This is a genomic window from Roseovarius sp., from assembly GCF_048262375.1.
Classification (GTDB): domain Bacteria; phylum Pseudomonadota; class Alphaproteobacteria; order Rhodobacterales; family Rhodobacteraceae; genus Roseovarius.
Map to the genome: position 1 here is coordinate 1 of NZ_JBLXFE010000020.1, position 57671 is coordinate 57671.

Consider the following 57671-nt stretch of genomic DNA (forward strand, 5'->3'; position numbering starts at 1 on the left):
GTGTGCCCTTGGCCGGTCCCCCGCCCCGATGCTTGCCGCTGGTGGCGCCGCCGGCCCGCGGCGAGTAGGCCAGCAGGCCGGTATCCTCATGATGCGCCAGTTCGGCGAGGTCGAGGTCGTAGTAGCGGCGGAGGAAGTTGTACTCGTTCTGGATCGACTGGACGCGCGGCAGGCCGAGTTCGTCCGAGAGACGCAGATACTGCATGGTACCCCAGGCGGTCTCGTTGGAGAGACCGAAATGGCGGATCTTGCCCTCGGTGACCAGCTTGCCCATTTCCTCGAGCACTTCGCGCATGTTGGGCAGCACGGCGTCGCGGTCCTGGGTCGAGGGATCATAGGTCCAGCTGCCCTCGAAGTGATAGTGGCCGCGGCGCGGCCAGTGGATCTGGTAGAGGTCGATATAGTCGGTCTGCAGCCGCCGCAGGCTGTTCTCGACCGCTTCGCGCACGCCCGGCCCGTCGACGCCCCGGCCGCCACGCACCCAGGGCCGGCCGCCGCCGGCGACCTTGCTGGCCAGGATGATGTCGCTGCGCTTGCCGGTCTTCTTGAACCAGGTGCCGATGATCTCCTCGGTCTTGCCATAGGTGTCGGCCGAGGGCGGCACGGCGTACATTTCCGCCGTGTCGAAGAAATTGATACCCTGGGTCAGCGCGTAGTCCATCTGCGCATGGCCGTCGGCCTCGGTATTCTGCAGACCCCAGGTCATGGTGCCCAGGCAAATCTCCGACACGTCGATACCGGTGCGGCCGAGCTTGTTCATCTTCATCTGGTGGTCCCCCATACCCGTAAAAAGCGGGGGCACCCTAGGGGGCAGACCATGCATCGGCAAGAGGCGATGGAGGCAAAAGCGTTCCGGCCAAAAAACTGTCACGCGGGCCGGATTGGGGGTTGAGCTATCGGGTGCGACCCCCTATATACCGCTCACCGGAGACGCCCTTGGGTGTCCCTGAAATGCGATCCCGGTCATATCGCGGGATGGAGCAGCCCGGTAGCTCGTCAGGCTCATAACCTGAAGGTCGCAGGTTCAAATCCTGCTCCCGCAACCAAAAGTGCATTCGCAAAGCCGGTTTGAGGGCCCCGAGAAATCGGGGCCTTCTGGCTTTCTGGGGGTTGGTGTCTTAATCCCGCCCCCGCAACCAACACTTCCTTCTGAAAATCCACCAGGCTTTTCGTTTCGCCGAAGTCGTCGTCAGACTTCACTGGTTGAAGTTGAGAGAGATTCGCCTCGACGGCTTGTCTCTCCTGCTGAGTGGCGACCGACAGGATACCTGCCAAATCACCGTAAAGGTCTATCACCAGATCATCGTATTCGTCGGGCGTGAGGACGATGCTATCGATCAGCGACCGGATGGACGCAGACGCTTGGTTTCTGGTTGAGTCGGCATTCAAGAGCTTGATCAGCTCTTTCACCGCATTTTTGTATCGAGCGCTCATAGCGGGGTGGAAGGCGACTGGCTCGTCCTTCTCCGCTTGCAATATGATCTCGATCTCCTCGCGGCGCTTTTGAATCGCATTTGCTCGGTCTTTGATCAGCGAGACATCGATACCGTCAGTTATCGCCTTGATGATCTGCTCGCGGTCGCGCTCAAGCTTCGCATACTCGGCTCGATATGCTCGAAGCGAAGCGTTGTGTTCACTCCGGAGCTCATTCATTCGGCGCATGTATTCCTGACAGAATTCCGCGCAGAGCTCATCGTCCATTAGGTGCGAGTGAAGCGCATTGATCACGCGATCCTCCACATCCGCTAACGCGATCGTGGCACGGTTGTCGCAGATGTTTCGGTCCTTATACCCACTGCAACCCAAACGCCCCTTGTTCTGCGTATAGTTGCTCCCGCAGCATCCGCATTTGATCAGGCCCGACAGCAGGTGTTTCGGGCGATTTCTGGTGTGGAGCGCCACATGTGGTGCGAACTCGCCCTGCATAACTTTGAAGGCGTCCCAAACATCCTGAGGTATTATCCGCAGCTCCGGCGCCTCTGAGATCACCCAGTCTTTTTCGTCGTTCATCCTGGAGATGCGGCGGCCCGAGCTTGGGTCTTTCACGTACCGAAGCTTGTTCCAAATGTTGCGCCCTATGTAGAGCTCATTGTTGATGATGCCGGTCCCTCGTCGACGATTGCCAAGGATGGTGCCCGCTGACCAGGTGCCACCGTGCGGACCCTTGATACCTTCGGCGTTGAAACGCTTCGCAACCTGGGATGCTGAACGCCCTTCGATCATTTCCCTGAAGATGCGGCGGACAATATCGGCCTGTTGTGCATTTATGGCACGTTCGCCGCGCGCGTAGTCGCCGTCTTGATCGATCCTTTTGACGACATCGTACCCGTAGGTGAGCCCGCCGCCCGATTTGCCCTTCTCGACGCGCCCGCGCTGACCGCGGCGCGTCTTGTCAGCGAGGTCCTTCAGGAACAAGGCATTCATCGTTCCCTTCAGTCCTACATGGAGCGAATTGATCTCGCCCTCTGCGAGGGTGATGATGCGCACACCGGCAAATTGCATCCGCTTGAACAGGCCCGCGATATCTTCCTGATCGCGTGAAAGGCGATCCATCGCTTCGCACAGGATAATGTCGAACTCACCGAGCGCCGCACGGCGCATCAGCGCCTGCATGCCTGGTCGGAGAAGCGATGCTCCAGAGATAGCGTGATCGGTAAAAACTTCCGTGACGTCCCAGCTCTCGGCTGCGGCTTTCTCGCGGGTTATGCGGATCTGATCCTCGATAGAGGCATCACGCTGGTTGTCGGATGAGTATCTTGCATAGATGGCGGCGCGCATCGTTATTCCCTTTCTCGTGGTGGGTTCAACTGCGCCTTACCGAACTGCTGAAACTCAGCGAAATCGTGCTCTGCGGCACTGCGGGCGAGCAGCCGGACCAGCGCGATCGTGCGCTCGTCAGGGTGCCGCGAAATGGAATTCGGCGCTCCTTTCCGAGTGTCGCTGTCTTTTGGTGTCCGGGTCAACTTTTTTGCGCCTCTCAAACGCTTTGTAAGGGGGATAAAACAAGTGTCTCAAATGAGAACAAATAGAGAACAAACATATAGGAAACTGTTCCTATGTGGCAATAGTTTTCTATTTGCCAGAACTACTCAGGATGGTCGATAAAGCTGTCGATCCGGCGGAATTCCGCCGATTGCGCAGACTTCAGCGCCTCAAATATTTTTTGGGATCGCGCCCGCGTCGTGATGAGAACTGCGGGTTTCTGGCCGACGGCATCGACCACCAAAATTCCCATAAGCACTGAGGCGAGGATGCATACAGCGGGTGCGGCCATCAGCACGGCCGCTTCGCCAGGGGATAGAAGGTCTCCGTACACAACCAACGCCGCAGCGCAGAGACCGCTGACGGCCGCTGCGATAATGGTCGGATCATTGCGCAGCCGAGCAGTCGCGTTGACGAGAGGATAGATACGGCTACGCGTTGACAGCATGAGGGGTGTCACAGTGATGGCACCGTCATCATAGATTCTCGTCATCGATGCCTCCGCACGCGCTGCCACTGGCGGCGGACATGACATCCGATCTCCAGCTGGAAATTTGTTCGACGGGCCAGCTGCGAAAGCTGGCCGTGTGAACTGCATAGTCAAAGCGAAGCGCGCTCGAGGCGGCTGCAACGGCGCACGCGCAGCGTGCCGATGCTTGAGCAGGCAGTAGAACTGGTGGCAGAACGCGCTCGACGAGCTTGGCTTCGAGAGCATCCAGCTGCGGCAGGCCGAAAAGCTCTCCGATGCCAGATCGAACAGTAGGAGGTGTACTGCCCTTCCTCATCAGCTCGTCGGAGCATGCGGCAAGCGTTGGCGCATGAAGATCGCGAACCATCGCTCGTTCGCCGAGCACAGCGTAGTTGAAACCGAACCAAGCACTGGCGATTGCTCCCAACGCTATCGCCCCATCTGGGAGTCTACCGATCCAGTCGATCATCGCGTGGGACTCCCTTTTTTCGGGGCAGCTTCGCCGGGCTTCGCGGCCGGGGCCGCCTCGACACTGCGTTTTTGAACATTGCGGATCACGCTGTTTGTCATGCGCGTGCCGATGCCGTTGATCTTTGTGAGGCGGTTCGTCATCCGAGCGCGGACGTTCCGGCGCGCCTCAGTGAGGATGGCGTTTTGCGAGTATTGCTTCGCCATAGTGGGAAGGTTCTGCACGCTTCCTTGACCCATGCGGTTGTTCCAAAGGCCCATGGCCTCTTTCACCGTCCAGGTCTCTTCGAATTTCGCGAAGTGCTTTCGTGCTTTTTCCTTCAGCGTGTCCCTGCGGTTATCAATTGTCGACAGCTGCGCGGCGATGGCAGGATTGCCCCCTGCCAACTTGTACCGCTCAGGTGTCTGACGATCGAACGCGGCTTTGCTTAAGCCTCGCTGCGTCTGCATAGGATCGCGTGCCATCACTGCCTCCCTTGGGGAGACTTGAGGAACGCGATGACCGGGCATTCGCCGTTGCGTGGCTCCACCGTCTGGCTATCGCGGCCGACATAGTCGCAGCTGAGATAATATTTGTCTTCGGAAGAGCCCGTATACCGATAGTTCCACAGCATGTGCGGCGTGCCGAGCACCCATACCGCACCGACACCGGAGATCATCAGAGGAAGCCACAACAGCTTCGATGAACGAATGAGGTGGGTCCTTTTCTGATCACTCATTTCTTCTCTTCCTTGATGTAGGGAGGGACCGTGAGAACGGGTTCTGCGTAGAGCTTGGTGCCGGATATCGGACTCGCCTCGACATAGTCGCGCCACCAATCGACCTGGCCGTAATGGACCATGCGAAGTTGCATCGGGTACATGCCGCGGACGAAGACCCAAGCGTGTCCCGGCTTCATCGCGAGGATCTCGTTTGGCTTCATTAGGGGGCGGCCGATCTCGTTCGAGGTGACACCAACCTCGGTGGCGCGTGCCTGATACGAAAAGTCCTGCTTGCGCACCGTCATGTCAGAGAGGCTCTCTGAGATATGCTTGGCACGCGCGAGACTGTTGATGCCGCCATAGATGCGGACATCGGAGTAGGACTCGATCGCCTTCGCAATGTCGCGGCCATAGCGTGTTTCGAGGCCATCGAAGCTCTGGATGAAAATGTCGGCGCTGACATTGAGCTGTCGCAGCGTCTCCATGTCTGAGGTGAGCTCACTCCATTTGTAGTTGAGCGCTTCTTCTGCAATCACATGAAGCTTGTGGCCGCCTGGATTGGCTTTGCAGGACGCGATGATGTTGTGGTTCAGCAATGAAACGAACGAGCTAAACTCCCGCGTGTGGGTGAGGGGGCTCATGATGAAGAGGATCACCTGGCGCTCACGCATCTCGCCAACGCGGTGATTGGCGGCGGAGCCATAGCCACCGAGATGACCGGACGGGTTGAATGACAAGAGACGCTGGCTAGCACCCTCGACGAACGCCCCAAAATTCTCCTCGTTCTTGCGATACCGATCGAGCAGATTTCGCGCTTCAGTCTTCAGGAAGGCGACGATCGTGTCGTCCTTGTCGATCGTCTCTAGCTGCTTGGCGAGCAGCGTCAGCCTCTTCAAAAAGGCGGCAGGGTCGGTGATCAGTTGGTAGATGTTTGAGGGGGTGCATCCGGCGGGATTGAGGAGCGCCTCGCTGAGGATGGCGACCACGATCACCCTGCGGGAGCCGTAGGCAAAGTAGGGGTTCTTCTCGTCACTGCCGAGAGGATAGAGGATTTCCGCATAGTCCGTCGTGATGCGAACCGCGTTCTTGCGCTCATCGCCTTCGGCATGAACAGCATCGACGGAACCTTGAAATGCATTAAGCTCTACCTCGTCGTCAACGCCGAGCGCGCCGCCGGCCGGACTGCATGCCCAGACTTCAAAACCAAGCTTGCGCAGTCCTGGCGCCAACATCGGATAGAGATCGCGCTTCGGGTCGGTTATGACCACGGAATCGCCCGCAACGGCTCGAGAGATGATCCAAGGCATGACGTAGCAGACGGTTTTACCGACACCGGGCGGCATCTCAACGAGCGAGAAGGGGAGCTTGCGGGGACGCCAGACGGGCTCGTCTTTTGCATCGAGTCCGAGAAGATCGCTCGGCTCGTCCATTCCAGCAGCCGTCCGCTCGCTTCGCGTAGCCTCCCGCGCCGAGCCATGTTCTTTGCTCACCTGCTGCGAGATGCGAATATTCTCGCGCAGCTGGTAATCCTTGTGCAGGCGGCGCGCTGCCGTGAACGTCATGACAAGCGCGCAAAACGCAGAGACGGTAGGCACGTTGATCGCCGCCCAGCCCGTGATGGTCGTGGGAGCCGTCAACATAGTGATACCGGCTGCTCCTGCGGCAAGCATGAGTAGACGGTTTACCGGTCCAACTTCCGGTTTTATGCGGACGGGCATCTATTCCTCCCGCTCGCCAGAGGCTTCGGTCTTCCCGAGCCGGCAATGTGTCTTCGCGAGGGTTTCGAGCGCAGCAGCGCCCATCTTGAAGACGGAAAGTTCCTTCAACGGAAGATCCTTTAGAGCCTCGTATATCGGGCTGCTGGTCGCTTCCTGGGCCGCCAGCTCAATCTTGCGCGTGACGCCGTCCGGGGCCTTCGCGGTGATGTAGCACCAGCTCTCCGCCATCAGTCCGCTTGCAAGATCAGATGGCGTGGCGAACCGCGTCCCTGTCTGTACGTCGAACGGCATTCCCTCGACCGGGACTTGCGTGAAGAAGGTGATGTCCTCCGCACCTTCAAGGATGGGTGCGGCCTCCACAATCGCCTCTAGCGGCGTCGGGGCCGGGGCTACGACGGCCTTCGGAAGTGACATATCGGCGGCCGGTTTTCCCGTGAGGGCCGCGATGGCGCTGAAGGCCCGATCTTTACCGGCTAGATCAAGGGCGATAAGCCCGACGATCCCAGTCACGGCGGACGTGGTGAATGCCAACGCAGTCGCAATGCTGAGAATACGTCCGATCATTTCGTTTCTCCCGAGTCTGAGCCAGTTTTTGCGGCTTCGCGGCGCGCCGCGATCAGGATGATCACAAGCAGTGCCGGCAGCAGATCGATCGCGAAAGCGGCGATCCAGGCAGGCAGCAGTTCGAACCAGTAGTGCCGCACCGCGGCCATCGCGCTCATGGGCCTACTTACGGTGCTGGTAGCGACTTCGGGCGACGCGATGCCTTCCAGAGCGGCGCGCAGCGACGTCGCGACGGGCTTCGCCATCTCGCTGATCGCCGCGAGTTCGGCGTTTTGCACCGCCCCGAATTCCGACGTCGCGGCGCCGCCTGACAATGTCAGACTGTCGAGGCTTGCGATCGTCGCAAGCAGCGATGCGCGGTAGTCGTACTGCGCCAGGTTGCCAAACAGCTCATCAAGCCTGTCCGCGCTCGAGGACACGTCCCTAGAGCGATCGCGCACATTGCCGAGCGAATAGACATGCGACTTCAGCTGCGTGATGCCGCGCGTAATCTCGGTCTGCATCGATCCGGCCTTTGCGGCGCCGCGTTCGATGTCGCCCGAAAGCGACGTCAAGAGGTTCGCGATCTGACCAAAGGCCTCGGAAACTTTGCCCGGACCCTTACGGCCCGAGAAAGCTCCCGTCAGCTCCTCTTGGATTTTGAGAGCTTCAAACCTGGCGGCTTGCGCGTTCAGCGCGGGCACCAACTGCTGAGCCTGTCCGACTGTCTGCGAGAGCGTTCTGCGTTGCGCCTCGTAATGCGCACTCGTATCGACGAGAGATAGCTGCACAGCGGCCGGTCCGCTTAGGCCCAGCATGTTGTATTGAGCATCGATGGCCGCGATGCTGAGGATCAACGTCATCGCAGCCGCCATCGCTACCGCGAGGGCTTTGCCAGTCAGCCAGTGAACTAGACCGAATGTGAACGACCAGCTCAAGAAGCTTATGGTGCCGATGATCGTCGCGACGGAGAGAGCGTGCCCCTTGTCGGCGATACCGCCGCCGTTTTCGATCATCTGACTCGAAAGGCCGGAGTAGGTCAGCAGCGCTATGCCGGCACTGACGATCGTGAGCAGAGTGGTGGTGAGAACTTCCTTGTAGTGAATGAGGGACAGAAGCGCATCGCGGGGCTCGTGGGTCCTGCGCAGTCGCCGCAGCAGAGAGGCGCGGCGGCGAGCCGCTGCGAAGATAATCCGTTGCGAAACTTTGCGCTCGCGCTTGCGCGCCTGCTTTTCCATGCGCCGCGCGTGCCGTGCGGCGTAGAAGCTTGACTTATCCCCGGGCGGCTTTCCTTGCCGATTGGGATCAACTGGGTTCCACGGTAGGTTCATGGTGCGCTCCTTAGGCTTGCCGGATCAGGGGCCGCGAACACACGCCGCACACGAGCCGCGCGGCGGGCTTAGCCCAGGCGTTGAGGCCGCAGCTGGGGCAGCTGTATTTTGCGCGTGTGGGCTTTGGGTCCTCGCCCGTATCATCGGGTTCGTCGGGGAGTTTCGTGGGATCAATCAGCGAGCGGCGATCGCGCCAGCGGAACTCGAATCCACTCTCCAGCAGAGCACGCGCCGCGCGGTCGAAGGGGCCGTTTTCGATGATGAGATGCGTCATCCCGTAGCCGGTCATTTTGCCGGTCCACGTTCCATCGTCGGTCGGCCGCAGACCTACTTTCAGCATTTGCAAAGCCCACGGCTTATCGTGATAGCCCCGTGCGCCTTTGCTACCGCGCCGGTTCAGCGTGTCCGCGTCGTGCCGATAGAGATCGCACTGCGCCTGGACGATCGTCCCGCAGATTCCAAGATCGCCCAGCGTCTCGAAGTAAGATGGGTTTACGCAAATCTGATGGGCTGTCTTGCCGTCGGTGCTAGCAAGCACGCTCGCTCCAAATGAGCCGAGCATGTGCTTCCGCCGCTGCAGGCTGAGCATACACTCCGGGAGAGCGCCGTCGAAGAGTGCAGGATTGAAGTAGTCGTACACGAACTGAAGCCGCGCGCTCAGATCCATCGTGGGCGAATTCGGTTGTACAGCGAATTGGCTGCCCGCCGCGAAGCTGAAATCGACCTTCTCCCACGATGCGACAAGCTCACGGTCTTGGGGTAGCGCGCCGTCATCGGCGGCCTCGTGGTTTTCGCTATTGGTAGGTTTTTCGGACATCGAAATCGCCTCGTTGCAGGGCGATAGTTCGAGGATGGCGGGCGAAATTGCAAAATGTAAGATTACAGGGCGGGTAGTATTTCTACATCAAGTCAGAGGGTTATGAGTGTATTTTTACAGCCGGCCGCGATTTGTATAATATATTTGCATGTCGAAAGGTATCCGCAAGCCCGATAATTTTGAGAACGAGCTATCCTACGTAGTAGAGAGAACTTACGAACCCGGAAGCGCCGGTTTGCTGGAGCAATTTTTTCTGCGTCACAGCCGAACATTGCACCGTGAACTTGGCCCGGCAAGTATCCACTCCATCTATGTGAATGGCATTTTAGATAGCCGGCACGAGCAATGGTATCGCAAGGGCGTCCTGCATCGCGAGGACGGGCCGGCCACGATAGACGTTGGATACAATGACGACGGGACAATCGCCTACGAGACCGAAGGATGGTACGTCGACGGGGAGCTCCACCGCGTCGATGGCCCGGCAGTCACTTCGGCTACGCCAGAAGGTAGCGCTGAGACATGGTATCTTCGCGGTAAAGAAGACCGGCGCGGCACTGGCCCCGAAATCGTAAAACGGAGTGATCAGTTCAAGGCTGCGCAACTGGCGTATGCGGAACAGACGGGGATCGATGTCGTGCCCCCGTTTGGACTCGATCTCGGCGTCGATAGCGCCGAATGGTACGAGAATGGTTTCGAGCACCGCACCGACGGACCCGCAAGCATAAGCATCGGCGTCGATGGCTTCGTCCTTGAAGAATACTGGATGCAGCAAAACAAACTTAATCGTGAAGGAGATTTGCCGGCCGTCATCAGATACTGGCCTGGAGGCAAGGTCCGCGAAGAGCGATGGTACATCGACGACAAGCTTGGCCGTGTCGCTGGTCCTGCCGTCATTCAATATGACGAAGAGGGCAGAGTCATTTCGCCTGCCCCGTCCGCCGCGATGGAAATGAAGCGGGCCGCAGCACCGGCTTGCGAGCCATGATCATCTCTGCCAGCGTCTAATTCGTTCCAAGTCTTTCAGGCGAATTCGCATGTCTGTCACCTACCCAATATCACTGACTTTATCTGTCACTAAGGACGATCTTCCTTGGTTGCGGCGGGAACTTCGGGCAGGACTGCGCGAGGCCTTTCAGTCCGAGAACGACACTTTCGGCGCACCGGCGACGTCGGTTCTCTGGGATGGCCTGAAGGTTCTTGTCGATCCGCCGCAGCTCATAGCATTTAAGAGAAACCTCCCGAACTTTGATCGCGATGAGCCCAAGGGCGGAGACACGAAATTTGTGCTTAGCGTCCTTTATTGGATGCACATAACGGACTCTGCGTTGGCGCCGAATGCGCGAACGCCTCGCAGCATCGCGGATGAACTGTGGAAGGGACGGCGCCGCGTCACATTGACCGAGGCCTATGCGGAGCTTGAGACTAAGCACTATCCCGCGCAGGACGATAGCGGACGATGGGTTCTCCATTGCGATCACAACGAAAACACGGAATCCGACTTCTTGTCGTTCGCCCTTGAGGACCGACAGCGGGCGACCACCGCCGGGGCGCTCGGGATCTATCTTGAAGTGGCACTCGGGGAGAGGGCGATCGACAGTGAACTGGTTGCAAAGTTCAGAGCTGTCAGAGTGCACGCTGAGATGAAAGTCAACGAGGCAGAGGTCAACTACCCATCGATGTTTGAGACGCCGCAAGCGGTAGGACGCAACGGTACTATCGCGCGCGAAGGAACGAGGCCGCTGCCGTACTGGGACATCACAGCGGATCAAGGGCCGCTGAGAGGTCGATATCTGCCGGACGAGTTTATTATGTCGGTGCGCCCGCGGCGAGAAAGCTGCGAATTCACGGCCGATCTGAGCGTGCGGGTGAAAGACCTGCATGTAGAGGGCACTGAGTCGAACGACAGTCGCGCGAAGGACGCGATTTTCCAGTCGCTGTTTGCGAAATCGATGCACGAAGATGACCGAAGCAAGGGCGTTGCTGTTGTGACAGCTCAGAGGTACCGGGTCTTCTCTCAGTGAAGAGAGTCTGGAGTATAAAGCTCGACCGTGCCGCATTCGCGCGGGTGAGCGCAGCCGCGACGCGCAACTTTGTCGAGCTGGCTCATATCGCAGGTCTAAACCCCGCGCGCGATTTCGTTCACCTCAACCTGTCCGGCGTGGACTTTTCTGGGAGCAATCTACGCGGGTTTCATCTTGCCGGCTCGGACCTGACGCGTGCAAACTTCGCGGGCGCATTCATAGGCGGCGCGTCATTCGATGCGGACCAGTTGGCCCTCGCTGAGTTGTCAGCCGCGGTCGACTACGACGATTTCATTCAAGAGAACCGTCTTGGCCAGATCGATCTTCGCCGTAGGTTCCTGCGGGCCTGCGAGCTGGGAATGACATCGCTCCTCCCGGAATTTCTTGAGGCCGGCATTCGTGTCGATGACGAAATCGCCTTTGCGGGTTCACGCCGGACGGCCCTCATTCACGTCCTGCGGAACGGGACTATGTTCGGCAACGCGAGCATCCAGTTTCTGCTAGAAAACGGCGCTGACGTGAATCACGCAGTTGGTGCTTGGACCCCTCTTATCGCAGCTATTGGGGCGTCGAGCTTGGGCTGGGCGGAAGAGTTTCTGTCGCTCGGTGCAGATCCGAACGCGTTGGCGGATGATGGCCGCACGCCACTTTTCGAGGCGGTTACGCAGTACGCCGCAGACATTTGCTCGGTGCTGATCGATGCAGGAGCAGACGTCAACTTCTCCTCTCCGAGATATGGAACGGCCAGAGCTTGGGCCGAGCGGTTCAACAAGCCGGAGATCGTAGAGGTCCTGGTTGCCGCCGGTGCCCGTTAGGTCCCTTGCCTCCATAGACTCATCGGTCCAAATCGTTCGTGCAGTGCTCTGCGAAACTCCTTTCGTGAACTAAATCCATCCAGCCAGTATTTCCGAGTGCGCATACCGGTCCCGTCTCAGGGATCAATGTCGTGCCCGCTCCATTCGGCTAAAGCCTCCCGTGTTCTCCATGACCCGTTCGCCTGAATGGCCCGGTCCTTTTCGCGCATCGGCTGGATGGTCCAGCCCAAAACGAAAGGAAATATCATGAGCACGAAATCAACCAACGACCGTCCGATGTTCCGGGTCACATTCTCCCGCATCACCGGAAAAGACGACAAGGGCAGCGACATCCTCTCCCGCCCGAAGGAGATCGGCGCCGTCTGGGCCAGGAAGGGTGACAAGGTTGGAGGCATCGTCAGCCTGGACCTAATCCCGGTCGAACTTGCGCAGCGTCAGGGCGTCATCTTCCTGGTGCCCGTCGATCAGGACGACAGCAATGGGGGCTCTAATTGAGCCCCCAGCAAGGCCGGGTTGCGGAGCTGAACGATCAGCTCCGCACTACCTTCTTCGGAGGGAAGGTGATCCTCACGGTCGGGATCGCCAGTCTCGAAGATCGACTTCGAATTGAGGTCGTAAGGAGCGTTCAAAGCTTCAGTCGGTTTGATGACGATAACGATCCTGACGGAGAGCACGATTTCGGTGCATTCGAAATCGGCGGAGTCGGAAAAGTCTTCTGGAAGATCGACTACTACAACCGCACTCTCGACGGTGGGTCCGAGAACCCAGCCGACACTTCGAAGACGGTGAGAGTGCTCACGATCATGCTCGCCAGCGAGTATTGAGTCTGCCCCGCCTTGGCGTTCCAAGGCGGGGCTTGTTCGCTTTTGAAGTCCCGCCGCGCCTCTGAATATGAGGGAACGCTAAAGTCAAGAATGTAGCGTTTCTCGTCCCTCCGTGCTTTTATCTTGTTGAGGAGCATGGACTTGATAGAAGAAGCACGACCGGTCGAGACAAAAGTATTGAGGCGGGAAACCGTACCTGGTGAATACGAAGTCTACAAAGCCGCACTCGAGTGGGATTTGATTGATCCTATCGTCATCGAGAGCCGCGCTGACCTCAAGTCGGAGGCCCGATGGCAAGGCCACATCGAGCCCTTTCACCATCAAGTCACCAACCTGATGACCTTCTGTCGCCGGCTGCCGGTGACGCTGCTCGCCGACGATGTCGGTCTAGGCAAGACGATCAGCGCAGGCCTCATTATCTCGGAGCTTGCCGAGCGCGGAAGAGTTGCCAAGGTTCTGGTCGTCGCTCCAAAGCTCCTTGGCAATCAGTGGAAGGACGAACTCGAATCCAAGTTCGACATTCCCGCGCAAGTTGCCATCGGCAAGGAGTTGAAGACAGCCGACCCCGGCGAATTCGGGGTGGTCATCACGACGTACAACACAGCGCGGATGTATCTCGACCAGGTCCCGGTCGATCGATATCAGATGCTGATCCTCGACGAGGCACATAAGCTCCGCAATCTCTTCGGCGTCGAGAAGCCGCCCCAAGTCGCCCTTAAGTTTCAGAAGGCGCTGAAGGAGCGCCGCTTCCGCTATGTTCTGATGCTTACGGCTACGCCGATCCAGAACAGGCTCTGGGACCTTTATTCGCTTGTTGATCTGCTCGCTGTCGCGCGCGGGCACGAAAACCCGTTCGGCTCCGAAGGAATGTTCGCCCGCAAGTTCATTGCCGACGACCGCGAGAACGCGCGGAAGCTGAAGCCGGAATCCAAGGACGCCTTCCAGTCGATCGTCTACGGCTACATGTCACGCGTACGTCGTGGCGATGCGAAGCTCTACTTTCCAGACCGCATCGTGCGGATGGAAAGGATCGCGCCGTCGCAAGGCGAGCTCGCATTGATCGCAGCCATTGCCAAGCCAATTCAATCGCTCGGCATCCTCGTCCAGATTTCTATTCTTCAGGCCCTTGCGAGCAGTCCGGAAGCGTTGCTCGCGCAGCTCGAAAATATGGGCCAGAAGGGAACCGTACCAAGAGAGCTTGTTGCCACCGTCAAAAGCATTGTGACAACAATGCCGACGGCAGCGAAGCTCAAAGGGCTCGGGGCGCTCATTGAGCGCCTGAAGGCCGAAGATCCCAAAAAATGGCGCCTCGTCATCTTCACGACGCGGCGCGAAACACAGACCACGATCGAAGCCTTCTTGTCCGAGCATGGACTAAAGGTTGGCCTGATCAACGGCAGCACGAGCGGCCGTAATTCGGAGACCATCAAAGGCTTCTGGGCGACGCCGCCACGCTACAACGTCATCGTCTCGACAGAGGCCGGCTCGGAAGGTGTGAACCTTCAGATTGCCAACGTCCTGGTCAACTACGACCTGCCGTGGAACCCGATGATCGTCGAACAACGTATCGGCAGAATCCAGCGTCTCGCCTCGACGCATGCCAATGTCAGCATCTTCAACATGACGCTGAAGGGCACGTTCGAGGAATACATCGTAGGCCGCCTGATGGAAAAACTGCAGATGGCCTCGCACGCCATCGGCGATATCGAGTCACTGCTCGAAGCCTCCGGCGTCGATCAGGATGAAGATGGCGGCGGCTTCGAGGAGACGCTGAGGGAATTGGTGGTAGCTGCTCTTGCTGGAGCTGATGTCGAGCGCGCCGCGAAACTGAAAGCCGATAGCATCGACGAGGCGAAGGCATCGCTCGCCAAGGAGCGCGAGAACATAGATGCGCTCATTGGCAACATGGACGGCTCGGCGGAGACCGGCCCAAGAGCCCCCAAATTGCCGCCCCTCGAACGCTCGATGGATGCGAGAGAGTTCGTATTTGCCGCGCTCCGCTATCTTGGCGCAACCATCCTCGAAAAGGACGACGGGCGCATAATCGTCGAGCAAGATGGTATTCGCTACCCGATCGTTTTTGATCAGAGCGAAGTCACCGATCGCGCCGTACTTTACTCGCCCGGCTCGGCCGCCTTTGCCCGTCTGGTTTCTCGCGTTGTCGCGTCAGGCGTACACAGGGTGTCCGACCGCTCGGCCGAGCCCGAGGTCGCTGTGCGCAATGTGGTGGCTGCGTGGCTGGAGCAATTTAGTGCGTGGCCGAAGCAGCTAACAATCTCCTCTGCCGAGCGTCAATTTGGCGGCACAGCGCTTGCTCGTGTGCGGGCCTCGGTGCAGCACGACGCGTATGAGCGAATTGTACAGGTGAATTGCGATCCTATTGATCACCGAGTCAGCGGAACACGAGGTGTGCTGTCCGCTATGGCCCCTTTGATCGAGGACATGACTTCGATCGGCATTGATACGGGCGCGATCCAAACCGCCGCGGAACGTGATCCCGCCATCGCCGAATTCCGCAGATTCTATCTTGAGCGCCGCGCTCTCGAGGAGCGTTCCGCTGGCGACGACGAACGCAAACGCCACAAGCTTCGGGAAGACTTCACGCCGCGCCTCGATATCAGCCTGGTCGGTGTCGAGGGTCTTGTTGGCCGCCGCGCCGATGTCAGCGTCTCCTACACGATCGATGAGAAGCACGAGTATTCGGACCAGCTTTCGATCGACCCGGACAGCGGCCGCCTTCTACGAGGCCCCGAGCTTCGCCTCTGCACGAGTTCAGGACGGTCGGTGCCTGCAGATTGCCTAGCGGTGTGCAGCTTCACCGGCGCGGAAGTGCTCAAGCACCTTCTCGTGAAATCCGAAAGCTCAGGTCGCTTCGCTCAGCCTCAGTTTGCGGTGCGCTGCGAGTTGACCGGCAAACAGCTCCTTAAAGATGAAGTCGAAACGTCATCCATCACAGGGGCGCAGGTCTTAGCTTCCATGCTGAAAACCTCTGCCGTCAGCGGCGCACGCGGTGAGCCATCCTATTTTGGAACATGCTCTTTCACGGGCGATACGGCACTTACGACCGAACTGGCGAGAAGCGAGATTTCCGAAAAGCTTTATCGCTCCGATCAGTCGTCGCGTTCGGAGCTGTCCAACAAAACAGGCCATCATTCCGAATTCGTGACATGCCACGAGACGCGCCAGCAGATTGCCAAGCGCGAAGCTGAGCAGTGCGCCGTAACGGGGCAGTGGGTCAGGCCGGGAGTTCTCGTCCAATGCTCGGTCAGTCAGAAGCGCGCTCTACCCGCTGAAGTTCACCGGTGCAGTGTCACGCACCAGCTGGCTCTCAAAGAGTACCTGGTCACAAGTTCGATCTCGGATCGGCGCTTCTTGAAGTCCGTCGCCGTCACGGCTGCAGGCAATGACAATTTCTGCCTGCCCGATGAAGCTGAAATCTGTGCCTGGAGTGGTGGGCGGTCTCATCCAGACGATATGGGAATCTGCATCGCGACGGGCCTGTCGGTTCGGAAAGAATTCCTCACCGACCGAGGCAACGGCGCACTTATCCCAATCGTGCAGCTTCTGGATAACGTGCTGCATTCCCAGAACGGACAGGAACACTGGGGAGAGGTTCTGGCGAGAGTGGAGGCACTTGTGGGCAATGGGAAGTTGAAGGTTCATGCTGCGGTTCTTTCGCCCGACGGCAACTCGCTAGCGTGCCGCTGCGAGGTCAAAACCTTTATGGGAATTCTGACCAGCTATGTGGCTGTGGTGTTCTCGTTGAAGGACAAGTCTGTGATCGGCAGATTGGTGCGTCCAGAGGCATTGAGGGCTCAGAAGCGAAGCGCCTGAAGGTCAGATTAGGGAAAGTCAGAAAAGGGTGCGTTCCGCAAGATGTGCGCTGTCATACAGCGCCAAGATTTTTCGGCTCATTGTGACCCGGCAAGGGGGTCGCTGCGCACCCCCGTTGCATCCCCTGGGCTAATAGTGGCCAGACAGATATCCTTGGGAGGACAAACAAAAGGAATTCCGATTTTACATATTTCAAAACTATACGTAGGGGGGCTCCCAACGAAACACTCGAATTGTCTAGAGTATCCCCTTCGTGTAGAAAGATGCATCGCATCTGGATACATAAATCTACTCATCATATTGGGCAGGTTTCGTTGAACAGCTGGCGTATATCGGCGCGGTGGCCCGATAGCGGATTATGGCGCAGGCGGCGGTCGGAAATTTGCAGCACCGGCATGAACCGCTCTGCTAAGAATTTTCTGTGCGGAACTGCCTAGTTCAGGTCGACGCAAACGGGTTCTCCGGAGCCCAAGATAGGGGACAAGGTCATTATACCATGATGCGTTTAGAAGAGATCATTTCCGGTGTTCGCATTAAGGGCATCGTTCCTGGCGAGACTGTCGAGATCATCGCCGGCCGCTCATACGGTCCAGACGCCGTCGAAGTGACCTACAAGTCGGCTGGCGGAGCGGTTGAACAGACGATCATATTCCGATCGTCAGAGGCTATTCTTGAAGCCGAAGCATCCACGCGCAGGTTCGCGTTCGATGGTGACGGCCACCTCATGCGCCTTGTTTCGGAGGCGCTCCGCATTCGTCTCGCTCACCTCTTCGATCCGTTTCTTGCTGTGCGGTCATCACAGATCGACGCGCTCCCTCACCAGCTTACGGCGGTCTACGGAGAAATGCTTCCCCGTCAGCCGCTTCGCTATCTCCTCGCGGACGATCCTGGTGCCGGAAAGACGATCATGGCAGGCCTTCTCATAAAGGAGCTACTGATCCGAGGTGATCTGGAGCGTTGCCTGATCGTTGCTCCGGGCAGTCTCGTTGAGCAATGGCAGGACGAGTTGCGCGACAAATTTGAGATGAACTTTGACATCCTAACGCGCGATCAGATTGAGGCGGCCGCCACAGGCAACCTCTTCGGTGAGAAACAGCGTCTCATCGCAAGGCTCGACATGCTTGCACGATCGGAGGATCTGCAGACGAAGCTTAAGAGCGCTCCGATGTGGGATCTGATCATTTGCGACGAGGCGCACCGGATGTCCGCCAGCTTCTTCGGGAACGAGGCAAAGTACACAAAGCGATATCAGCTGGGCGAGCTGCTCGGCGAGATGGCTCGGCATTTCCTGCTGATGTCCGCCACGCCTCACAACGGCAAAGAGGCCGACTTTCAGCTCTTTATGGGTCTGTTGGATGCCGATCGTTTTCAAGGCAAATATCGTGAGGGCGCTCGCAAAGTCGACGTTTCTGACATGATGCGCCGCCTGACGAAGGAAGAGCTTCGTAGATTTGACGGCACGCCTTTGTTTCCGGAAAGACGAGCATACACGGTCTCGTATCAGCTCTCCGAGAAGGAGGCTGTGTTATACGAGGGGGTTACCCGATACGTGCGCGAGGAGATGAACCGCGCGGATCAAATTCAAGAAGGCGGTGAAAAGCGGCGAAACACCGTGGGGTTCGCGCTTCAAATTCTTCAAAGGCGACTGGCCTCATCACCTGCGGCTATTCACGAGTCTTTGCGTCGCAGGTTGGCTCGCCTGGAGGCCCGCCTTGAAGAAGAACAACTGCTAAAGAAAGGTCGTGACGTTTCCCTGACCTCCTCGCCACTGCCTGCCTGGAACGAAGATGACCTCGAAGAGGCGCCAGAGGAGGAGATTGAAAGCCTCGAGGATCAGGTTGTCGATCAGGCAACGGCCGCTCGGACAATCGCCGAGCTCGAAGCGGAGATCCTCGCGCTGAAGGAACTCGAGGTGCTTGCGCGAACTTTGCGAAGGTCCGGAGAGGATAGCAAGTGGCGCGAGCTGGACCAAATCCTTGACCATCCGCTGGTATACGATCCCACAAACGATGTTAGACGCAAGCTGGTTATCTTCACGGAGTCGCGTGACACCCTTGAGTATCTCAGCTCTCGGATTCGCGCACGGACGGGGGAAGAAGACAGCGTCGTAGTTATCCACGGCGGTGTGCCTCGTGATCGACGCCGAGCTGCAATCGCTTCCTTTAACGATGATCCAAACGTTCGTTTCTTGGTGGCGAATGACGCAGCGGGCGAAGGTGTAAACCTCCAGCGCGGGGCTCACCTGATGGTCAACTATGACCTTCCCTGGAATCCAAACCGTCTAGAGCAGAGGTTCGGCCGTATCCACCGCATCGGACAATCTGAGGTCTGCCACCTCTGGAACTTGATAGCCGGAGAGACCCGAGAAGGCCAAGTTTACGCGCGCCTCCTAGAGAAGCTGGAAACGGCGAGAGAGACACTGGGTGGGAAAGTCTATGACGTTCTCGGCGAGCTCTTTGAAGGGCGCGCCCTCCGGGAAATGTTCATGGAGGCGATCCGGTACGGCGAGCGGCCAGACGTTAAGGCGCGGTTGTTCGAGGCTATCGATGGAGCAGTCGATCGCAAACGCATCGAGGAGCTTGTTGCCCGAAACAAACTGACAAAAGAGGGACTAGACGCTGCGACCATTACAGCGCTGAAAGAAGATATGGAAAGGGCCGAGGCTCGCAGGCTTCAGCCAAGATACATTCACTCTTTCTTTGAAGAGGCGTTCGGCCTTTCCGGCGGAGTGATGAGGGCGCGAGAGACAGGGCGCTACGAGGTCAGCCGTGTTCCCGCGATACTGAGAGATCGAGATCGACAGATCGGCCGAGGCGATCCGGTACTTCCGCGATACGAGCGCATTTGTTTCGACAAAGACAACATAGCGGGAAAACATCAGGCGGCCCTCGTTTCTCCGGGGCATCCGCTTCTGGATTCCGTACTGGACCTTACGCTTGAACGCTACCGGGCGCTGCTAACTCAGGGTGCGGTTCTGATAGACGAAAGCGACCAGGGCACTCGATGCAGGACGCTCGTTTATCTGGAACACTCGATTAAGGATGGCCGTGCGGGTCCTAACGGTCGCGCGCGGTTGATATCCCAGAAACTGCAGTTCGTCTTTATCGATGACTCCTTCAACGTTCAGGATGGCGGCGCTGCCCCATACCTGGATTTTCGCCCGGCCACAGCGGACGAATTCCACTTGGTTACAGAGCGGCTACTCAATCCGAGCGCAACAGCTTCCGTGCCGGCATCTGGAGCGACCGCAAGTGCGACGATCGAGGACGTGGCGCGTGGATACGCGATTGCCGAGTTAGTGCCGCGTCACCTTGAAGAGGTTCGATCTCGCCGCCTGAATGAGGTCGAGAAAATCGAGGCTGCTGTGAAAGAACGCCTACGCCGGGAAATTCTTCATTGGCAACATCGCGCCCTGGAACTTGAGCGTGAGGAACAAGCAGGGAAGCAACAACGGCTCAACTCTCAGAACGCTCGCAGGCACGTGGACTTGCTGACCGATCGGCTCGAGAAGCGTCTTGCGGAGCTTGCGAGAGAGCGGTCGATCTCGCCATTGCCGCCAGAAATCCAAGGGGCTGCCCTTGTAGTGCCAATAGGCTGGCTACAGCAGTTCTCAACTGCTGGTGGCGCGAATGACGGTTTGGCGGAAGGACGGGAGCGGATAGAACGGCTCGCGATGGACGCCGTGATGGCCAGCGAGCGCGCCTTGGGGCGCGAACCGAGAGATGTCTGTTCAGAGAACCGCGGCTACGACATCGAGAGCCGTGAGGTAGGCGATGGCAAACTTCACTTTATCGAAGTGAAGGGGCGACATGACGCTGCGGACACGATCACAATTACCCGCAACGAAATGCTGACAGCCTACAACGCCGAGGACTCATATGTGCTGGCAGTCGTTCAGGTTGAATCTGGCTTTGCACGTGAGCCAGTCTACGTGCGGAAGCCTATTCATCTATTCGGACCGGAGCCGGGGTTTGCCGAAGTCTCTCGCGTCATACATTTGGGTAAGATTCTGAACGCCGGAGGTCCCCCGTGCTAGCCGCTCGACCTCTGTACTTCGATAGCGTTCAAGCCAAAGCGTCAAAACGCTGGAACCAGCTTGAGGAAGATCCCGAACTCGCCGGCCCATGGCATCAGCTGTTCCGCCAGGTTCAAAGTCCGCGGCATGTCCTGTCTGAACTCCTACAGAACGCTGACGACGCGCAGGCCAAAGGGGCCTCCGTTCGGATTCAAGATGGTGTGTTCGTTTTTGAGCATGACGGTGGTGACTTTACCGAGGAGCACTTCGGCTCCCTTTGCCGGTTTGGCTACTCCAGCAAGCGCTCACTGCACACCATCGGGTTTCGCGGCATTGGGTTTAAGAGCACCTTCAGCCTCGGTGATGACGTCTTTCTGTCGTCACCCACCTTGTCCGTTCGGTTCTCCCGCAAGAGGTTCACAGAACCGCACTGGATCCCGGAAGCTGCCGATAACGAAGGGAAGACAAGCGTCCGGGTCTCAATAAGCGACGTCCACAGACAGCGCGAGATTGAAGGCAATCTTGCTGAGTGGATCGATAGCCCGATCTCACTGCTGTTCTTCAAGAACCTAAGGCGCATCACAATTGGCGATCGGACGATCCACTGGGGAAGTCTAGGCCCGGGCCCCGTGCCAAACTCTGAGTGGATGGCCATGTACGGCGACGAGGACAACGCCGTCCTGGTGGTCCGGTCTGAAGCTGAGCCTTTCCCTGAAGAAGCTCTGGCCGAAATTCGTGAAGAGCGTACGCTTTCATCGGATGAGCAGGCCGAATTCCCGGCAAGCAAAATTGAGCTGGTGCTCGGTGTCGAAGGCAGGCTCTTTGTAGTCTTGCCAACGGGTGTGAAGACCCAACTCCCCTTTGCTTGCAATGCCCCGTTCATTGCTAAGCCGGATCGAAATGACATCAAGGATCCAGCGATCTCGCATACGAACCGATGGCTCCTGGAGCGTGCGGGAAGGCTCGCAGCCTCAACGATGCTCGCGTGGCTTGCACAAGGCGCTATCACACCGGCCGAGCGCAGCGGGGCCTACCGTCTCATGCCAGACGTCGACCGGGAGGACAGCTCTCTTTCGGGCGTTTGCGGCACAATTGTCGAAGAGACTTTTTCTGATTCAATCGATGATGAGGCCATCCTCCTCACGGAGGAGGGAGGCGTGGTTCTCGCAGATGAAGCCGTCATCGTTCCTCAAACCATCATAGACGTTTGGTCGGCGTCGCAGGCGGCGGAGTTCTTAGACGACGATCATCGCCTCACGCTCTCACCGCATGTCTCGCTTGATGATCGCACTAAGCTCAAGCGCTGGAACCTTGTTCGCGAGATCGACAAATCGGCGATCCTCAAGATCTTGAAGCAACGGCATCTCCCCAAGCCCGCTTCGTGGCGCCAACTGATGATGCTGTGGGGCTATATCGCCCCCGAAGTGACTAGCTACTATTTCACCGGAGCTGAGGACCTGCGCATCGTGCCTGTCCAGGGCCAGGATGTCCTCTGTGCCGGTGCGGAGGTCGTCAGACTGGGCGAAAAGAAGCTCCTCCAGTCTGATGGCGACTGGCAGTTCCTTTCCGGGCACCTTACGGCACTAAACCAGAACTGGACTCGATTTCTTGCTGACCAGCGCCGTCTAGCCAACGACGGGGATGACGAAGCTCTCCAAGAGGTCGTTAATGCGGCCTATGCCGTGCTTGAAGAGACAGGTCTCGATGCAACCAGCAATGCTGATGCTGTTGTCAGCCGCGTTGCCGCGTCGTTTTTTGCCTTGGATCAGGTCGAGCTTACGGACTGTGTAAGGTTGGCTCACATTGCAGCCAAGCTTGGTGCGGCAGTCGACGACGAGTTTCATTTTGCCACACGCGATCGAACGCTACGCGAAGCGTCGTCACAGATATTTGTCGACGAGGATGGATGGCTTCAGGATCTGATCCCTGACGATTTGTGGGAGAGTTCTCTCCTTCACCAAGACTACACCGCGTCGTTCACATCATGCTCTAGAGAAGATTGGTCGAGGTGGGTTTCGCAGGGAAGTTCCACTCTCCTGACGTTCGTTCCACTGGAGGCGGTTCGCCAATCCATCTACGGCCGGAAAAACATCGAACGCGAGGCGCAAAAGCGCGGCTTCGCGGCACCGATAAGCTATCCCTATGTAACAAGCAGTTTTGCCATAGAGGACTGGGATTTTCCCGCGGTGTACTGGACACATTGGGAAGGGCAGGCCGCGAGCGATCCCAAGGTTTGGGTACGAGTTGCCGAGAAGTTACTGTCTCAAGGCGAGAGCTATTGGTCGGGAGCAAGATCGGCCCGCATCAAGCAAATAGCCACGACAGGTAGAGGCGCCTCGATCGTTCCTAATCAGCTCCTGCCCACATGGGTACTGCGGCTTCGGGGGCTCGCCTGCCTACCCGACACGCATCAAATTCCGCACAAACCCAGTGACCTTATGCGCCGCACGCATGAGACCGAGAGTCTCATCGATATCGAGCCGTTCATCTACGGGCTGCTCGACCGAGAACCAATGCAGCCACTTCTCGATCTTCTCGGTGTCCGCAGCACGCCTCTTGGACCAGCGAGCCTTCTTGCGCGGCTTCGCGTGTTCGCAAAGGTGGACAGGCCGCCCATCACCGAAGTGGAGCGGTGCTATCGCCGCATAGATCAGATGGCGGAGACTGCCTCAACTGCCAATCTTCAACTCATAAAGGACGCATTCCAATCTGAACGTCTGATCTTGACAGAGGATGGAACGTGGTCCTCTGCGGGCAGCGCTTTCATTCAATCGGATGAGGACGATGTTCCAGGCGCCGCCGTAGTGAGAGCCTCAGTCGCCGACTTGTCACTTTGGACGCGGGTGGGAGTCCAGCAGCGTCCTACCGCAGAGCTCGCCATGATCTGGCTTAAGAAGCTATCACCCGGCCAGCTCGCGTCTGAGGACCTCCGGCGCGTCCGCGCCTTGTTGCCGCGCTATCCGCAGCACATCTGGAACGAATGCGGTCATTGGCTAAATCTGGCTGGCGAATGGGTACCAACCTCGTCACTTGAGTACGCACTGAGCATGCAATCGCTCATTGCATGGTCACACCTCCATCTATGGGTGAAGCAGCAAACTGCGGACATGACAAAGCTGTCTATGGTGACCACCGGCGACACGCCATTCTCGGAGATACCGGCTTTGGCTGCCCATGTTTCGGAGCGGTTCCATCAAGCTCCGAACGATGGAAAGCTCATGAAGAAGGATTGGCTGACTGCGCTAGGCGTGGACCTTTCCCGTGCCGAGCTTGAGTCAGATGACGAAACAAATCGGGTGCGCGCGATTGCTGCTCGGCTTGCCGAGACCCGGTGGCAGGTTTCACCACAGCTGGAAGTTATTCCCTATTTGGGCGGCGTGCCGGCCGGTCTCCCACGCCGATCCGATGTGCTTTGGGTGGATCGCGTCCTCTACGCTGATGATCTTCCAAATGGAAAACTAGCCAAGCGCGTTCCTGAGGAGATCGGGCGTCAATTCGCCCGACCGGATGTTAAGGCCGCGCTCGACTATGGCTTCGATCGTTCACCAGAAGCGGTGCGGGACTACCTCGAAGAAAATTTCACATTGGCGGAGTTGGCCCAAGCTGACTTGGGCACCGAGGAAGCGACTTCGCAAGACCAGCTTGCAGCCGATCCTTCGCCTGACCCCAAGGGAACAGAGCCCCAAGGCGCATCTGCGCATGAGGACGATATCGAGGATGCCGAAGAACACGATTCGGAGCAGCAGCCGGCGCCTGCGGAACCGAAGCCCCCATCTCGACAACCCGCGCCGCCTACGCCGAAACGCCCAGAGATAATGGAGCGCTTCGCGAAGTCGCGCGGCTACAAGAAGGACGACGACGACCGCTATTTTCACTCTGACGGAAGCTGGATCGCGCGAGAACGCGATTCACGGTTCCCCTGGGCCAGCCACAATCCAAGCGGGGAAGTGATCCGATACTATTGGCCAAAAGATCATTGCCTGGAGCGTGATCCGCTTCAGCTCGAGGCCGACATATGGGGCCTAATTGATCACCATCCCGACACCTACGCGCTCATCCTATCGGACCAAGATGGGGCGGTGTTGGAGGTCACGGGAGGTCACCTTCGGAGCCTAAAAGATCGAGGCAATATCAAACTCTACCCTGCAACCTATAGAATTGTTTATGAGCATGACCAACCCAACTAAGAAGAAACTCATCGAAGTTTCCCTCCCGCTTGAGGCCATCAATAAGGCCTGCGGCGAAGAGAAGTCCGTCCGTCACGGGCACCCCTCTTCAATGCACCTGTGGTGGGCGAGGCGGCCGTTAGCGGCTTGTCGTGCCGTGATCTTCGCGCAGTTGGTAGATGATCCATCATCCTGGCCCGACAGGTTTCCCACTTCCGAAGATCAGAGGAAAGAGCGCGAGCGCCTTCACAAGGTTATCGAGACAATGGTGCCATGGGAGGTATCCAGCAACCCCCACGTAATAAATGCTGCCCGTTGGGAAATCGCCAGGTCTGTCGCTTGGGGTCTGGAGAGGGAACCTCCTGCCAAATCAGACCCTGACGGGGTCCTGGCGTTCCTGCAAGAATACGCGCCTCCGATCTACGATCCGTTTTGTGGCGGGGGTTCGATCCCGCTCGAAGCCCAACGGTTGGGATTGAGAGCCTTCGGATCGGATTTGAATCCTGTTCCAGTTCTCATCTCGAAAGCATTGGTTGAGATACCGCCGAAGTTTTCCGGGGAAGCGCCGATAAATCCGGTGAGGGACCTCCATAGGGCCTGGAAAGGCGCGGAAGGGCTTGCCGCAGATTTGCGCTACTACGGATTATGGATGCGCGACGAGGCCGAGCGCCGCATCGGTCATCTGTATCCAAAGGTGCCGTTGGCAGGCGGTGAAGAGGCCACGGTAATCGCATGGATTTGGACGCGGACCGTTGCTTCGCCCGATCCTGCAGCGAGGGGCGCTCACGTCCCTCTCATGTCATCCTTCATTCTGTCGGCAAAAGCGGGGAAGCAAGCTTGGTCGGAGATCGTCCGTGATCCGAGTGCTCCAGAGGGTTGGCGTTTCGACATCAAGAGCGGGGCGCTCACGGCCGATGACCAGAAAATCAAGAAGCTGGGAACAAAGGCTGGCAAGGGCCAAGCGTTCGTGTGTGTCCTCACGGGCACGCCGATCGATAGGACGTATATTCAAGCTGAGGGGAAGGCCCAGCGTCTCGGGATGCGCCTCGTTGCGATAGTGGCAGAGGGACCGAAAGGTCGAACCTACCTTCCCGCAAATGAACACCACATCGCGGCCGCGGCGGATCCGACTATGTCTTCTGTCGCAGCAGAAGCGCGGGCGACGTTCCTAAATGGGTCGACGCCAACTCGCGCTATGATCACCGGAGGTGTCTGTTCGGCCTATGGGCTTTCTACTTGGGGCCACCTTTTTTCGGACCGGCAGTTATTTGCGTTGGTAACGCTTTCGGACTTGGTGGGAGAAGTCAGGAAAAAGGTCATCGCCGACGCAAGCTCTGTAGACTATCCGCTAGGAGAGCCGCTGCGGCAAAACGGGGTCGGCGCTTCCGCCTACGCTGACGCAATCGCAACCTACTTGGCATTTGCGATAGATAAGACCGCCGATCTCAACAACAGCCTCGCCCGATGGGAACCGATAGCACAGTGTCCGAGACAGCTCTTCGCTCGGCAGGGCATGGCTATGGTCTGGGACTTTGCCGAAGCCAATATTCTAGGCAACAGGTCCGGAAGTTTTCTAACCATCGTTGAGGGTCAGCAAAAGTCTCTCGCAGCGACTTTGCGGTGGCAGACGAAAGGGCTTTCGGGAACGATTACGAACAAAGCGGCGCAGGATAACTCATTCCTGCCTGAAGCAGTTTTCTCTACCGATCCCCCGTACTACGACAACATTGGCTACGCCGTCTTGGCCGACTTCTTTTACGTTTGGTTGCGGCGATCATTGAACGACGTGTGGCCGGACCTTTTCAGGCTTAGCTCCACCCCGAAGAAGGAAGAGTTGGTTGCGACACGGCACCTTCATGAGTCTCCGGCGAAAGCCGAGGCGTTCTTTATGAATGGAATGTCTAGCGCACTTCAAAATGTCCGTGCCTCCTCGTCCGACGATGTACCGGTCACGATCTACTACGCGTTCAAACAGTCCGAGGTCGCGGATGTCGGTATCACTTCCGCCGGATGGGCTTCCTTCCTCCAGGCGGTTTTCGACTCTGGCTATATAGTGGATGGCACTTGGCCCATCCGCACAGAGAATGCTAGCCGAATGGTGGGCCAGTCCGCGAACGCGCTGGCATCTTCGATCGTATTGGTGTGTCGAAAGCGTTCACCTGTCGCCGCGGTAGCAACAAGGCGCGAGTTCGTCTCTAGGCTAAAACAGGAGATGCCCGCCGCGTTAGAGAAGATCCGGGATGCTGGGGTCGGTCCTGTTGACATGGCTCAGTCGGCGCTAGGGCCAGGCATGGGGATATTTACCGGCTTTAGCAAAGTCTTGGAGCCCGATGACTCAGAAATGCAAGTTCGAACGGCCATCGCCCTCATCAACGAAATGCGTGAGGACATTCTTGGAGAGGAAGACTCCCACTACGATGCCGAGACACGGTTCTGCATCGACTGGTTTCAAGCTTTTGGTTCCGGCGACGGCAAGTCAGGTGATGCGATCGGAATGGCAAACGCATATGACCTTGGCCTAGCAGACCTCGAATCCGCAGGTGTGTTCTATGCCAAGGGCGGTGTCGCCCGCTTGCTAAAACGTGCGGAACTGCCAAGCAACTGGAGCCCGACGACTGACAAGCGCCTGACCCACTGGGAATGTGCGCAGCACTTGATACGGATACTCGAGGCCAAGGATGGCGGCGAGGCCAGCGCGGCGCGGGTGGTGGCTGCAATGAACCCTGAGGACGCAGGGGCCGCCCGTGCTTTAGCTTACCGTCTCTATGACATTTGCGAAAAGAAGGGTTGGGCTCAAGAGGCCCAAGTCTACAATTTACTGGCCGAGGAGTTTCCACATCTCGAGGAGGCAGCTTTGGAATTTGAAGGCGAGCGCGGACCGGCTCAGTCAGTGCTCGACTTTTAGGAGGAATAACGATGACCAATTCATACGGGGTAAAACAGGCAGTCGATGCGGCCCTTGAAGCGCTAAGGATCGGGCTCTCGCCTTTTGTTGCCGATCAAATGAAGCAACGGCATGGAGCCAACTGGCGCCAGTTCGCAAGCCGCGCTGCAGGTGGTGATGCCAGAGGCGAGCTCGATGTGTACGCTCTGCTCAAAACCATTCTGGATAACTACGGCGACGTATTCCGCCACGACGTTCGTCTGCGCAAAGCTCGCAGCTACGTATCACTCGCACTGGATGCCCGAAACTCATCCTCGCATTTCGACGGGTTGATGCAGGACCGTGAAGCACTGCGCTACCTCGACGCCATTCGTGAACTTCTGGATGCCGTCGGTGCAAAGCCTCAAGTCAAGATTGTTGATGAGCTCTACGAGCGTCAGAAGTCGGCAAATCCTGCTGCCGAGAAGCAGATCGGCAAGGCGGAGACACAGCTTGACGAGCCTCCGATGTCCGACAAGCTAACCCCTTGGCGCGAAGTAGCCCAGCCTCACCCAGATGTCCTAGAGGCTCGCTTTACCGACGCGGAGTTCGCCGCAAACTTGGCTCACGTAGATCAAGGGATAGGATCAGAAGAATACACTGACCCGCTTGCATTCTTCCGGATTACATACCTGACAGAGGGCCTGAGCAGAGTCCTGCGATCCGCGGTAGAGCGGTTCGCAAAAAAGGGCGGTGACCCCGTCATTGGTCTGCAAACAAATTTCGGCGGCGGTAAAACCCACACGATGCTCGCGCTCTACCATTTGGCAGGAGCGCGGGCGGCAAAGTATGCCCCGGAAACACTGAACGGCACGTCTGCCATCTTCGATGCGGCAGGTGTTGGAACTTTGCCGGAAGTGAAGCGCGCTGTCTTCGTCGGGACGCACAAAGGACCAAGCGAGGTCATGCATGCGAGCGATGGCCGCGAGGTTCGCACCGCTTGGGGCTACATCGCATATTGTCTCGGCGGGTGGGACGCGGTGGACATCATCGCTGACTCCGAAAGGAGCCGGACTAATCCGGGCTCTGAACGCCTCGTACGAATTTTGGAGGCGGCAGCTCCTTGTCTCGTTCTGCTGGACGAGGTCGTAGCATTTGCCAAGCAGCTGCGCGGCGAGGAGTACGAGGCCTTCCACGCATTCATTCAATCGCTGACTGAGGCTGCGGCATCCGTGCCTGGTGCGATGGTAGTGGGATCGCTTCCAGAGTCAGACATGGAGGTTGGTGATCAAAGAGGCGTCGATGCACTTCGCCGGCTCGAGAAGCTCTTTGGGCGCGTGCAGTCTGCCTGGACGCCAGCCAGTGGAATGGAAACTTTCGAAATCGTTCGAAGACGCCTCTTTCAGACATTGGACGAAGACGGTGAGAAGGCGCGCGACGCGACGGTTCAAGCTTTCAGCAAAATGTACCGCGACAATCCCGCAGACTTCCCACCGGAGACGCGCGACGCCGCCTATCGCGAGGAGATGGTACGCTCGTATCCTATCCATCCTGAAGTCCTGAAAAGGTTCTCGGAGGACTGGTCGACACTCGAAAAGTTCCAACGCACGCGCGGCATTCTGAAAATCATGGCGAATGTCATCTACGCGTTGTGGAGAGGTCAAAGCACAGCGCCGATGATCACCCTTGCGCTGCTACCGCTGTCGGAAGACAAAGTCCGCACAGCTATTCTGGAGCCCTTGGACAAGTCCTATGGTCCAATCCTTCAGGCGGAGGTCGACGGCTCAATGGCGCTTCCGGCCAAGATGGAAGCCAGCCGCAAGCGATTTGGCGACGTCATAGCAGCCACTCGTGCCGCCCGAGCCGTGTTTTTGGCCACTGCTCCACATATGGGTTCCGCCCGCGGTGGGCTTACGGGACCAGCTTTGCGCCTTGCCTGTGCGCAGCCCGGTGATCAGATCTCGATCTTCGGCGATGCGTTGCGGGAGCTCTCCGAGCGCTCTGCTTATCTGTATCGGGAGGGTGACCGCTATTGGTTCTCGACGCAGCCGACACTCAATCGTATTGCCGATGAGCGCGCGAAGGACATTTCAATCGATGATGCCGATGAGGAAATAATCGCAGTCCTGCGAAAGGAGCAGTCGCAAAGAGGCGGCTTCCATCGAGTACACGCAGCTCCAGACAACCCGGTAGACGTCGAGGACGCGCGCGCGGTCGCTCTTATTCTGTTGCCGCCGGCCTTCAGTCACGCGCCACGAGGCACCGAACTCAGTTCGGCTGAGAAAATCGCTTCCGACACCATTCAGCGCCGTGGAGCTGGACAAAGACGTTTTCGCAACTCACTTGTTTTCGTTGCTGCCGACGAAAGCGGCCTAGACGCTTGCCGGGAAGTGGCGCGCAAATTCCTGGCGTGGCGCTCGATCGTAAGCGACGAAGCCATGGCAGATGGCCTTACGAAGACACAAGCCGAAGATGCAGCTTCCCGGATGCGATTGGCATCGGAGGGGCTGGCACAGCGCGTGCGCAGCACATGGTCCCACGTGATAGTTCCTGCAGCAGCTGCGGAAGGGTCGCAGGGGGTAGGGGCTGCGGCGGGGTTTGTACTCGAACACTCATCCATTGTGAATCGGGCTCCCGGCCGCCCAGTCCCTCAGGCGGTGTACGACAAGCTCAAAGCTTCCGGCATCATTATCGATGAACTCGGGCCTGACACTTTGCTTGCTGAGCTTCGCAAGGTTTGGCGAGATGATACGCCTCATATTTCGGTTTCCACTCTACTCGATTGGTTCGCGTCCTACGTCTATCTTTCCAGACTTCGCGATGATGCAACCCTCACGCTTTCAATCGAAAAGCTCATTGGTAAGATAGAGTCGCCGATCGCGTTTACGAGGGGTTTTGACGAAGCCACCGGCAAGTATTCTGGTGTCACCGAGTGGAGCGCTTCCCTCGGAAATGCGACTGCGACGGGCCTGCTCGTGTGGCGAACGGCGCTGCCAGCCGCAGTTGCCGAACATCAGTCAGGCAGCAGTACTGAGCGAAACGAACGAAGAGACCTGCCGGGGGGAGGCACGCCAGCCTCCGCAGGCGAGAAAACATCGCGGCAGCCCAAGCGGTTCTACGGTTCAATAACGCTGGATCCCGATCGCGCCGGCCTACAGGTGGCTGCCATAGCCAAGGAGATACTCTTCGAACTTGGAAGGCCGGAGGGGTCGCTCCTCAAGATTACTTTGGAAATCGAGGCGACCGCAGCAGCTGGGTATCCAGACGACGTAGTGGGCGTCGTAAAGTCGAATCTTCGCGATTTGAAGATTAATCCCAGCGATGTCGGGTTCGAAGAGGAATAATCTCTTCGGGAGTGCGGCGCATAGCGTACGGCCGTGACGTTCATGACCGATGCGCGTTGTGGAATGCGAAAGGGACGACCTGGAGCAGCGCGATCTGCCGCGTCCCGCTAGACCCCCAAGTCTTCGATAAGCTTTCGCAGTTCTGCATGCTTCTGGGGGTTGCCTGTCTTCAGTTTTTCGAGGTTCTGCAGTTTCCATTTGACGGCTGGAAGGTCGGCCGCCTGCGGTAGTCCGATCGCGTCAAAGTCAGGCTCGCCATCGTGCAGGCCCAGCAGAAACTTCATTGCCGCATCATCGAGCGATGAGAGCAAATCCTTGAACAGCCTCGAGCGTACCGCGCCCAGTTCTTCAACCGTCACAGCCTCTGCCGTCATGCCTTCAAACTCGGCAACGAAACGCTCATCGAGGGGCTGCGGCGCAGCGCGGAGCAGTTCGTGCGTCGGCCGCCCCGAGCTGGCGACGTATATCAGGAACGTGCGGAAGAGCGCAGTCGTCAGCCCTTCGTTTTCGTAGAGCAGCTTAACGTCGAAGAGGTCGCGCGGATGCTGGCGATCGGTCGCTGCATGCAGCTTGCCGCCGAAGAGGTCCTCGAATGCGAGGACCTGCATCTCTGCGAAGCCGTACTGATCCGTCACCACATCACTGACCGGCATCAGGATGGGCTTGTGCACTGTGCCCCGCGAGACGGGCGAGGTTTCGATCTTGATGCCCACATTCTTCTGTCGAACAAGGATGCGCGTATCGTTGTCGCCGCCGCCGGCGATCCGTTTAATCTGCGCATCCGGCATGACCTTGGTGAGATCGCCGAGGATCGCTTCCAAGCCTGCATCGATTGCCGCAAGCGAGGTGGTACGATCTTGGATCGGGAGATAGGTGAGGTCGATATCGACCGAGAGCCGCGGCATGTCGCGGTAGAAAAGGTTGATTGCAGTACCGCCTTTTAGCGCGAAGACTTCCTGCTTCGCGATGGAAGGGAGACAGCGTACAAGCAGGCGTACCTGATCTTCATAGATTTCACGCGCCATCGTTTGCCCCCGTGCCCACGAACTCTGCGGGCATCGTTATCCGATAAGCGGGATGGAGCTTTCCGCCTTCCACCAGCATGCGGTCGCCGCTGCCGAGATCGACATCGTTGTGATTGAGGTACTTGCGCCAGGCATGCGCGTGACGATCGGCAAAGGCGAAGAAGAGCCGCTTGGTCTTGACGCTGCGGCAGTCTTGCAGCAACTGCATCATCAGTTTGGGGCGCACATTTGCCATCGACTGGAACATGACATCGACAAGATGGAAGCTCTCGCGGCTAGGCACTTCATCGATCGTCTCCAGAAGCGCGCGTTCCGGCGAGGACTGGCGTATCGGCCATAGCCAGGGGCTCTCGCCGAGCTCTTGAGAGTTCTTTTCTTCGAGCGAGAAATCCGTGTGCTCGACGCCCAGCCTGCTGTCCCCAAAGAGCGAGCCTTGCCGATGTACGAGCTTTGCTCTGAGCGGCAATTTGGGAAGCCAGTTCGGCATCTCACCATGGACATAAAGTTTGCCGGGGCCGGAAAGGCGGAGATAGTGAGTGTGGCCGTGTAGCTCCATCGCGGTGGTGCCCGCGACGTGGAAGCTGTAGTGCATGATCCATTGCGCCGAGAGCACGGGTATCTTCCAGTCGCGCTCTGCGTCCTGATTGTGCCCGCGTGTGAAAGGTCTGCGATATAGGCCCTGTGTTGGACGCTCGAGCCAGCCTGAGTGCACATAGGTGGAGGCGAGCTGGCGGGATATGGTCCAGCTCGTGAGCGTGCGTGAATCCACGAGAAAGCCGGGGGGCACGGTCTCGATAAGGCTCTTTAGCTTGTCTTCCTTTTGTCCACTCATGGTTGACATTATAACACGATCTCAAAGTGTGTTCCAGTATGCTTTGAATACCTTAGAATATGTCAAGTCAAAATGGACATCTAAGCGGCAAGGCAAAGCGGATCGGACTTAGGAACAGCCGTTCAGAACAGATCTTCGATCTCCACGGCGGCCTTTGAACGGCTCTGCACGACTAGCTCCAGGTCGAGCGCCGCCAGCACATCGGTAAGCGTCTTAAGCTGGATGCCGCCTTTGCCGCCCTCAAGCTCAGAAATCGTCGCCTGGCGCAAATTCGTCTTCTCACTAAGCTGCGTCTGCGAGAGACCCTTCAGTTTCCGCTGACGCCTGATCGCGGCGCCCATCTGGCTTGGAATGCGTACAACGCTGACCACGGCATTTCCTCCCTAAGCGGAAATATACTCCATACCGTATAATCCGGCAATATACGTTTAAGCGTATAGGGGGCGTCCGCGGTATGGCCTGAGTATCTGATGGCTCGGGTCGTTCACTGCGGGCGAAACGATCCGCCCTCCTGACATGCTGTTCCCGGCGAAAGGCCTCGTCCTTCTTTGATGGGCCTTCTGGCGGAAGATCCGTCCTGCCCGCAACGGCTTTGCCGTCTTTCGCTTTGCACGCCCCTTCGGGGTGCAGGCCGTCCGTCCGTCCGCCTCTTCGAATGCCATCAGGCCGCGGCTTCTCGCGGGTCCTGGCAGACAAGAGGAGACAATCATGACCACGCAGAAATTCGACATCCACCAGGAGATCACAAACCGCATCGTAGATGCCATCGAGAGCGCCGGAGACTTCAAACTCCCCTGGACCAGATCACACGGCGGCAGTTTCCTCCGCCCAGCCAACATCGCTTCGGGCAATCCCTATAACGGCGTCAACATTCTCTCGCTTTGGGTTTCGGCGATGGCGAGCGACTACCCCTCGAATATCTGGGGCACCTACCGCCAGTGGCAGGCGCGCGGCGCACAGGTGAAGCGCGGCGAGAAATCCTCGCTCGTCGTCTTCTACAAGCAGATCACTTATCGCGATGATCATGATCATGATGATGGTGACGATGATCAGGGCGCTAACGAGCGGCTAATCGCCAAAGCCAGCCACGTCTTCAATGCGGCCCAGGTTGAAGGCTACGTGCCTGAGGCAGAAGCTGAGCTTCCTGAAGCTCCGGTATTCGATCCGATCATCGCCGCTGAAGAGTTCGCCCGTGCGACGGGTGCGCAGATCAGGGAGGAGGGGATGCGCGCCTGCTTTATTCCATCCCTCGATGAAATCCACATGCCCGAACGCCGGCGTTTCACCGGCACCGAAACGATCAGCGCGAGTGAAAGCTTCTACGCAACGCTCTGCCACGAACTGGTGCACTGGTCGGGAGCGAAGACACGGCTGAAGCGCGATCTATCGGGGCGCTTCGGTTCCGAAAGCTACGCGATGGAAGAGCTGGTCGCCGAGCTTGGTGCGGCTTTTCTCTGCAGCGATCTGAAGATCACGCCGGAGACGAGGGTAGACCACGCCCAGTACATCGCCAACTGGCTCCGCGTTCTGAAATCCGACAAGAAGGCCATCTTCACCGCCGCCTCGAAGGCGAGCGAAGCCGCCAAGTGGCTTGCAGAAAGGAGGCCGTGATGCGGGAGCAGATCAGGCTCGCTGGCTCATGCGGCATCACCGACTTCAAGATACCGGCAGAATGCGTTGGCAAGTTGCATCTGCCTTGGCGTCTTGCATTCCGCCTCAAAGACGTGAGGCGATGCTACCAATATTGCAAGGCACTTGGCCCTTGATATCGCAACGTTGAACCGGTTCGCGCTGTAGAGGAACTCCATGCCCCGCGGAGCGTCTGCATGACTCGATGTTGCCATCGAGTAGATGGCGATGGGCGCTTCCTGTCCCTGAAATTTATCGACTGTACCAACCCTCGCGCCCGGTGGCAGGCGCTGCTGAATCTCGAAGACCTGGGCGTTGTAAGGCGTGATGACAAGGATGTCGTCGATTGTGACGGTCCGCTCGTCGCCCTTGCGATCGATCCAGCGTGCGTTGGAGCCTAGAATGGTCATGACGATCTCCATCACCACCCCGGCTTCCTCGATGGAGTAGCTCTTGTTGCCCATATGGGGCACGCTGACATAGCGCAGTCCGGCCCCCTGCCATTGGCTATCGGACAGCACGCGCTGCTGCTCACATCCATCTACCGCGTGGAGCTTGTCCTCGTAGAATAGCTCAGAGTCAAAACCGCATATCGCGGGGCACATCCGCCATGTCTCGGAAAGGAAAAGGCCTGCAGACGGATCAATCGTCTGGCGTCCGTTCAGAACATGCTCAAGTGAGGACACTCCTGTTCCTTCTGGGTGGGTTCCCTGGCTGGGTTCATCAAGCTGCTGCGGATCGCCAAGCAGGATGAGACGCTCCGCGGCGTGTGAGACGGCCAGGACATTGGCAAGCGAAACTTGGGCGGCTTCGTCAACGACGAGTACATCGACTGTCTCGAACGCATCTTCACGCGACCAGAGAAACCCGGTTGCACCTGCTACCTGGCAATGGCCCGATGCCAATGCGCCAAGAAGCTCCTCGTTGTTCTTCGCAAAGACAAGCCGGTCCTGATCGTCCTCTTTTTCCTTCGCCTTCTGGATGCAGTTCAAATCCACTTTCATTTCTGCGGCAGCCTCAAGGACCTTATCCAGCAGGTTCCTGATTACCTTGTGGCTGTTGGCAGTGATGCCGACCTTGAGGCCGAGCTGAACAAATCTGCAAATCATTCGCGCGCCGGTGTGCGACTTCCCTGTTCCGGGCGGGCCCTGAATGGGAAGCACGCCCTTTTCAAAGACGCCCGCGAGCCGAAGCGCCGCATCAAGTGTGTTTTCCCCTTCGGCGATTATTTCCGCGCCGCCAAGGGACGGCGGAAGGCGACGCACAAGATCTCTTGCGGCAATGTATGGTCCCTCGCCGGCAAGGCCGTGCTCGGCGACAAATTCGCCGATACGCAGCAGGGAATCGGCCTGCTCTTTGCCGGGAACGATCTCGTGGGTGTAGACAGCGCTCGGGTGTGTCCCGGCGGTCTTTCCCATCTTCTTGATGTCGATCGTTCTGTCTTTGCTTGAAATTGCCGCGACCTCGCCAAAAGTTTCGCCGCCGACGCTGCGCAATTTCTTCTCGGGACGGAGGTCGGTGTCTTGCTGAGGAAACAGATAGCGATGGACCGGGAGGCGGCCCTCTGCAGGAACCTCCTTAAGAAAGACGAGGCCGGACACAGCCGCGCGCTCATCCAGAAGCTGATCAGCGTTGAGCGCTTCGAGCCTGAATTTTTCCCAATACTCCGCTTTTTCCTCGCGTCGGTTCCAGTCGAGGATGTTTGCCAAGATCCATTGGGCCTGCTGTTCATCCGAACGCTCGCGGGGGTCTACCGGGATGCCATCCGACAGGCGGGCGACGAGATCGTTCACCCGTTGGATGCGTTCTGACAGCTCTTCACTGGGTGCATCGTCGCCCGGAGCTGGGCGGGGCACGGGTGTGCCGCTGGCAACGAGTTGCCCGCGCAATATCTCAAGCCAGTCACGCAGAGCTTGAGTCGATGCGCAATCGTCCTGATTGTATCCTTCTACGGCGATCCTCTCCGCATCGGATATCGATGCCGTGTCATCTAGCTCTAGACCTGCCTGAAGTGCTGAGAGGGCGACATTCGCTTCAGTCAGGGGGACTCGCCGCTCATATCCGTAGAACGCTTCTAGGCGCTTGATTGAGTAGCTTTCGACGCTTGCGCGAATGCCGCCGCGAACCACGCTGTAAAGATCGACGAAGCGGTGCCCTCGCAAGAGATTGTCGATCTCCCCCTCACGGGATGCGTATCGGCCCATCAGGCGCTTCAGCGCTGCGGGCTCATAAGGCGCATAGTGATAGATATGCAGGTCGGGATAGGTCTCTAGCCGCGCCGTGACGAAGTCCACGAATGTCTCGAAGGCAGTTTTTTCTTCCTCCCGCGTGAAGCACCAATCTGCCGTGTACGCTGAAGTCCCGTCAGCGCCGCGATACTGGTAGCCGAATAGGTACTCCAGTCCGTGCTCTCCGACGAACGGGTCGCCTTCAAGATCAAAGAAGATATCGCCTTCGCTCGGCTCAGGCAGCAAGCAGAGCCCGTAGCGGGGCTCGATCGGGAGAAGCTCATGCAGAAGCTCGCCGGATGTCCGTGACTGCAACTGGATAGATGCCTGGCTCCTTGTCTTCTCGTAAGACTGAACCGCTCCGCGCTTCGGTTTCCACGGCATGGGGCTCGGCAACTCGGCCAGCTGCGCGAGGCGGCTTACCCCGTTCTCGACCAGTTCAGTGATCTGGTTGCGCGATATGCCTGCCACAAAAGTGAGGTGGTCGTCATCGCGAAGCCGCTTCTCGCAGGTTTCGCGCCACCGGCAGATATCGCAGTGTTCGTTCGGCTCCGGGTAGGTCTTCAGCTCCGCGCCCAGCGTCGCTGTTTCAGCACTGCTCCTCGCCTTCCGGAAGAACGCTGAATAATCGGCAATGCGATAGGACTGCGGTGTGAAGTCGGTCCATGGCACAACCACATACGCATGTTCAGGGGCGGCGCCCTGAGCCAGGCGCAGCAGTTCCGAATAGAGGCATAGCTGCAGTACGGTGCCCCCCTTGGTTTCTCGTGCCAGCTTGGTATCGATCACCTCATAGGACCACGCCCCAAGGTCGCTCGGACGTTCGACCCGCCGAAGGATATCCGCGCGGCCCGACCATCGCCCAGAACGAAGGGCAGCCTGAACGATCACAGCCTCACCGGCGCGCATCGCATTCAGCGTCTGCTCTACGCTTGCGTCGGTGATGTCGACGCCATCGATTGTCACCGGATTGAGCCCGAGGCTCTGGAGGTGTTCGAGATAAGCGCGCTCGTGCCGAAGTCCGCGCTCTTGCAGAATTTCCAGGAGGGGGTCCCAATGAGCAGGCTTGGCAAGGCCGCCGTTAGCCACTGCCATGTCGAGCGCCGTCAGATGCTCGCAGTTCAAGTGTCCAACTAGATCGGAAGCACTGAGTTGAAATTGATCGCCTGTATATCTCATCCGACTAGGCTACTGTTTTCACGACGTAGAAAACAATAGATAACAAGAACATCTCCCCATCGATCGGCATACAAAATAGCTCGGGTAAGCCTGATCGCGCACTATTTCGCTAGGCTCATTCCTCGCCAAGCTCCACCGAGCCGGGGTCTCGGCCCATACGGGTAACGATCGCGGGCGAAAAAGACGAGCGGGGCGGGGCAAGGCCCCGCAAGTCCACGTAGATCAGCACGGGGGATGCCCCCGCGCTGGAACCCCATTCGTCCAGCTTATGCCGACGTCAAAGGCTTAGACCAATAGCCCGAGGTCCAGCCCGCCCGCTCCATTCGGCCGCGAAGGGCGGCCTCCCGTGTTGTCCGGACCCGAAGCTGCTTTCAGCAGTCGGTCTTTGGAGCCTTTTCCTTACGGCCCAACCGTCCTGCCGCGCTCGATAGAAGCGCGGCTCAAGAAGGACGCTCGGCGCTGGCCAAGGGTTCATGCGCGGCAAAAGGGCTTCGCATGTTCAACCCAAACGAAAGGCCACCAAAATGAAACTCACACACATCGCCCTCACCGATCTGAAGCCATCAGACCTCAATGTCAGAAAGTCGGGGCTGGGCAATCTCGACGATCTCATCGCCTCAATCCGCGCCCTTGGCGTTATCCAGCCGTTACTGGTACGGCAGGCGCATAACGGCTTCGAAGTCATCGCGGGTCAGCGCAGACTGGCCGCGCTTAAAAAGCTTGCCGAAGAAGGCGAGGCGGAACCAGTCCCTTGCGCGATCCTAGAAGATGGCGACGATGCACTTGCCATCGAAGCTTCCCTTGCGGAAAACATTCAGCGTCTCCCCATGACAGAGCTCGACCAGTATGCGGCGTTCGCGGCACTTCGGGCGAAAGAGCGGACAGTCGAAGATATCGCCGCGCATTTCGGGGTGACGGAGAGGCTGGTCAAACAGCGTCTTGCCATCGCCAATCTCGACCACCGTATTCTGGGGCTCTACGAGGACGAGGCGGTGACATCGGATACGATGCGGGCTTTGACCCTGGCGACCAAGGGTCAGCAGAAGGCATGGCTCAAGCGCTTCCGCGATCCGGCTGATCATGCTCCCATCGGGCGTCAGCTTCGTCTGTGGCTGCTCGGCGGTGCGCAGATCAGCACCTCAGCCGCACTCTTCGATGTGGCGGACTATAAGGGCGTGATCGTCACCGACCTTTTCGGCGAGGACAGCTATTTTGCTGACGCTACTGCTTTCTGGTCACTCCAGAACGCGGAAATTGCGGCAAAGTCGGAGGCCTACATCGCGGCTGGATGGTCAGATGTCGTCGTGCTCGATCCGGCCAACCACTGGCCGGAATACGAGTATCGCAAGGCTTCGAAGAAGAAGGGAGGCCGCGTCTATGTCGCGGTGACCCATTCAGGCGAAGTCGAATTCCATGAAGGCTATCTTCCAGAAAAAGAGCTTCGCGCAAAGGAAGCCTCGGAGAAGGCCAGCCAAGAGGCCGCATCTGCGCCGAAGCTGAAAGCGGAGTTCACCAAGGCGGCCAGCAACTACTGCAACCTTCATAAGCATGCCGCCGTGCAGGATGCGCTTGTCAGCCACACGGGTATCTCGCTGCGCTTGAGCGTAGCGCATATGATCGGTCGCTCACATCTCTGGAGCATTCGCACTGAAAGTGGACGCGCCGACAAACCCGAGACAAAGGCCAGCGTTGAAAAATCTTCGTCGCGCAAAGCTTTCGAAACATCAAAGGCCGAAGCGATGGACCTTCTCGGCATCGATGAGGAAGAGCGTCCCGAGCATGTGGTGGATCAGTCGTGGCAGGGCAAATCGGTCGATGAGATATTTGCCAAGCTCTGCGAAATGCCTGACAGCGATGTCCTGAAACTGATGGCGGTCGCTATGGCGGAGACGCTGGAAGCCGGAACAGCACTGGTCGATGTGCTTGGCGTGATGATGAACATCAACATGTCGGAGCGCTGGTCTGCCGACGATGCGTTCCTCGATCTGATCACGTCGAAAGCAACACTTCTTTCGATGCTGAAAGACATCGCGGGGCCCGATACCGCTGATGCTCACAAGGACAGCAAAGCCAAGGTCATACGCTCAGTTATCCGTCAGTTCGCCCTTGGGGATGGCCGCGAGAAAGTTGACGGTTGGGTCCCGAGCCTCATGCACTTCAAAGCCGATGATGGCCAAGAGGATGATCAGCAGCAGCAGCAGCAGGCTGACGACCACGAAGATGGTGACCATGATCATGATCATGACGATGACGAGCAGCAGCAGGACCAGCAGGCTGCATGAAGGAAGGGCCGGGCACATCGCCCGGCCTTTTCACTTGAGGAGCTACGCCGTGCCATCTTTGCAAAGCGTGTTGCATCGCTGCTCGGGCAACTTGGGCTGAAACGGTTCTCCATCCCCGACAAAGGCCCCCTTGAGCTCAAGCCATGCATCATCCTGATAGAATGCAGGCCATTTCTTGTTCGTCAGGTTCAGCCTCGGGATGGACCCTGTCAGGTTCTCGACCACCATGCCTTCGGGCGTGATCAGTCTTCCGCACAACCAGGTCTTGGCAAGTCCGGGCATAAGCGTTCCGGCGAGCGTTGAGAGCGGCATCATCTCACCGCGCAACGCTACAAATCCCTTCCCCAAAATAGTGGCACTCACATGGGCGGGGCCAAGCGCCAGAAGCTTTTGCTTGAGGGCGTCCACGATCTTGTCGTTGAACGCCTCGCCTTCCGCGCAGCCTACCCAGTAGTGTGCCCTGTAGCCGCTGCGTCCGCTGAAGAACCAGTCGAAGAGGGGCGGTGTTACGGGCACCTGCACCACAGCGCGCGCGGCCTCTCTTGCATCTGATAGCTCCCAGCCATAGCGCACGCCGCCGCCGAGCAGCGCCTCTTCCACCGCGTTCTCTAGTGCCGCAACGAGAGCCGTTGAGTCGCCACTTCGTTCCAGTGCTTCGGCGCGTTCTGGCTCCTGCGCCGCGATATCATCGAAGCGCCAGTCGGTGTGGCCGGGCAGTCTTGGAGACTGTGAAATGCTAATCATCTCCGCACTTTAGCATGTCTTGCGTCCGGCCTCATATTGCACTGCGAGATCGCAATCTTGACGAGGGGCGATCCTCGTAGTTTCCTGAAAGAAGCATCCGCAAAGAGGTGCCGACCCGTTAGGGCGAGAGAGAACCGGCGGTCTACGCCGAAGATAATGGAAAAACAGCTCCAGCATTTTGCTGAGGTAAGCTGCCAGCCAACTCCAAACGACAAAAACAACGAGCGCAATCACGCGCTCGATGAAACACGCATGGAGAAACAGATGCACTTTGCAGTTGTAGGAGACGAACCAAGAGCTGTGCCCGCCAAGGGCCTGAAAGGAGCCTGCCCGTCTTGCGGCGGCGCGATGATCGCTAAATGCGGCGAGCAAAAAATCCACCACTGGGCTCATCAAGGCCTACGAAGCTGCGACGCATGGTGGGAGCCGGAAACGATCTGGCACCGCAGCTGGAAGGATATGTTCCCGAAAGAATGGCAGGAGCACATTGCTCGTGATGAGGGCGGCGAGAAGCACATCGCGGATGTTCGCACCGAGCATGGTGTCGTCGTCGAATTTCAGCACTCGCACCTTGCGCCTGACGAACGCAGGGCGAGAGAAGCGTTCTACAAGAGCTTGGTTTGGGTTGTGAACGGTACGCGCCTTAAGCGTGACTTTCCGCGTTTCGAGGAGGCCTCGAAAACGTTTGCGAAGACTGAGTTCAGGAGCGTGCGTATCGTCCAGTTCCCGGAGGAATGCTTCCGCAAAGCCTGGCTGGACAGCCCAGTGCCCGTGCTCTTTGATTTTCGTGAAAGCTCAGACGATGCCGTTCTGCCGGCCGACAAGACAAGAGAGCTGCTGTGGTGTCTGCTTCCCGGACGTGTGCATGGAAGGGCAGCAGTTGCGATGCTAACCCGATCATACTTTGTCACAGCAATGAGGACTCGTTCGCGTCTGCTGGACCATCTGGAAATCTTGAGGCGCTGCGAGGAGCAAGTACGCCTTCAAAGGGAGCAGGAACTAGCTGAATGGGGCGCTTGGTTTATCGGGTCGGTCCGTGCAAAGCGCGGAACTGGGAGACACAGGCGCTTCTAGTCAGGTCAAGTTGATCAGGCCCCCGCGACGCGCAGTGGACACGACGAGAGAGACCAAATGAGGATCGATACTTATGCTGGCAAGACACTAGACGTGTTCGTGGATGAAAGCATCCACGACCGCGGCGGGTTCATCGTGGTGGCGGCCGTGCTTTCGGCCGACAACGTTCAGAAGGAGGTTGTCGGGGCACTTCTGGATTGCGGTTTCGACCCCGCCCGCGACGAGTTCAAGAGCAGCATGAAGATGAACGGAAACCTCGCGGCCCAAAAGCTCCGAGGCAGCCTCCAGGCAATCCTGCGAGGTTGCAAAATTGCGGCGGCGGTTTGCCCGACGTTGGAGCGCGCCGAGATTGTGAACCACATTGCTACTCTTCTCTCCGAAGTAGACCTTCCGTCAGGAACTTCCATCGGAACTGTCTATTTCGACGAGGGCATGAAGCCCACGAGTGCCGAAATGCCTGGAAGCGCGGTCGTTAAGTTCGGTTGCGATTCAAAGCAGGTGGCCGGAATCCAGCTCGCGGACTGCGCCGCGCATCTGATCTCCACCATGCTGCTGGAAGAGTTGGGCCTCGTTACGAAGATGGTGCCGGCAAGCTCAGTCTATGGCGAGGAAGAGGGTGAGATTGAACTGGCGTGGACCTTATGGGCGAGCATCCGCCACGCCCTAGCAGGCGGCACTTCAACGGGGACCGATGAGCACGGGTTCCCTGAGCCGCTGATGCATCCTTTCGGCCTTTTCGTGTCTCCATCGTGCTCAAACGCGGTTGCTACTGCAGCGCGCAAGCGGCTGAGCACGGTGTGGGTAGGCTGCATCCATTAGGGCCGCTCTCGTCAGCTTGATTTAGCCTCGAGGCGAAATATCCGACATCAGCGTTCGAGCGTGGGCTTTCGGTAACGACCCTGCCGTGCAGGGACAATGCGCGTCGGCACGCCTGCAACTAGCGGGCCGTCTGCTCCCTGGACAAGCTCGGCATGGCGCTCCTTGCGCACCTTCGCCGAGCGGACCTCCCTTTGAAGCGACCTTGTGATTGCCATCTGCCGCTCAATGAGCGCCTGACGCTCGTCGGCATCTCTGCGTTTCGCCTGGGCGATCTCCAACTCATTCTCGGCAATCGTTTTGGCGCGGCGTCCAGTCAGCCAGTCCCAAAGCCCCTTGAGCCCGGACCGGAGTTTGGAGGCGCGCGCGACTTCCTCCCGCTGCCATCTCTCGGACAGTCTCTCCTCGAGCCGCAGCCGCTCCATCCGCTGCGCGGAAACGAGCATGTTCCGCTTTTCAGCGAGCGCTTTTTGAGCGGTGTCGAACTGAATCGCCAGTTCGCCCGAGAAGCCCTTGAGCTTCTCGGCAATCTTGGCAGCCACATCCTTGCGGACAGCATCGGCAGGGCGAAGCGCGAGCAAGCCGAGCCGCTCCTTTACGAGCTTCGTAGGCACTTGGCACCAGCGAGAAATTGAATAGATCTCGCCTTTCCAGTCGACGGCCACAAATCCGCGGCGGTCGCCTCGGGCAAGGTAGTATCCTCTGGCTTCAAGTGCCTGCCCAAACGTCTTCCCGGAATCCGACATCGCCCAGCATTCCTTGAAAATCTCTTTGACGCGCGAAGGGTCGCGGCCGATCCGTTTGGCCTGCTGCCATTCGGCCAAAGTGAAGTTCAGCGGGTTCTTCGGTTCAGTTTTCGCCAACCCCGACGGCATCTTCCAGCCATGCTCCAGATAGAGTTCGCGCGACAGCTGTGTGAGCTTGAGCTTAAAGTGTCCCATCTGTCTGGCTTTCATGGTCCGTGGATCGATCCTGGACCACACGCAGTGGGCATGGCGGCGGCCGTTCTTCTCATGAAAGACAATTGCACGAGGTTGATTCACGAGGCCCAGGTACGTCTCGATCTTGTTGATTGCTTCTTCGAACGCCGACACCGGCACATTCTGGTCCGAAGGCGGGCTGAGGCTCAGGGAAAATAGGAACTGACGGCATTTCGTGCCGCGACTGATCGCGTAAGCCTCCTTGAATGCGTCGAGCACATTGTTCCGTACGAAACCACGAACCTGGTGAATGGTGACGTGATCGTTCTCATCCTGACGAAGCAGGTGGAGAGCGAGTGCAGTGCCACCTGCGCGTTGACTGGCTTTCAGGATCATTCTTCTCCCCGCAAACCGAGCGCGCGAATGAGGGCGCTCCGCATATCGTCAACTGCACTGCAGGCGTCATTGATAGCCTTCTCCGTCTCAGGCAAAACGGGCAGTGCACCAATCCTGGCAGCATGGGCCAATTCCTGAAGACTGGATGCGAGTTCAGAGGAGCCCAGAAGGGCGAGGAGTTGCGCGACATCTCGCGTCGCTGATTTTGGAGTCCTTGGAGCTCTAGTCCGGCTTCCTTCGCCAAAGAGCTGCCGGCGGACATAAGAACTCAGTCCCGCGTCGCCCGCTCGTGCGAGCAGAGCGGCGCGTTCCTCTTTGGTAACCCGGATCGAGATAGGCGGGTTTGGCGTGTCGGCGGCTGACTGCAATTTGATCCCATAGAGGACCACGAAACCACCGACAAAGTGGCCCCAAAGAAGGGGCCAGCTATGGTGACGGAGTTCCGAGATCCAGCGCTATGTGCAGCTGACGACGAGGATGGGACGATCCGGCGGCATCCTCAAAGTCCGCAGCAGGCGAACTTGTAGGTGTCATAACGGATTGATTTTCCTGTGGATTTCTAGAGCGAAGCAAGGCCCGCTGGCGTTGGCCGCGGGCTCCCGCAACCAGTCGCATTGCCTCAAAGGCGCCCTCCGGGGCGCCTTTGATGTTTCCGGGCTCCCTCAGCTCAGCATTGCCACGTCGCTGCCGAACAACGGCAGACCTCCGCGCTATTCGGGCAGGAGAGCCGATGACCAAGAACCGGCCGGTCAGCGCGTTGGCTTGGTCAGCCCCCCGCAGTGGCACCCGAAACTGTTGATTTGTTCGGCAATGGCACGTCCAGCCGGATGCTGAACTGCGGACCATCGGCGGTGGAGACGGTGCCGTTCCACTTCGTCTCGATGAGGGCACGAATGAGCTTTGAGCCAAATCCGCTGCCCGCCCCTTTCGATGTCTCCGCGCGTTGAGGATCTGTCCAGTTGATGCGGAACGCCAGAGATCCGTCGGTCCGGTGGACAATTTCCCAGCTGATGGCGACCTGTCCAAGATCGCTCCCCAGCGTCCCGTACTTTGCTGAATTGGTCGTCAGTTCGTGGAGCACCAGGCCGAGGTCAAAGCACAGCTCCGGGGCGAGCAGGATGTCACGACCCTGCGCAACAATCTTTTCCCTGAACGGCTTGAGCGTCTCCTCGACCATCTCTGCAAAGCGGGTGGAGCTCCAGCCGGCGCGGGCGACAACGTAGTTGGATCGGCCGAGGGCACTCAGTCGCTCGCTGAAGGACTGTCTGGCCTGCCGAACGTCGGCGTCGGCGCGAAACGTCTGGCTGGCGATGCTATCGACCAGCTGCAGCATGTTGCCTGCGCGATGCGCCATTTCGCGCACCAGCAGCGCCTGGTGATCGGAGGCTAATTTCTGCCGCGCCGCGCCTGCCACGATGTTGGCGAGCGACTGCAGGAACTGCGCGTCGGTCTGGTCGAACTCCCTGAGGTCGCGCGTGTGGATGCCGAATACGCCAAACGGCCGCGCGTCCGAGCCAGGAATGACAACCGAAATGCCGCTCCGAACCTGATGCTCCCTCAACAGCTGAGGCCCGTCGAACCGCGTCTCGGTGTGCAGGTCTCTGACGATGACCGGATCGCCAGTCGACAGGGTAAAGCCTGCCTGAGAGGCGCGCTCAGTGCCGACCTGCGCCTTGCCCACGAGGCCATCTGCCCACCCGAGTCCCGCCCGAAGGACGAGATGATCGGCAGTTTCCGAGAACTGCAATATCTTGGTGAGGGGCGCCTGCAGGATGTCTGCGGCAAGCTGGACGGCGCCATTCAGGACTTTTGAGAAGTTGGTCTCGCCGAGCGCGAAGGAACCGAACGCTGCGATGGCGCTTTGTTGTGCAAGACGGCGCCGCAGTTCCTGGTCGCCCCGTACCCGCTCGGTGACGTCGACACACGTGCCCGTCAGATATCGCTCTCCGTCCGAGGTTACTGCAACGCCGCCGCGCGTCTCGATCCACAAGTCGGCTTCGCCCTGGCGCGGGGCCGTTCGATAAATCGCTCGGTAAGCCGCCCTCGTTCTGACGCTGGCCGAGATTGCCTCCAGCACGCCGTCTGCGTCTTCAGGATGCAGATCGCGTTGAAAGCTTCCCAGGGTTCCGTCAAAGGAACCTGGAGCCAGTCGGTGGATTTCCTCAAGATTGCGGGTCCAGCTGAGCTGGTCGCTGTCAATTTTCCAGCGCCACACGCCCACCCCGCCAAGGTGCAACCCTTCCTGCAAATGATCCGGCTCGACGAGAAAACCTACGGCCTGTTGCTCACCCATTTACCCGCTCACCCTCGCTGAAGGCGAACCGTCGAGGATGGCCTGGCCGCTCCAATCTGGAGCGGTCCGACGAGCTCCTCCGTTTGCGCCAGTCGTCCACAACGCCGTCCGCCTGATAAGGTTCCGATATAGAAACTATTCAGCTCAAGGACGGCGCAGAGATGATCTATCGACGTGCGACCGGAGAGTGACTAACTGGACTAGGTCCGGCGTAACCCACCGGGTGGGCAGCTGTTCGGACTGACGATTTTCTCGAGGATGCGCGCAATGGCACGACTTCAATCATTTCCCGCGGGGGGCGTTGCCGTCGTTTTCGGCGGGGGAGGCGGAATTGGCGCCGCCCTCCTGGCCGCGTTGCGCAATGACGGTGGTTTTGACGACGTCATAACCTTCGGACGGACATCGTCGCCGCCGGTGGACATTCTGGAGGACAGCAGTCTGCAGCGCGCTGGGCAGGTTGCTGCGCGTGCGGGCGAGATCAGGCTGGTAATCGATGCGACGGGCTTTCTTCACGACGATCAGCAGGAGCCCGAAAAGAGCTGGCGACAGCTGGATGCCCAAAACCTCGCAAGAAGTTTTGCTCTCAATGCGATAGCGCCCGCCCTGATGATGAAACACATGCTGCCTCTCATCCCACGGTCGGGCAAGGCCGTGTTCGCAACGCTTTCGGCGCGGGTTGGCAGTATCGAGGATAATCGGCTGGGGGGCTGGTACGCTTACAGGTCATCCAAGGCCGCGCTCAATCAACTGGTACGAACGGCCTCGATCGAACTGAGGCGGCGATGCCCCGAGGCAATCTGCGTGGCTCTGCACCCGGGGACGGTGGCGACGGGGCTGTCAGCGCCATTCTCGTCGGCCGGACTTGAGGTCCATAGCCCTGCGGTGGCGGCCGGCCACCTGCTCTCGGTGATCGATGCGCTGGGGCCAGAGGGAAATGGCGGCTTCTTCGACTGGAGGGGGGAGACCGTCCCCTGGTAGGCTGAGTGTGGTGCCCCGGGCGCCGTGGCTCGGGGCACCGCCGTCTATTTGGCGCGTTGTCTCATCGGGCTCAACACTGCTAGCGATATCCCCATGGCCGCATGGTCGAGATGTTCGCCAGCGCATCCTCTTCTGCAGGATGCCGTACGCCGTCCGCTTCAAGCACCGAGACGCACACGCCGAGCAGCGCTCGGAACTGATCGTCGCTCAGGTCCGCCGTGAGGATCTGGGAGCGTGCACGACGATCGGCGGAAGCATGGTCCAGTTGAAATGCCTGCGTATGCACCACAACCTCTCGAGCGATATCGTCGGCCGAAAATCCCTGCAGCATCGGGTTGGTTCGGAATAATGAGATGACACGACGACGCTCGGTCAGATCCGCCTCACCATCCGCGTGAGCGATGATCATGGCGGCGGCGATCGTTGCCTCCATGAATGTCTCGTAACCTGCAATGTCGGCCTCTGCCAGAACGGCAAGCCGGTTGAGCCTGGCGCGCAGGTCCACGACAGGTCGGCGCGTGAAGATGTCAGAGTCGATGTTTCGGGGCTTGGTCATGGCGAAACTCCTCATTGCCGTTGGCGAACAAGGGACCGGATTTCACCACACCATGCGCTGAATACTGGCCCCTGAGGTGAACCGACATCGTGGGTAAGCTGAAACCTTACCGCACCAGAGGGGCCCGGATCACGATTGAAGAGTTAGTGCCCCGACGCGACACTTCAAGATCCGGGGTTTGCTTTTGTCCGCATCGTCCGATGGTTTTAGCCTCTTGCTACTGCGGCGCAGGCAGTGCGGCGCTGAGCGCATCGGCCGTCACGCCAAGGGTCTAGTTGCTGCAGTGCATCGAGGGCGGATGACGGCGCGAGCACGGCGGCGCACACCTGGTCTCGCGAGCTCCGCTCTTGGCGGGATTCCGGCACCCGCACTCAATGGGGGATCATTGCGTCGCAGTTCCCGCGGTCCCGCTTCACCCTTTCACGGCGCCGGCCGTCATCCCCGCCACGATCTGGCGGTTGAAGAACAGGAAGACGATCAGCGGCGGTATGGTGATCAGCAGGATGTTCATGAACAGCAGATTGTAGGACGTGTTGAACTGGCTCTGGAAATTGAAGAGCGTGAGTTGCAGCGTCACGTTCTGGCTGCCCGGCAGATAGTAGAGCGGGTTGGTAAAATCGTTGAAGATTGCCACCGACTGCACGACGATGACGGTGACTGCCACCGGGCGCAGCAGCGGCAGGACAACCTGGAAGAACAGCCGGATTGGGCCCGCGCCATCGATGATCGCCGCCTCGTCCAGTTCGCGCGGAATGGTCGCGACAAAGGCGCGAAACAGCAGGATCGTGAATGACAATCCATAGGCGATCTCGATCAGGATCAGCCCGTGGAGCGTCTTGAACAGGCCCAGGCCCTGCATGACCCAGATCGTCGGTACCACGGCAGGCGGAATGATGAGGCCGGCCAGCACCAGGAAGCCCGCGATAGATGTCCATACGGACGGACGGCGCTGCATGATGAAACCGCACATCGCGCCAAAGATGACCAACGCCGTAACGCTCGCCACGGTCAGGATAGTCGAGTTGACGAACGCAGTGATGAGCATGAAATCACGCGTCTGTACCACCTGCACGAGGTTGTCCCAGAAGTGCCAGGTCGTTGGAAGCGAGAACTCCCGCGTCGCCGACTCCTTGCGGTCCTTGAGTGCCGTCAGGACGATGAAGGCGAACGGGACGATAAAGACGAAGAAGGAGGCAATAATCGCCAGGCCTCCGACCCAGTAGCGGGATGCTGACTTCATTGCTCGATCTCCCGTCGATTGAACCACACCGAGAGTGGCACCATGATGATCGAGACGAGGACAAACAGCACCACATTGCCGGCGGTGGACAGACCATAGAAGCCCGCCTGGTACTGCTTGTAGATCACCGAGGCGATGACATCGGAGGTGAAACCGGGGCCGCCCTTGGTCATGGCCCAGATGAGGTCGAACGACCGCAGGCCACCGATCAGTGAAAGAGTGACGACAGTGACGGTGGCGGGGCGAGCCAGCGGAAGCGTAATGTTCCAGAAATTCTGGAATGCGGTCGCGCCATCGATCTTCGCGGCCTCGAAGTATTCCTGGGGGATGGAAACGATGCCGGCCATGTAGATGACGGTTGCGAGTCCGACGCCTTTCCACACATCGACGAATGCGACCGACAGAAGCGCTAAGTTGGGGTCTGTCAGCCAGCCCGGCCCCTTGATACCAAACAACGCCAGGGTCTCGTTGATGACGCCTTGGGTAGGATGCATCATGACGGTAAAAGTGATGCCGACGCCAATGGTCGAGACGAGGACCGGGAAGAAGACTACTGATCGCAGATAGCCCCTGCCGATAATCTGGCTGGTGAGCAGCACACCGAGCAGCAGCCCAAGAACCACCTTCAGCCCGGATGTCACGAAAGCGTAGATGAGCGTGTTGGTCAGCCCCTTGATCAGAAACGGCTCGCGAAAGAACTGGGCGAAATTTTCCAGACCGATGAACTGGGCCTCGAACAGTGTCCAGCGGGTCAGCGAGAAGAACAGCGACGCAATCGTCGGATAGAGGAACAGCACGCCATAGACGATCGCTGCCGGCACAAAGAACCAGGTCGGATAGGAAAAATTGCGCCGCCGTTTACCCGACACGCGGACCTGGCGCGACTCTACCGCCATCGTGTCTGCCGTCATGATGCCTCCCCGCATTCATGAGGTCCGGCCGAAATGATCGGCCGGACCCAGATGATAAGTTCGAGGACCTCGGCTTACCAGCCGGCGATACCCAACTGCTGAGCCTGCTTTTTCACGTCTTCGTCGTAGAGGGCGGCCGCGTCCGCGGCCGACCGGATGCCAGAGCCGACTTCGACCGTGATCTGCTCAAGCGCCGGTCCCTTGATCGGGGACAGGAACTCGAGAGCTGGGGCCGAGGTCCCGTCCTGCTGGAAGTAGGGCAGCAGGTCGGCAACGACCGGCGGGACGTCGGTGGGTAGTGCGCAGCCCTTGACGAGGAAGGGGCCTGTTGCGCCGGCGGCCTTCACGTAGGCCGCACAGCCATCAGTCGACTCGATAAAGGCGACAAACTTCTTGGCGGCTTCCAGTTTGGCCCCGGTCGTGGTCTTGGGGATATAGACGCCGTCAGGCATCCAGGTGGTGAGGCCATTGCTGGCCGTCGAGTCGCCGGGAATGGCGAAGAAGCCGACATCGCCGATGTGCTCTGGCGCGATCTGCTGGATCGTCGAGACCGCAAACGTCAGCATCGGATAGTGCGCGCCCTCGCCGGTCGCCACCTTCATCACTCCCTCCTCGAAGGTCGCAGCCTGAAAATCCTCGTTCAAATAGTTGGACTTGTAGATGTCTTCCTGCCGGACGAAGCCTTTCATGGCAGCCGGGGTCGTGGCGTACTTGGCCCTGTTGGCGGTGTATTCGGTTGCGAAGTCCGGTACTTCCGCCAGGACGTTGAAAAAATCTCCCAGCACAAAGAGCTGGCTAGTCCAGGTCGTGCCGAACGTCTGGATCACCGGATCCTTTCCGGCGGCCTTGATCTTTTCGTTGTTGGCCATGAACTCGTCCCAGCTCTTGGGAATGGACAGTCCGAGTTCCTTGTAGATCGGAATGTTGTAGAGGATCCCGCCACCCATGGCGGCACCGAGCGGCCCGCCTCTGACGGTTCCATCATTGGCGGTCACGACCGACTTGTAGGAATCCAGAACATTGGCCTGCCAGGGCTCGCTGCTCATGTCGACTAGCGTGTCGCCGGGATTCATGGCCTGGAACAGCGAACCTGAGTTATAGGTGAAGACGTCGGACATCTCGCCGGTGGCCAGACGTGTCTTGATAATGTTGTCGCCATCTCCGCCACCCGGTCGATATTCTATTTCGATCTTGATGTTGGGATTGGCAGCCTCGAACTGCGCCTTGAATTCCTCGGCTACCGCCACGCTGTTGGGTTGGTTGGTGCTGAGAAAGCTGATGGCCACGTCCTCTGCGGCGGCCCTGCCTGAAATGGCGAGAACGATGACCAGTGCGGCCGACGACGCCAGCAGACTACGGCGTCCGATGTGCTTGAGCATGTCTTTCCTCCCTTTGGGCGCCCCTTCGTGAATCGATGGCCGCCAGATTTGCTCGACTAGATGCTTCTCCTTGGGCTCCTCCGCCCTCAGGGCCTGCTGATCCGGAATGTCACGGTGTGACTGCCGGGCGCGAGCGGGCTGCGCGCTTTGCCGCTGCCGGCGGAAGCCAGAGGCGATCCGTCGATCAGGATGTCGATGTAGTTGGGTGCCATCACCAGGGTGCCGGTGGCGCCGTGCGGAACCGTGAGCTGGTAAGTTACAAGGTCCCTCTGCACGCTCCAGCCCGCCTCAATGCGGCCGGCGCGCGAGTCGTGCGCGGCGCTCACCGGCGACAGGGCCGGCAGCACGGTGGGTTCGAAGATGATGTGCTCGAAGGCGGGCCGTTCGAGGTCGGGACGAAAGCCGGCAACGCTCTCGAACAGCCACTGGCATACGGCGCCATAGGCATAGTGATTGTACGAGTTCATCTGCGGGTCGAAGGCCTTGCCGTCCTCGCCGATGGCATCCCAGCGCTCCCAGATCGTGGTGGCGCCAGTCTTGACCTGATAGAGCCAGCCCGGAATGTTTTCCTGCAGGAAGACCTTGGCTGCCATGTCGGCTGCGCCAATCTTGATCAGCGCTGGCAGCAGGGCGGGTGTGCCGATGAAGCCGGTGCCGATCTTGTAGTCGGACCATTCAATCCGCGACTTGAAATACTCTGTCGCTGCCGGCACCAGGTCGGCCGGGATCAGATCGTGCAGGATTGCCAGCGCATAGGATGTGTGGTCGTCATAGACCAAACGCCCGGACGGCGTGACGAACTCGCGGCCGAACGCTGCCTTGACGGTCGCGGCGCGGTCTTCCATCCGCTCGGCGAGCGCTGTGTTGCCGCACAGCCGCGCCGACTGCGCCGTGAGCTCAGAGCTGATGTAGAGGTAGATCGTTGCCGAAGCATCGTCACCGATGGTGCGGGCCGGTTTTTGCATCGGCCACTTGCCATCCACAGGCTGCAGCCAGTCGCCAAAGGTGAAACCTCGACCACCCCAAGGCTTTGCCGGATGCACGATCGGGCCATTGCTGATCGACCAGACGAAGTCGTTCCACTTCTCCATCGCCGGCAGTGCCTCGGCGACAATGTCGGAGTCGCCATAGTGGGCGTAGAGCGCCATGGGAATGACGCAGATCGCGTCGCCCCAGCCGGTGGACCCATAAAAGCCCGGAATAATATCTTCGTGGTTGCGCGTTGGATCAGGCACGACGTGCGGAATGGCCCCATCGGGGCGCTGGTCGGCGATCATGTCGCGCACATATTTGCGCAGGATGCCCTGGCTCTCGTGCAGATAGCACGCGGTTGAGGCAAACACCTGGGCGTCGCCGGTCCAGCCGAGGCGCTCGTCACGCTGCGGACAGTCGGTGGGCACTTCAATGAAGTTCGAGCGCTGGCTCCAGATGGTGTTCTGCACCAGGCGATCCACCAGCGGGTTCGACGAACTGAACGTGCCGGTCGGCTGGATGGCCGAACTGATCGGGATCAGTTCGATACGTGTCAGTTTGGCCGTCCCGGTGATTTCGACTCGCGCGTAGCGGAAGCCGAAAAAACTGAAAATCGGCCGATAGGCTTCGTCCCCGCCGCCCTTGAGAACGTATTCCGCACGCGCCTCTGCCGAGCGCATGCTGGCGCGGTCGAACTGGCCCAGGTGATCGAGCACCTCGGCATGTTCCACAACCACCCTGGCGCCCGGCTCGCCCGATACGGTGAACGCGACATAGCCGCCGGCATTCTGGCCGAAATCGTAGACTGTGCGCCCCTCTGCATCGACAAAGGACGAGACGACGGCGATCGGGTCCAGTTCGCGGACACCATTGACCTCGTGGGCTATCAAGGTCGATTTGTCGAAGCGGCCGAGCACCGTGGCGCTGCCGGTGACTGGCAAGCTCTCGCTGCGCGCGTCGTAGATTTCGCCAAAATAGATGCCGGATTTCAGTACCGGCGTCAGGCCGCTCTGCCAGGTTGCGTCTGTGGCCAGCAGAATATCACCGGCCTCCGTCCGCATCTCGGCAATGGCCGCGATCCTGTCGCCCCAGGTGTTGATCACCTCGTTGCGCGGCCACATCATGCGTGAACGATACCAGCCGTCTCCCAGCCATATGTCGATGGTGTTTTCGCCATCAGCCAGCAGGTCGGTGACGTCATAGGTCTGGTAGCTGAGGCGGTCCCAGTAGCTGGTCCAGCCAGGGGTCAGCAGGTCGTCGCCGATACGCCTGCCATTGAGGAAGGCGCGGTAGAGGCCGAGGGCGCTGATGCGCAGCGTGACCGCCCCGCGTCCCGCGGGCACGCTGAATGTCTTGCGCAGATATGAGGTCTGGGTGCCGACGCCACCATCGGTTGTCGGCGCCACCATATCGGCGACGAACGGAAGCGACTGCACCCCCTGCGACAGGGTGTGCGCCAAGGTTGGCTGGTTCATCAGTTCCTCCAAGGAGACCTTGCCGGTCTCTCTTTGTAGATCGTTCTATGTGTATCGTTATACATTCTCGGAAAGCCGTCAAGAGCATGGCTGGGCACGGCGTCGACTGCGTTGCAAAGGCCTGCTAAAGCCTGATCAGGGAGTAGAGAAATGGCGCCGCGTGACAAGCACAACCGGGTGACGATCCGAACCGTCGCGGAAGACTCCGGGGTTTCGGTCTCTGCGGTGTCGAAAGTCCTGCGGAATGCCTACGGCGTCAGCGATTCGCTGCGGGGCCGGGTCCAGGCTTCAATGGAAAAGCTCGGCTACCGTCCGCATACCGCCGCACGGGGAATGCGGGGGCAGACCTATACGCTCGGCATCGTCCTGCCGGATATCCATAATCCGTTCTTCACCGACATCATGTCGGGGGTGAACAGCGCGCTTGAGCGCACGCAGTACCAGACATTGTTCGGTATTGGCTATTCCAACCCGACAACCGAGCAGGCCGTGGTCGACGCCATGGTCGACCGCCAAATGGATGGCATCATCTTTATCGGCCCGCGCATTTCTCCGGACGCGGTACGCGATCTCGCCCATCGCATTCCGATGTCCCTGATCGCCTACTACGATGCGGTTGATCACTACGACACCGTCAACAACGACGACGAACTAGGCGCGGCACTGGTGGTCCAGCATCTGGCCCAATCCGGATACAACAACATTGCCATGATCAGTCTTCCGGTCCCGTCAAATCTCGACTCGCACGTTACCCAGCGGCGCGAAACCGGGTATCGGAAAGCCATGGACAAGGCGGGGTTGCGACGCTTCACAAAAGTCGTCATGGCCGAGCAAACCCCGCGCGAGGTGCAAGCTGCAGCCCGCCAACTATTGCGCAGTCGCGGCCGCCCTGATGCCATCTTCTGCTGGACCGACTTCATCGCGCTCGAAGTGCTCAGCGTGGCCAAGGAACTGGGCCTCGCCGTCCCCGGTGACCTGGCTGTCGTCGGCTATGACAACACGAGCTACTGCGATCTGGCACAGAACGACCTGACCAGCGTCGATCAATCGGGCCAGGTGCTGGGGCTGCAGGCGGCGCGTCTGCTGGTCGAGCGCATTGAGGGCCGAAAGACCGGGGAGCATTTCATGGTGACGCCCCGGCTCGTGGTTCGTGGCAGTTCCTCTCCACGAAACAAGTAGCGCCGGTATCGGCCACGCAAACAAACCGTGGAGCGCGTGCGGCGGTCTGACCGCGCATAAAAAAACCGCCCGGCATGCCGGGCGGTTCAGTCGTCGTCGGGAGGTAGATTAGGACTTCAGCTGGAAGGTCTCCAGCTGGGCAGCGTTGCTGGCGTCGATCAGGACGCAATCCATGGAGATCTTCTCGTCGACGCCGGTCGAGCCTTCCTTGAGGAACTTGTCGGCCAGTTCGACCGCGTACTGGGCCTGGCGGTAGGCCGGCTGCAGCACCGTGGCGTGGATCTTGCCTTCGAGAATTTTGTCGCGGACGTCGTTCGAGCCATCGAAGCCGGCGATGATCACATCGGTCCGGCCTGCAGCCTCGAGCGCGGCCTGGGCACCCATGGCCATGGTGTCATTGCCGGCAATCACGCCCTGGATGTCAGGGTTGGCCTGCAGAATGGCTTCCATCTTGGTGAAGGCTTCGGTCTGGCTCCAGTTGGCGCTCTGCTGAGCGACCATCTTCAGGTCCGGATACTGGTCGATGACGTCGTGATAACCCTTCGAGCGGATGCCCGCATTGGTGTCGGATTCCTTGCCCACCAGCTCGACGTAGTTGCCCTTCTCGCCCATCGCCTCAACGAAGGATTCTGCCCCCAGCGTGGCACCCTGATAGTTGTTGGATACGATCTGCGCCGCAGCGACGCCCGTTGCGTTGATTTCGCGGTCGATCAGGAAGGTCGGGATGCCGGCATCCTTGGCTTTCTGGACGGCCGCTACGGAGGCGTCTGCGCCAGCATTGTCGAGGATGATTGCGACGGCCTTGGACGCGATCGCCGTGTCAAACAGTTGATCCTGCTTGTTGGCGTCGTCATCGTGCGAATAGACCTGCGTGGCGTAGCCAAGTTCCTTGGCGCGCGCCTCGGCACCCTGTGCTTCTGCAGCAAAGAACGGATTGTCGTGGCTTGGTGTGATGATCACGACCAGTTGCTCCTGCGCCATTGCAGACGAGATCAGCGCCACACCCGTCATCATGCCGAGCGCAAGCCCGGCAGCAAGTTTCGAAAACTTCATAACGTCCTCCATTCGTCCCGATCGGGACCGCCATTCCAACGCATATCTTTTGTATGGTTGGTATTTTTTTCGTTTGTTGACGATAAAGTGTGAATTTGGCGCAAGTCAAGCATATACGACGTTAGTCGTAAGTGAATCGTCGGCTTTCGTGATTTCGTCGTGACAGGTCAGCCCTGTCGGGAGTTTGCGGCGAGCTTTCGCTGCAACTGATCCAGCACCACCGCAGCAATGATCACCAATCCCTTGATCACCATTTGCCAGAACTCGCTCACCCCCATCATCACCAGGCCGTCACTGAGGACACCGATCACGAATGCCCCGATGATCGTGCCGCCGATCATGCCGCGACCGCCGGAAAGCGAGGTGCCGCCCAGAACCGCGGCGGCGATGGCGTTGAGCTCGAATGTCTCGCCGCTGGCGGGGTGGGAGGCGACAAGCTGCGATGAAACGATCAGTCCGGCGACTGCGGCGCAAAGGCCGGAGATCATGTAGACGGCCAGCTTGATGCGATCGACACGCACCCCGGACAGCGACGCCGCCCGTTCATTGCCACCCACTGCGTAGACCCGCCGACCGAACGGCGTGCGCTGAGCGACATAGGCGGCGACGAGCGCCATCACGATGAGGATGATGATCGGGTAGGGGATGCCGAGGAGATTGCCTGAGCCGATGATCGGGAACCCCTGGTTCTCGAGTTCCGGCTTGCCGACCAGGTTGGGGAAAGTGGCGCCGCCCGACAGCAGCAGAGCGGCGCCGCGCGCGACATAGAGAGTGCCGAGGGTGGCGATGAATGGCGCAACCGATAGCCGGGTTATCAGCAGCCCGTTGATGGCGCCGATGAGCACTCCCACCCCGAGCGATATCAGTACCACCTCGAAAATATTGGGATAGATGACGATGCCCAGCATCGGCAGTTCCAGGCCGCGGGCGATCAACCCGCCTGCAACCATGCCCGTCAGACCGACGATCGACCCGACGGAGAGGTCGATACCCCCGGTGAGAATGACATAGGTCATGCCGATGGCCAGGATGGCATTGATCGCCACATGCTTGGAAATGATGACGGCGTTTCCGACCGAGACGAAATTCGGTGCCATGACGGCGAAGAAAACCACGACCACGATCAGGGCGATGAACGTTCTCAGCTTGAGCAGCACGAGCAGGGCCGAGTTGTCTGCGGCGCCCTTGGACGCTGGTGTGGCGATTGCTTTGGTCAACGGGCCTCTCCCTGATTGCTGTGCTCGATCTTGAGCGTCGAGGCCCGTACCAGGGCTTCGTCCGTTGCCTCTGCGGCCACCAGATCGGCTGTTACTTTGCCGTAGGCCATGACCAGGATGCGGTCGGCGACCGCATGAGTCTCCTTGAGGTCCGACGTCGTGTAGACGATCGCCAAACCGCGGTCGGCCAGTTCACGCATGGTGTTGAACACCTCTGCCTTGGCGCCGATGTCGATGCCGCGACTTGGCTCGTCGAGCAGCAGCACGCGCGGCTCCGTCAGCAAGGCCTTGCCGATGACCACCTTCTGCTGGTTGCCGCCCGACAGCGAGGTGATCGGCGCGTCGGCGCTGGCGGTCTTGATGTGGAGGCGATCAATCGCTT

41 protein-coding genes and 1 tRNA gene (1 of these 42 running past the window's edge) are annotated in these 57671 nt (G+C 59.0%); 17 read left to right on the forward strand and 25 right to left on the reverse strand.

What is annotated here, in order from left to right:
* The coding region (locus ACN0SW_RS16580) for an aldo/keto reductase (protein ID WP_417729042.1) at positions 1–766 on the reverse strand (766 nt) is incomplete at its 3' end.
* 203 nt (positions 767–969) lie between these two features.
* Between ACN0SW_RS16580 and ACN0SW_RS16585 the strand changes: the two genes are divergently transcribed.
* Positions 970–1046 (forward strand) — tRNA-Met (locus tag ACN0SW_RS16585).
* Here ACN0SW_RS16585 and ACN0SW_RS16590 read toward each other — a convergent pair.
* From ACN0SW_RS16590 to ACN0SW_RS16630, 9 genes are all read right to left on the reverse strand, one after another.
* Positions 1003–2778 carry a recombinase family protein gene (locus ACN0SW_RS16590; RefSeq protein ID WP_417729084.1) on the reverse strand — a complete coding sequence of 592 codons (1776 nt, stop codon included), beginning with the start codon at positions 2776–2778 and terminating at the stop codon, positions 1003–1005. The two genes, ACN0SW_RS16585 and ACN0SW_RS16590, sit on opposite strands and share 44 nt — an antisense overlap.
* Positions 2779–3085: 307 nt before the next feature.
* The gene (locus tag ACN0SW_RS16595) at positions 3086–3475 is read right to left on the reverse strand and encodes a hypothetical protein (RefSeq protein ID WP_417729043.1); all 390 of its coding nucleotides are present in this window, start codon (positions 3473–3475) and stop codon (positions 3086–3088) included.
* Entirely contained in the window at positions 3459–3920 is a 462-nt protein-coding gene (locus tag ACN0SW_RS16600) for a hypothetical protein (protein WP_417729044.1), read from the reverse strand. Before ACN0SW_RS16600 ends, ACN0SW_RS16595 begins: the two co-directional genes overlap by 17 nt.
* On the reverse strand, positions 3917–4384 hold the full coding sequence (locus ACN0SW_RS16605; RefSeq protein ID WP_417729045.1) for a hypothetical protein: 468 nt from the start codon (positions 4382–4384) through the stop codon (positions 3917–3919). Before ACN0SW_RS16605 ends, ACN0SW_RS16600 begins: the two co-directional genes overlap by 4 nt.
* Positions 4384–4638 (reverse strand): hypothetical protein, encoded by a 255-nt coding sequence (locus ACN0SW_RS16610; RefSeq protein ID WP_417729046.1) that lies wholly within the window; start codon positions 4636–4638, stop codon positions 4384–4386. Before ACN0SW_RS16610 ends, ACN0SW_RS16605 begins: the two co-directional genes overlap by 1 nt.
* Positions 4635–6338, reverse strand: a complete 1704-nt coding sequence (locus ACN0SW_RS16615) for a type IV secretory system conjugative DNA transfer family protein (RefSeq protein ID WP_417729047.1) — start codon at positions 6336–6338, stop codon at positions 4635–4637. The genes ACN0SW_RS16610 and ACN0SW_RS16615 overlap by 4 nt, the downstream gene beginning before the upstream one ends.
* Positions 6339–6902 carry a hypothetical protein gene (locus ACN0SW_RS16620; RefSeq protein ID WP_417729048.1) on the reverse strand — a complete coding sequence of 188 codons (564 nt, stop codon included), beginning with the start codon at positions 6900–6902 and terminating at the stop codon, positions 6339–6341.
* Complete coding sequence (locus tag ACN0SW_RS16625) at positions 6899–8212, reverse strand: hypothetical protein (RefSeq protein WP_417729049.1); 1314 nt, start codon at positions 8210–8212, stop codon at positions 6899–6901. Before ACN0SW_RS16625 ends, ACN0SW_RS16620 begins: the two co-directional genes overlap by 4 nt.
* A 10-nt stretch (positions 8213–8222) precedes the next feature.
* Positions 8223–9029 carry a hypothetical protein gene (locus tag ACN0SW_RS16630; protein ID WP_417729050.1) on the reverse strand — a complete coding sequence of 269 codons (807 nt, stop codon included), beginning with the start codon at positions 9027–9029 and terminating at the stop codon, positions 8223–8225.
* 148 nt (positions 9030–9177) lie between these two features.
* On the opposite strand from ACN0SW_RS16630, the gene ACN0SW_RS16635 reads away from it, so the two are divergent.
* From ACN0SW_RS16635 to ACN0SW_RS16680, 10 genes are all read left to right on the forward strand, one after another.
* Positions 9178–10014, forward strand: coding sequence for a hypothetical protein (locus ACN0SW_RS16635; RefSeq protein ID WP_417729051.1), 837 nt, complete (start codon positions 9178–9180; stop codon positions 10012–10014).
* A 49-nt stretch (positions 10015–10063) separates the two neighbouring features.
* Positions 10064–11050, forward strand: a complete 987-nt coding sequence (locus ACN0SW_RS16640; protein WP_417729052.1) for a hypothetical protein — start codon at positions 10064–10066, stop codon at positions 11048–11050.
* A 44-nt stretch (positions 11051–11094) separates the two neighbouring features.
* Entirely contained in the window at positions 11095–11865 is a 771-nt protein-coding gene (locus ACN0SW_RS16645) for an ankyrin repeat domain-containing protein (protein ID WP_417729053.1), read from the forward strand.
* Between the two features lie 246 nt (positions 11866–12111).
* Positions 12112–12360 carry a hypothetical protein gene (locus ACN0SW_RS16650; RefSeq protein WP_417729054.1) on the forward strand — a complete coding sequence of 83 codons (249 nt, stop codon included), beginning with the start codon at positions 12112–12114 and terminating at the stop codon, positions 12358–12360.
* On the forward strand, positions 12357–12689 hold the full coding sequence (locus ACN0SW_RS16655) for a DUF3768 domain-containing protein (protein WP_417729055.1): 333 nt from the start codon (positions 12357–12359) through the stop codon (positions 12687–12689). Before ACN0SW_RS16650 ends, ACN0SW_RS16655 begins: the two co-directional genes overlap by 4 nt.
* Positions 12690–12824: 135 nt before the next feature.
* The gene (locus ACN0SW_RS16660) at positions 12825–16523 is read left to right on the forward strand and encodes a DEAD/DEAH box helicase (protein ID WP_417729056.1); all 3699 of its coding nucleotides are present in this window, start codon (positions 12825–12827) and stop codon (positions 16521–16523) included.
* Positions 16524–17019: 496 nt separating this feature from the next.
* On the forward strand, positions 17020–20559 hold the full coding sequence (locus ACN0SW_RS16665) for a helicase-related protein (RefSeq protein WP_417729057.1): 3540 nt from the start codon (positions 17020–17022) through the stop codon (positions 20557–20559).
* Positions 20553–24725, forward strand: coding sequence for a sacsin N-terminal ATP-binding-like domain-containing protein (locus tag ACN0SW_RS16670; RefSeq protein ID WP_417729058.1), 4173 nt, complete (start codon positions 20553–20555; stop codon positions 24723–24725). Before ACN0SW_RS16665 ends, ACN0SW_RS16670 begins: the two co-directional genes overlap by 7 nt.
* On the forward strand, positions 24703–27609 hold the full coding sequence (locus ACN0SW_RS16675; protein ID WP_417729059.1) for a DUF1156 domain-containing protein: 2907 nt from the start codon (positions 24703–24705) through the stop codon (positions 27607–27609). The genes ACN0SW_RS16670 and ACN0SW_RS16675 overlap by 23 nt, the downstream gene beginning before the upstream one ends.
* 11 nt (positions 27610–27620) lie before the next feature.
* Complete coding sequence (locus tag ACN0SW_RS16680; protein WP_417729060.1) at positions 27621–30911, forward strand: DUF499 domain-containing protein; 3291 nt, start codon at positions 27621–27623, stop codon at positions 30909–30911.
* A gap of 107 nt (positions 30912–31018) precedes the next feature.
* On the opposite strand, the gene ACN0SW_RS16685 is transcribed toward ACN0SW_RS16680, so the two are convergent.
* The 3 genes from ACN0SW_RS16685 to ACN0SW_RS16695 all read right to left on the reverse strand — a co-directional run bounded on the left by ACN0SW_RS16685 (position 31019) and on the right by ACN0SW_RS16695 (position 33139).
* Positions 31019–31936, reverse strand: coding sequence for a nucleotidyl transferase AbiEii/AbiGii toxin family protein (locus ACN0SW_RS16685; protein WP_417729061.1), 918 nt, complete (start codon positions 31934–31936; stop codon positions 31019–31021).
* The gene (locus tag ACN0SW_RS16690; protein ID WP_417729062.1) at positions 31926–32768 is read right to left on the reverse strand and encodes a type IV toxin-antitoxin system AbiEi family antitoxin domain-containing protein; all 843 of its coding nucleotides are present in this window, start codon (positions 32766–32768) and stop codon (positions 31926–31928) included. The genes ACN0SW_RS16685 and ACN0SW_RS16690 overlap by 11 nt, the downstream gene beginning before the upstream one ends.
* Before the next feature lie 122 nt (positions 32769–32890).
* Complete coding sequence (locus ACN0SW_RS16695; RefSeq protein WP_417729063.1) at positions 32891–33139, reverse strand: helix-turn-helix domain-containing protein; 249 nt, start codon at positions 33137–33139, stop codon at positions 32891–32893.
* 337 nt (positions 33140–33476) lie between these two features.
* Between ACN0SW_RS16695 and ACN0SW_RS16700 the strand changes: the two genes are divergently transcribed.
* Positions 33477–34379, forward strand: coding sequence for an ArdC family protein (locus ACN0SW_RS16700; protein ID WP_417729064.1), 903 nt, complete (start codon positions 33477–33479; stop codon positions 34377–34379).
* A 26-nt stretch (positions 34380–34405) separates the two neighbouring features.
* On the opposite strand, the gene ACN0SW_RS16705 is transcribed toward ACN0SW_RS16700, so the two are convergent.
* Positions 34406–37804 carry a TM0106 family RecB-like putative nuclease gene (locus tag ACN0SW_RS16705; protein WP_417729065.1) on the reverse strand — a complete coding sequence of 1133 codons (3399 nt, stop codon included), beginning with the start codon at positions 37802–37804 and terminating at the stop codon, positions 34406–34408.
* A gap of 524 nt (positions 37805–38328) precedes the next feature.
* On the opposite strand from ACN0SW_RS16705, the gene ACN0SW_RS16710 reads away from it, so the two are divergent.
* Positions 38329–40086, forward strand: a complete 1758-nt coding sequence (locus ACN0SW_RS16710; RefSeq protein WP_417729066.1) for a ParB/RepB/Spo0J family partition protein — start codon at positions 38329–38331, stop codon at positions 40084–40086.
* Positions 40087–40128: 42 nt separating this feature from the next.
* Here ACN0SW_RS16710 and ACN0SW_RS16715 read toward each other — a convergent pair whose 3' ends face one another.
* Positions 40129–40830 (reverse strand): hypothetical protein, encoded by a 702-nt coding sequence (locus ACN0SW_RS16715; protein ID WP_417729067.1) that lies wholly within the window; start codon positions 40828–40830, stop codon positions 40129–40131.
* A 156-nt stretch (positions 40831–40986) separates the two neighbouring features.
* On the opposite strand from ACN0SW_RS16715, the gene ACN0SW_RS16720 reads away from it, so the two are divergent.
* Positions 40987–41904 (forward strand): competence protein CoiA, encoded by a 918-nt coding sequence (locus ACN0SW_RS16720; protein WP_417729068.1) that lies wholly within the window; start codon positions 40987–40989, stop codon positions 41902–41904.
* Between the two features lie 57 nt (positions 41905–41961).
* A complete protein-coding gene (locus ACN0SW_RS16725) occupies positions 41962–42723 on the forward strand; it encodes a DUF3800 domain-containing protein (protein WP_417729069.1) in 762 nt (253 codons plus the stop codon).
* 47 nt (positions 42724–42770) lie between these two features.
* Here ACN0SW_RS16725 and ACN0SW_RS16730 read toward each other — a convergent pair whose 3' ends face one another.
* Positions 42771–44036 carry a relaxase/mobilization nuclease domain-containing protein gene (locus ACN0SW_RS16730; RefSeq protein WP_417729070.1) on the reverse strand — a complete coding sequence of 422 codons (1266 nt, stop codon included), beginning with the start codon at positions 44034–44036 and terminating at the stop codon, positions 42771–42773.
* 766 nt (positions 44037–44802) lie between these two features.
* Positions 44803–46329, reverse strand: coding sequence for a sensor histidine kinase (locus ACN0SW_RS16735; protein WP_417729071.1), 1527 nt, complete (start codon positions 46327–46329; stop codon positions 44803–44805).
* A 267-nt stretch (positions 46330–46596) separates the two neighbouring features.
* Here ACN0SW_RS16735 and ACN0SW_RS16740 point away from each other — a divergent pair, with 267 nt between their 5' ends.
* Entirely contained in the window at positions 46597–47307 is a 711-nt protein-coding gene (locus tag ACN0SW_RS16740; protein WP_417729072.1) for an SDR family NAD(P)-dependent oxidoreductase, read from the forward strand.
* A 79-nt stretch (positions 47308–47386) separates the two neighbouring features.
* On the opposite strand, the gene ACN0SW_RS16745 is transcribed toward ACN0SW_RS16740, so the two are convergent.
* The 5 genes from ACN0SW_RS16745 to ACN0SW_RS16765 all read right to left on the reverse strand — a co-directional run bounded on the left by ACN0SW_RS16745 (position 47387) and on the right by ACN0SW_RS16765 (position 53840).
* Complete coding sequence (locus tag ACN0SW_RS16745) at positions 47387–47863, reverse strand: TerB family tellurite resistance protein (protein ID WP_417729073.1); 477 nt, start codon at positions 47861–47863, stop codon at positions 47387–47389.
* 412 nt (positions 47864–48275) lie between these two features.
* Positions 48276–49103, reverse strand: coding sequence for a carbohydrate ABC transporter permease (locus tag ACN0SW_RS16750; RefSeq protein ID WP_417729074.1), 828 nt, complete (start codon positions 49101–49103; stop codon positions 48276–48278).
* Positions 49100–50014, reverse strand: a complete 915-nt coding sequence (locus ACN0SW_RS16755; RefSeq protein WP_417729075.1) for a carbohydrate ABC transporter permease — start codon at positions 50012–50014, stop codon at positions 49100–49102. The genes ACN0SW_RS16750 and ACN0SW_RS16755 overlap by 4 nt, the downstream gene beginning before the upstream one ends.
* A gap of 74 nt (positions 50015–50088) precedes the next feature.
* Positions 50089–51393, reverse strand: coding sequence for an ABC transporter substrate-binding protein (locus ACN0SW_RS16760; protein ID WP_417729076.1), 1305 nt, complete (start codon positions 51391–51393; stop codon positions 50089–50091).
* 86 nt (positions 51394–51479) lie between these two features.
* Positions 51480–53840, reverse strand: a complete 2361-nt coding sequence (locus tag ACN0SW_RS16765; RefSeq protein ID WP_417729077.1) for a family 78 glycoside hydrolase catalytic domain — start codon at positions 53838–53840, stop codon at positions 51480–51482.
* 150 nt (positions 53841–53990) lie between these two features.
* Here ACN0SW_RS16765 and ACN0SW_RS16770 point away from each other — a divergent pair, with 150 nt between their 5' ends.
* Entirely contained in the window at positions 53991–55019 is a 1029-nt protein-coding gene (locus tag ACN0SW_RS16770; protein WP_417729078.1) for a LacI family DNA-binding transcriptional regulator, read from the forward strand.
* A gap of 108 nt (positions 55020–55127) precedes the next feature.
* Here the strand turns inward: ACN0SW_RS16770 and ACN0SW_RS16775 are convergent, their stop codons facing one another.
* From ACN0SW_RS16775 to ACN0SW_RS16785, 3 genes are all read right to left on the reverse strand, one after another.
* Complete coding sequence (locus tag ACN0SW_RS16775) at positions 55128–56072, reverse strand: D-ribose ABC transporter substrate-binding protein (protein WP_417729079.1); 945 nt, start codon at positions 56070–56072, stop codon at positions 55128–55130.
* 167 nt (positions 56073–56239) lie between these two features.
* The gene (locus ACN0SW_RS16780; RefSeq protein ID WP_417729080.1) at positions 56240–57289 is read right to left on the reverse strand and encodes an ABC transporter permease; all 1050 of its coding nucleotides are present in this window, start codon (positions 57287–57289) and stop codon (positions 56240–56242) included.
* Positions 57286–57671, reverse strand: partial view of a sugar ABC transporter ATP-binding protein gene (locus tag ACN0SW_RS16785; RefSeq protein WP_417729081.1) — the end only. It continues 1150 nt past the right edge of the window; the window shows 386 of its 1536 coding nt (coding positions 1151–1536); its start codon lies off the right edge, out of view; the stop codon is at positions 57286–57288. The genes ACN0SW_RS16780 and ACN0SW_RS16785 overlap by 4 nt, the downstream gene beginning before the upstream one ends.

Coding starts and splice junctions, on each gene's coding strand:
- ACN0SW_RS16590 (WP_417729084.1), bottom strand. CDS start 2,778: ATGCGCGCCGCCATCTATGCAAGATACTCATCCGACAACCAGCGTGAT.
- ACN0SW_RS16595 (WP_417729043.1), bottom strand. CDS start 3,475: ATGACGAGAATCTATGATGACGGTGCCATCACTGTGACACCCCTCATG.
- ACN0SW_RS16600 (WP_417729044.1), bottom strand. CDS start 3,920: ATGATCGACTGGATCGGTAGACTCCCAGATGGGGCGATAGCGTTGGGA.
- ACN0SW_RS16605 (WP_417729045.1), bottom strand. CDS start 4,384: ATGGCACGCGATCCTATGCAGACGCAGCGAGGCTTAAGCAAAGCCGCG.
- ACN0SW_RS16610 (WP_417729046.1), bottom strand. CDS start 4,638: ATGAGTGATCAGAAAAGGACCCACCTCATTCGTTCATCGAAGCTGTTG.
- ACN0SW_RS16615 (WP_417729047.1), bottom strand. CDS start 6,338: ATGCCCGTCCGCATAAAACCGGAAGTTGGACCGGTAAACCGTCTACTC.
- ACN0SW_RS16620 (WP_417729048.1), bottom strand. CDS start 6,902: ATGATCGGACGTATTCTCAGCATTGCGACTGCGTTGGCATTCACCACG.
- ACN0SW_RS16625 (WP_417729049.1), bottom strand. CDS start 8,212: ATGAACCTACCGTGGAACCCAGTTGATCCCAATCGGCAAGGAAAGCCG.
- ACN0SW_RS16630 (WP_417729050.1), bottom strand. CDS start 9,029: ATGTCCGAAAAACCTACCAATAGCGAAAACCACGAGGCCGCCGATGAC.
- ACN0SW_RS16635 (WP_417729051.1), top strand. CDS start 9,178: ATGTCGAAAGGTATCCGCAAGCCCGATAATTTTGAGAACGAGCTATCC.
- ACN0SW_RS16640 (WP_417729052.1), top strand. CDS start 10,064: ATGTCTGTCACCTACCCAATATCACTGACTTTATCTGTCACTAAGGAC.
- ACN0SW_RS16650 (WP_417729054.1), top strand. CDS start 12,112: ATGAGCACGAAATCAACCAACGACCGTCCGATGTTCCGGGTCACATTC.
- ACN0SW_RS16660 (WP_417729056.1), top strand. CDS start 12,825: ATGGACTTGATAGAAGAAGCACGACCGGTCGAGACAAAAGTATTGAGG.
- ACN0SW_RS16665 (WP_417729057.1), top strand. CDS start 17,020: ATGATGCGTTTAGAAGAGATCATTTCCGGTGTTCGCATTAAGGGCATC.
- ACN0SW_RS16675 (WP_417729059.1), top strand. CDS start 24,703: ATGAGCATGACCAACCCAACTAAGAAGAAACTCATCGAAGTTTCCCTC.
- ACN0SW_RS16680 (WP_417729060.1), top strand. CDS start 27,621: ATGACCAATTCATACGGGGTAAAACAGGCAGTCGATGCGGCCCTTGAA.
- ACN0SW_RS16685 (WP_417729061.1), bottom strand. CDS start 31,936: ATGGCGCGTGAAATCTATGAAGATCAGGTACGCCTGCTTGTACGCTGT.
- ACN0SW_RS16690 (WP_417729062.1), bottom strand. CDS start 32,768: ATGAGTGGACAAAAGGAAGACAAGCTAAAGAGCCTTATCGAGACCGTG.
- ACN0SW_RS16700 (WP_417729064.1), top strand. CDS start 33,477: ATGACCACGCAGAAATTCGACATCCACCAGGAGATCACAAACCGCATC.
- ACN0SW_RS16705 (WP_417729065.1), bottom strand. CDS start 37,804: ATGAGATATACAGGCGATCAATTTCAACTCAGTGCTTCCGATCTAGTT.
- ACN0SW_RS16710 (WP_417729066.1), top strand. CDS start 38,329: ATGAAACTCACACACATCGCCCTCACCGATCTGAAGCCATCAGACCTC.
- ACN0SW_RS16715 (WP_417729067.1), bottom strand. CDS start 40,830: ATGATTAGCATTTCACAGTCTCCAAGACTGCCCGGCCACACCGACTGG.
- ACN0SW_RS16720 (WP_417729068.1), top strand. CDS start 40,987: ATGGAAAAACAGCTCCAGCATTTTGCTGAGGTAAGCTGCCAGCCAACT.
- ACN0SW_RS16725 (WP_417729069.1), top strand. CDS start 41,962: ATGAGGATCGATACTTATGCTGGCAAGACACTAGACGTGTTCGTGGAT.
- ACN0SW_RS16730 (WP_417729070.1), bottom strand. CDS start 44,036: ATGATCCTGAAAGCCAGTCAACGCGCAGGTGGCACTGCACTCGCTCTC.
- ACN0SW_RS16735 (WP_417729071.1), bottom strand. CDS start 46,329: ATGGGTGAGCAACAGGCCGTAGGTTTTCTCGTCGAGCCGGATCATTTG.
- ACN0SW_RS16740 (WP_417729072.1), top strand. CDS start 46,597: ATGGCACGACTTCAATCATTTCCCGCGGGGGGCGTTGCCGTCGTTTTC.
- ACN0SW_RS16745 (WP_417729073.1), bottom strand. CDS start 47,863: ATGACCAAGCCCCGAAACATCGACTCTGACATCTTCACGCGCCGACCT.
- ACN0SW_RS16750 (WP_417729074.1), bottom strand. CDS start 49,103: ATGAAGTCAGCATCCCGCTACTGGGTCGGAGGCCTGGCGATTATTGCC.
- ACN0SW_RS16755 (WP_417729075.1), bottom strand. CDS start 50,014: ATGACGGCAGACACGATGGCGGTAGAGTCGCGCCAGGTCCGCGTGTCG.
- ACN0SW_RS16760 (WP_417729076.1), bottom strand. CDS start 51,393: ATGCTCAAGCACATCGGACGCCGTAGTCTGCTGGCGTCGTCGGCCGCA.
- ACN0SW_RS16765 (WP_417729077.1), bottom strand. CDS start 53,840: ATGAACCAGCCAACCTTGGCGCACACCCTGTCGCAGGGGGTGCAGTCG.
- ACN0SW_RS16770 (WP_417729078.1), top strand. CDS start 53,991: ATGGCGCCGCGTGACAAGCACAACCGGGTGACGATCCGAACCGTCGCG.
- ACN0SW_RS16775 (WP_417729079.1), bottom strand. CDS start 56,072: ATGAAGTTTTCGAAACTTGCTGCCGGGCTTGCGCTCGGCATGATGACG.